This is a genomic window from Streptomyces sp. NPDC102462 (assembly GCF_044765425.1).
Classification (GTDB): Bacteria; Actinomycetota; Actinomycetes; order Streptomycetales; family Streptomycetaceae; genus Streptomyces.
On sequence record NZ_JBIWKB010000034.1, the window covers coordinates 34,243 to 91,820 of the forward strand.

The following is a 57,578-nucleotide window of genomic DNA, read 5'->3' on the forward strand; positions in this document are numbered from 1 at the left end:
CCCGTCGGCGGCTCCGGCACAGCAGCGGCCTGAGGGGGCCGGCCTGGGCGGGCCTGGAGGGCCGGTGCGGGCGCGTACGCAAGCATTCCGGTCCCCTGAGCCAACTCCCGCCCGGGGCGCGCCTGTTGGCTTCGAGGGGCCGCTTATGGGGTCGTGCGGGACGGGGGTCGAGGGGGCTGGGGGCGGGTGGTTCGAGCGCCGGTTCTGAGGGCTTCGGGCGGCGGCCCTCGGTCAAGTCCGCCGCGCGCCCGTCGGCGGCTCCGGCACAGCAGCGGCCTGAGGGGGCCGGCCTGGGCGGGCCTGGAGGGCCGGTGCGGGCGCGTACGCAAGCATTCCGGTCCCCGGGAGCCAACTCCCGCCCGGAGCACGCCTGTTGGCTTCGAGGGGGGCCTCCGGGGGCGCCGCGTGGGGCTTCGGTGTGGTGGCGGGTCGGGGCTGGTGGGGCTCAGGCGGCCGGAACCCGGGGTGCGGGCAGGGGGCGTACGCCGGTTCCGAGGGCGACCGGTGGGTTGCCCTCGGGGGGGTGCGTCCGGTCAGCTCGGCTGCTGGCGGCCCGGCTGGAGGGCGCGGCGCAGCGGGCGGCCCACCGCGCGGCGGGCGCGGCGGTAGACCGACGCCGTCGACGGCGCCGCGGCGGCCACCTTGGCGGTGGTCTTGGCGCCGGCCTTGACCCGCGCCAGCTCGCGCTTCAACTGGGCGTTGTCCGCTGTCAGTTCGCCCACCCGGCGGTGCAGCCAGCTCATCCGGGACAGCAGCGAAGCGGGGTCCGTGTCGAGCCAGGGACGCACCCCCGGAGGGAACGTCAGCGCCCGTATCCGCTCCTCGAACGCCGCCCCGCCGTCGCCGTGCGTGAACGTGTTCTCAAGACCGTTCTTGTCCAGGAACGCCGTGAACCGCTCGAACCGCTCCCGATGGCCCCCGACCAGCCCCGTGAAGTCGGCCTGTTCGTACAGCCGCGCCGGGTCCGCGGACCCGGGGTCCTTGACCACCTGGTCGAGCTGCCGGTACGGGATGTCGAAGTAGCGGCACAACTCCAGCGTCCGCGAGTCCCCGCACAGCACCGTCGCGGGCGTCCCGGCCAGCAGTGCCGCGATGTTGCCGTGGATCCGGGAGCCGAAGGAGAAGTCGAACCCGCGCAGGTCGTCGATCCAGGTGACGGGGTCGATATAGACCCGTACCTTGTCCTCCCCGTACATCGGGTGGTCCGGATGCGTCGGCATCCCGGTCACCTTGCCGTTCGGGTCCGACAGGTCCCGCCAGTGCAACTGCCGTGCGTCGCTGAGGTTCTGGCCGACGAAACGCAGGTCCGGGTAGCGCCCGTGGGTGCGCATGATGACCTCGTCGAGGCCGGCCTTCACCGCGCTGTGCGAACCGTTGATCGCGATCCGCGAGTCCGGCGTCAGCTCCGGCGTCCGCTTGTGCACGTCGAGTCGAAGGCCGTTCAGGAACAGCGAGGGGCAGCCGATGACCTCGACGTCCCGGAAGCCCATGTCCTTGAGGTACTGCTCGGTGAACTCGCCGCGCACACCGATCGAGGCGCTGCGGTCCAGCACCGCGGCACAGAAGTCCCGCACGGCGGGCTCGATCCGCTTCAGCCGCGCCGGGTCGTAGCTCACCCCGGTCTGCGCGCCGACCCCGAGCACCACCACGGGGATCTTCAGCCGGGAGATGAGCCGCGTCAGCCGGTTGAGGCCGCCCTCGAACGACGGCCGGAAGGCGTTGGCCAACGGCACCACGAAGGCGTCGTACTCCTCGTTGATCCTGGCCGCCTTGGACGCGTCCGCCCCGATGCCGTTGGAGACGACCTCGGTGTCCGGCGTCTGAAGGATCTTGTGCGCGGCATCGCTGAAGATCAGGTTGCCGGCGTTGGTGGCGATGACGTCCCGGTGGAGGGCCTCCTCCAGCGACACGACGTCGTAGGGACTCTTCCCCGATCTGAGGAGTATGCGCTTGGCACGACGAACTGTTTGTGGCACAAGGTTCAAGTTAAGTTTGCATCCGCTTTAATTTCTATACGCAATCAGTGCAACCTTTTGGCTCTGTGCGAAACGTGTTCGCCCGGTCACGCACCGTCTGTCCGGGGAGTGAAACGCCGCGCGGCCCGGTATCCCGTTCGCGTAGATTGCCGCACAGGGCAGCCGGACCTGATCGAGGGGACAGAGCGCAAGGTGGCAAGGGCAAGGCAGGCCGTGGGTGAGGCCCGCAGGATCGTCGTCAAGGTGGGCTCCTCCTCGCTGACCACCGCCTCGGGCGGCCTGGACGCCGACCGTGTCGACGCGCTCGTCGACGTCCTCGCCCGCAGCCGCAGAGGCGGGGAACGCGAGATCGTCCTGGTCTCCTCCGGCGCCATCGCCGCCGGCCTCGCACCGCTGGGCCTGCGCCGCCGCCCCAAGGACCTCGCCCGCCAGCAGGCGGCGGCCAGCGTCGGCCAGGGCCTGCTCGTCGCCCGCTACACCGCCTCCTTCGCCCGCTACGGCGTGCGGGTCGGCCAGGTCCTGCTCACCTCGGACGACATGAGCCGCCGCGCCCACCACCGCAACGCCTCCCGCACCCTCGACAAGCTCCTCGCCATGGGCGCCCTGCCTGTCGTGAACGAGAACGACACCGTCGCCACCGCCGAGATCCGCTTCGGCGACAACGACCGCCTCGCCGCCCTCGTCGCCCACCTCGTCCACGCCGACCTCCTGGTGCTGCTGTCCGACGTGGATGGCGTCTACGACGGCGACCCCACCAGGCACGGGACCTCGCGGATAGCGGAGGTGCGTGGCCCCGCCGACCTCCAAGGCGTCGAGATCGGCAGCGCCGGCCGGGCCGGGGTCGGCACCGGCGGCATGGTCACCAAGGTCGAGGCCGCCCGGATCGCGGCCGCGGCCGGCATCCCCGTGGTGCTCACCAGCGCCGTGCACGCCGCCGTCGCGCTGGCCGGCGGCGACACCGGCACCTACTTCCACCCCACCGGCAAGCGCTCCGCCGACCGGCTGCTGTGGCTGCAGCACGCCTCCACCCCGCAGGGCTCGCTGACCCTGGACGACGGCGCGGTGCAGGCGGTCGTGCACCGCCGTACCTCGCTGCTGCCCGCCGGGATCGCCGCTGTCGAGGGCGAGTTCAGCGCCGGTGACCCGGTGGAACTGCGCGACACCCGGGGGCACGCGGTGGCCCGCGGCCTCGTCAACTTCGACGCCAAGGAGATCCCCCAGCTGCTCGGACGTTCGACCCGGGAACTGGCGCGCGAGCTGGGCCGGGCGTACGAACGCGAGGTCGTACACAGGGACGATCTGGTGATCCTGCACCCGTAAAACGGGCCGTAACGACGCCCCCGGTGGGGGACGTTCCGTAAAACCGCCACGCGGAGCCGCGCGGCCTGCTCAACTTTGTTCCAGAAACGTGCCTCAGCGGCACGATCATCAGTCCGACGCTGGGTTGAAGGAGGCCGTCGTGAGGCGAGTGCGCCCTGGGGCTGCGGCGTCCCGTGGTGCTCTGACGAGTGTCGCGGCCGGGGAGTCCTACGAGGAGCCGAAGGACCTGCCCCGCCTGTGGCACGTCACCCTCAGCGTCTCCGGCGAGGCGGTACCCCTGAAGGAGCTGCGCCGCGGTCTTGAACAGCTCGCCCATGACCACCCCTTCCTGCTGACCAGCAGATACGCCAACGATCACGCCGAGATCCGCTACTGGGAAGAGGCCCGTGACCTGCACGACGCGGCGGCCGTCGCGCTGCGCCTGTGGGGTGAGCACCGGCAGACCGCGGGACTGCCCCCGTGGGAGATCGTCGGCCTGGAGGTCATCGACCGCGAGACCTACCACCAGCGCATCGCCGACGGCTACGGCCCGGCACCCGCGACCCCGGTCGGGGTTCATCCCTTTTGACCTGTCTCGCGGTGTGGAACGACCCCCGTCCGGCCCCGCACCGCGCACTACGCTTCCCTCATGACCACGCTCTCGCCGTACGACGCCATGTCCCCGGTCACCCAGGCCGCCTACCGCGCCCAGGCCGCGGCCGCCGACCTCGCGCCGCTGCCCCGCGCCGTGAAGGACGACGCGCTGCTCGCCGTCGCGGACGCCCTGGAGGTCAGGACCGGCGAGATCGTCGAGGCCAACGCCAAGGACGTGGCCAAGGCCCGCGAGGCCGGCACCAGCGAGGCGATCGTCGACCGGCTGACCCTCACCCCGGAGCGGGTGCGGGCCATCGCCGCCGACGTCCGGCACGTCGCCGCGCTGCCCGACCCGGTCGGCGAGGTCGTCCGCGGCTCCACCCTGCCCAACGGCATCGACCTGCGCCAGGTCCGCGTGCCGCTCGGCGTGGTCGGCATCATCTACGAGGCCCGCCCGAACGTCACCGCGGACGCCGCCGCGCTGTGCCTGAAGTCCGGCAACGCGGTCCTGCTGCGCGGCTCGGCCTCCGCCTACGAGTCGAACACCGCGCTGGTCCGGGTGATCCGGGACGCCGTCGGCGGGGCCGGGCTGCCCGCCGACGCCGTGCAGCTCGTGCCCGGCGAGAGCCGTGAGAGCGTCCGCGAGCTGATGCGCGCCCGCGGCCTGGTCGACGTCCTCATCCCGCGCGGCGGCGCCTCCCTCATCCGCACGGTCGTCTCCGAGTCCACGGTGCCCGTCATCGAGACCGGCACCGGAAACTGCCACGTCTACGTCGACGCCCAGGCCGACCTCGACATGGCCGTCGAGATCCTGATCAACTCCAAGGCCCAGCGGGTCAGCGTCTGCAACGCCGCCGAGACCCTGCTGGTCCACCAGGACATCGCCGCCGCCTTCCTGCCGCGCGCCCTGGACGCCCTCGCCGAGGCCGGCGTCACCGTCCACGCCGACGAGCGTGTCCTCGCCTACGCCGAGGGCTCCAAGGCCACCGTGGTCGAGGCGACCCCGGAGGACTGGGAGACCGAGTACCTCTCCTACGACATCGCCGCCGCGGTCGTGGACTCGCTGGACAAGGCCGTCGAACACATCCGGCTGTGGACGTCGGGCCACACCGAGGCGATCGTCACCACCTCGCAGCAGGCGGCCCGCCGCTTCACCCAGCTGGTGGACTCCACCACCGTCGCCGTGAACGCCTCCACCCGCTTCACCGACGGCGGCCAGTTCGGCTTCGGCGCGGAGATCGGCATCTCCACGCAGAAGCTGCACGCCCGCGGGCCCATGGGCCTGCCGGAGCTGACCAGCACCAAGTACATCGTGACCGGTGACGGACACGTGCGCTGACCGGGACGCCCCGCCCCGAAGGCGTCTCAGCAGGCGGATGAATTTCCATACCGTCTGCCCAAATTGACCCCCCAGGTCTACTCTGGAGTGGTGCCGGAGGACGTGGGGGGCACGCCGTTCCCTGACGGCTGGGAGCCCGACGACGACCACGACCACGGGGTGTCGGACGAAGAGTTCGCCTCCGTGGTGTTCGACGAGGCCTTCGTACGGGCGGCCGTGGTGCACGAGCCGACCGCCGTCGAACGCCTCCTGGCCGCCGCACAGGCGAGAGCCGACGCCTCCGAGGCGGAGGCCCGCCGCGCCCACGCCCGAGGCGAGCGGTACGACGAGGGGTACGGCCCCGACGGACACGGTTTCGGCCATGACCACGACCTCGACGACTGGGACGACTCCGACGATCCGGACGGCCACTACGGCGCTGCGGGCTACGGCAGGCACGTCCGCTGGCACCGCCCCGTCGCCTGGGTGCTCGCCGTCGTGATGGGCGTCGGCATGGTCGCGCTGGCCTTCGCCGCGGTCTACCGCGGCGCCTCCTCGGGCAGCCGGGACCAGGTCCCGCCGCCCGCCTCCACCGGGCTTGAGCAGGGCACGGCGGCGGTCCCCTCCGGCCCCGCCGAGCAGCCCCAGCCGGCCGTCTCCGCGGTGCCCCGCACACCCTGAACACCGGCGTACGCCTGTGGTGAGAGCCTGTCAGAACTTGTCGTGTACCAGGGCGTTTACCTGAGCCTCCTGGGACCTACTCTGAAAGTATGGGCGGGCCTGGAGACCCACCTGAGGGGACACCCGAGGGCGCTCCCGGTGGTGGGGAGGACGAGTACCGATCCGTCGTCTTCGACGAGTCGTTCGTCCGCGCTGCCCGCCTCCAGGAGTACTCCGCGCAGGAGCGCATGGCCGACCACGCGCCCGCCGTGCGCCGCCGTCCGCATCTGTACCGCGGGCTGTCCCGGCAGGCCCTGATCCTCGTCGTGCTGATCGCCGTCGCCTTCGGCACGGCGATCTACATGGGCGTGCGGCACCCCTACGGCGCACCCCGGGTCCGGGAAGCCGTCGCCCCCCTGCGCATGACCGTCATCCCGCTCGCCCCGCAGGGGAAGGTGCCCGGGGCGAGCGACGCCGAATACCTGTACGAGCACAGCCCCGCGGCACAGTTCAGCGTCGGTGCCGAGGGCATTCCGCTGCCCGCCTCCCGGCGCACCGAGCACTTCTCCGAAAGCCAGGTCCTGACCGCCCTGACCACGGCGAAGGACTACCTCGTCAGCTCCTCGCTCGACCCCGAGGTGCTGGACGGCAGCCAGATCCGGCCCGCGCGCATGCTGCTCAACCCGGACCAACTCGACCAGTTCGACCAGAGCTTCCAGCATCCCGCCGCGGACGGGCGGCACGCGGCCACCGGATGGCTGGTCCGCTTCGACCCCACCCGGGCCCGGCTGGCCGACCAGAAGATCCGGGTGCAGGGCTCGCTGCAGGCTATCGAGACGGACTCGGCGACCCTGGAGGTCACCGCGGACCACACCTTCGTCTACGCGCTCAAGCCCACCGGCTCCGGCGACAAGGCACGGGTCTCCCTGTTCACCGTCCGCCGCGAGCTGACCTTCCGGTTCGGCCAGGACGACCTGCGGCTGCACCAGGTGCAGCTGGCCGTCTCCTCCATGCAGGCGGGCCCCCTGTCCTGCGCGGAGGACTCCGCCGGCCATCTGCGCCCGCTCCTGGCCGGTCAGACCGCCAAGGCGGGCGGCCCGGCAGGCACGGACCCCTACGCGACGGGAACGGTAACGGCCCTGTGCGGCACCCTGGCGACCACGGCCCAACCGACCCCGTAAACCGGGCCGGCCCTAGGCAGCGACACCCCACTGCGGCCCGTCCTGTGACCCGCTTCATGGCCGGTGCGGGGCTCGGCCGTGGGCCGCTCTCAGAGCATGACCGTGGGCCTGTCGCGGGGCGCGGTTCGGGGCCAGTCCCGGGCCATGACACTTCGTGCCGTTCGTCGGGCCCGGCTGCGGCCCGTCCTGCGGCGCCTCGACGTTCCCCGGCCGTCGTGGGGCTCAAATGCGGGCCGGTCCCAGGACGCGGCCTTGCGGTCGCGCGCCTTCGGGCCCGGCGCGGGGCATGGCCCCGGCCCGTCATGGGGTGCGGTCCTCGGCCTGTCCTGGGCCACGCCGCCGCCGGCCCACTCTGCCGCGTGCCCCGGGCCCGTCCTGTGGTGTGCCCCAGCCTCAGTCTGTGGTTCGGGTGGGTTGGGGTCCCGGGGCCGTAGCCGTCGGCCGACCCGTCGGTGGGTTCCGGCCCGGCGCCGGAAGGGCTGGTGTGGTCAGTGGTCGGTGTCGGTGTCGGTGTCGCCGGGAGGCGTGTTCTTCGGTGGGGGCGAGCTGGTGAAGCCGTCGAAGCCTCGGCGTACCCGGCCGCCCAGGTTGCCGGCGCCGCCCGCGAGGTCCGAGACCAGCTTCATCAGCGGGTCCTTGGAGCTCTTCACATCGCTGGCGTAACTGGCCGCGGACTCCTTGAACGAGTCACTGACCGAGGTGTCCTTGTCCTCGTCGCGCCGCGGATAGTGACCGTCCATGATCCGCTGGTAGTCCCGGCTCTCGGCCCACCGCTTCAGCTCGGCCGCGCGGACCGTGGTGAAGGGATGCGAACGGGGCAGCACGTTCAGGATCTTCAGCACCGAGTCGCGCAGGTCACCCCCCGCCTCGTACTCCTCGGCCTGCTTAAGGAACGCGTCCACGTTCATCTCGTGCAGATGGTTGCCGCCGGCTATCTTCATCAGGCCGCGCATCGAGGCCCGCAGATCCTGCCCCACCAGCAGACCCGCCCGGTCCGCCGACAGCTCCGACTTGCGGAACCACTCCCGCAGCGCGGTCACGATCGCCATGATCGCGAGATTGCCCAGCGGGATCCAGGCGACCTTGAGCGCGAGGGTGGTCAGGAACAGCAGGATCGTGCGGTACACCGCGTGCCCGGACAGGGCGTGCCCCACCTCGTGGCCGACGACCGCCCGCATCTCCTCCTCGTCGAGCAGTTCGACCAGGCCGGTGGTGACGACGATGATCGGCTCGTCCAGGCCGATGCACATCGCGTTCGGCTGCGGGTCCTGGGTGACGTACATCGGCGGGACCTTCTCCAGGTCCAGGATGTAGCAGGCGTCCCGCAACATGTCGTTGAGGTGCGCGAACTGCTGGTCCGAGACGCGCACCGAGTCGGACAGGAACAGCAGGCGCAGGCTCCGCTCCGGAAGCAGCCCGCTGAGCGCCTTGAAGACCGTGTCGAAGCCGCTCAGCCGGCGCAGCGCCACCAGGGCGGAACGGTCGGCGGGGTGCTCGTACGCACGCGAGGAGATTCCGGGGAAGCGCCTGCGCTGTCTGCTCGGCACGTGCTCGTGCCCGTGGTGCTCATGGCCGTCGTCGGTCATGTCGTCCCCCATGTGCGTTGGTGTGCCCGATGTGCCCCCGAGGCGGGGCCCAGCCTAGGCGGAGATACCGTGGACGGGCAGTACAGCCGAAGGAGTCCACATCATGGAGCACACCCCCGCGACCGCCTGGCTGGTCGAGGCCGCCGACGCCGCACCGCAGCACGGGGCGGGGAATCTGCTCCGGATCGTCCTGGTCGTGATGGTCCTGGGTTGTGTGGTGACCGCTTGGTTCCTGCTACGCGGGTACAAGCAGAAGGACGACTGAGCCCCCGGGAAGGTTCCCCGCCTCCCGGAAGGTCCCCCGCCTCGGGGAACGATCCCGCCGTTCCCCGTCCGTCCGCGACGGCGGAGTCGGCGTGATCGCCGCGGCGGCGCCCGCTTACCATGGGCCGACATCTTTATCCCGCCCACACCGGATAGGTTCTGCCGAAGATGAGCTTCCACAGCACCGCTGCCCAGCTGGCCACCCTCGCCGCCGAGGGCGAGGAGCGCGGCGGCAACCACGAAAGCCTCAGCCCGCTCGTGACGGGTGGCAGCGCGCTGCTCATCCTGTTGCTCCTGCTGTGGATCACCACCCGCTTCAACCGCGACCGCTGAACCCGGCGGCCCGTCCCGGGGACCGTACCCGGGGGTCTGACGGGCGGACCCCGTGGACCGGGCCGGTAGGGTCTGCACGCATGGGAGAGCAGGACATGCCTACCGGCCCGGCGGTCGACGCGACGAGCGGCACGGTGCGGACCCCGCAGGACCGTCCGGGCGGCGGCCCCGCGCACTCGGGCAAGCGCCGTCTCGGCGTCATGGGCGGAACGTTCGACCCGATCCACCACGGGCACCTGGTGGCGGCCAGCGAGGTCGCCGCGCAGTTCCACCTCGACGAGGTGGTGTTCGTGCCCACCGGCCAGCCCTGGCAGAAGTCCCACCGCAAGGTCTCGCCGGCGGAGGACCGCTATCTGATGACGGTCATCGCGACCGCCGAGAACCCGCAGTTCTCGGTCAGCCGCATCGACATCGACCGCGGCGGCCCCACATACACCGTGGACACCCTGCGTGACCTGCGCGCACTCAACCCGGACACGGATCTCTTCTTCATCACCGGTGCCGACGCCCTCGCCCAGCTGCTGACCTGGCGGGACACCGAGGAACTGTTCTCCCTCGCGCACTTCATCGGGGTCACCCGCCCCGGCCACCACCTGACCGACGCCGGACTCCCGGAGGGCGGCGTCTCGCTCGTCGAGGTTCCCGCGCTGGCCATCTCCTCCACAGACTGCCGTGCGAGAGTCGCCAAGGGCGATCCCATCTGGTACATGGTGCCGGACGGAGTCGTGCGCTACATCGACAAGCGCGAGCTGTACCGCGGCGAGTGAGCCGAGAGGGGCACCGGTGAACGACCGATACGACCCGGGGTACGGGGGCGACCAGTACGAACTCGTCGGCTACGACGAGTACGGGCAGCCCGTGTACCGCCAGATCCCGGCACAGCAGACCCCCCAGCAGGCGTACGACCCGTACGCGCAGCAGGGCTACGGCTACGACCCGTACGCGACGGGGCAGCAGCAGCCCGTGCCGCCGTACGAGCCCTACGACACCGGCGGGCAGCAGCCCGTGCCGCCGTACGACTCCTACGACTCGGCCTACGATCCGTACGGCACCGGCGGGACGCCCACCGCGGGCGGCACCGCCGCCTACGACCCCTACGGGCAGCCGGCGGGCGCCCAGCAGCAGCCCCGGGCCGCTGAGCAGACCGCCCACATCCCGCAGCAGCCCGGCCCGTCCGAGGTGCCGGACGAGTCCCAGGCCGGCCGCGAACGGGACTACCGCACCGAGCAGTTCGCCTTCGTGGAGGAGCCGGACGGTGACTCCGAGGACGTCATCGACTGGCTGAAGTTCACCGAGAACCGCACCGAACGCCGCGAGGAGGCCCGCCGCCGCGCCCGCAGCCGCGTCATCGCCCTGGTCGTCGTCCTCGCCCTGGTCGCAGCCGGCGGCGTCGGCTACCTCTGGTACGCCGGGAAGCTGCCCGGCCTGTCCTCGTCGGACGCCGGGTCCGGCACCTCGACGGCGGTCGGCGCCCAGAAGCGCGATGTGATCGTCGTCCATCTGCACAACACCGCGAAGGGCGGCACCTCCACGGCGCTGCTCGTCGACAACACCACCACCAAGCAGGCCACCACCGTCCTGCTGCCGAACTCCCTCAGCCTGTCCGACGACTCAGGCGCCGTGACCACCCTCGCCAAGTCGGTCGACGACGACGGCTCCGGCGGCACCCGCGACCAGCTCGACACCGTCCTCGGCACGAACATCGAGGGCACCTGGCGGCTGGACACCCCCTACCTGCAGAACCTCGTCGAACTCGTCGGCAACATCGACATCGACACCAACACCGACGTCCCCGACCCGGACGGCAAGAAGAAGGGCAGCGCCCCGCTCGTCCACAAGGGCAAGAGCCAGACCCTCAGCGGCAAGGCGGCCGTCGCCTACGCCACCTACCGCGGCTCCGGCGAGGCCGAGAACGCCCAGCTGGAGCGGTTCGGCCAGGTCCTGCAGGGCGTGCTGCGCAAGATGTCCTCCGACGCCGAGGCCGCGACCGTCACCGTGCAGACGCTGGGGCAGATCATCGAACCGCCGCTGTCCGACAAGAACCTCGGCGCGTTCCTCGCGAGGCTCGCCGATCTCGCCAAGGGCGGCGACTACCAGACGGCCCTGCTGCCCGTGCAGTCCGACGGCACGCTCAGCGCCCAGACCAGCGCAGGCGTCGTCAAGGACATCCTCGGCGGCACCGCGAAGAGCCCCGACCAGGGCTCGGCCGTCCGGGTCTCCGTACAGAACGCCACCGGCGTCAAGGACAACACCGGCAAGGCCCGCGTGGTCCTCCTCAACGGCGGCTTCACCTTCCTGGAGGGCGGCACCGCGGACGCCGCCGAGGCCGCGTCGAAGGTGCTCTACTCCGATGCCGCCCACAAGGACGACGCCACCGAGGTCGCCAAGACCCTGGGCCTGCCCGACGGAGCCGTGACGAAGGGCACGGTCGCCTCGAACGCCGACGTCTCGGTGGTCCTGGGCCAGGACTACAAGTCGTCGTCCTCCTGACGGGCGGCGCCGGAAGGCCGCGCGGGCACCCCCGGGTGCTGCGCGCGCCCCCAGGTGCGGGCGTGCACCCCAGGTGATCCGATAATCACGTGGGGTGCCCCCGGTGGTCCGTGAGACCCTTGATGGCGAGTGACCGCCGACGGGCCGTGCCGAGTCGGGGTCGCCGCCACACCCGCAGCCGACCTGTGCCCCCGACCGAAAGCCAGCCTTGTAGTGACCGCCACCGATCGTTCCCTCGCTCTCGTCAACACCGCCGCCCAGGCGGCCGCCGACAAGCTCGCCCACGACGTCATCGCCTACGACGTGAGCGATGTGCTGTCGATCACGGACGCCTTCCTGCTGGCCTCCGCGCCCAACGACCGCCAGGTCAAGTCCATCGTCGACGAGATCGAGGAGCGGCTCCAGAAGGAACTCGGCGCCAAACCGGTGCGCCGCGAGGGCGACCGCGAGGCCCGCTGGGTCCTGCTCGACTACGTCGACATCGTCGTCCACGTCCAGCACAGCGAGGAGCGCGTCTTCTACGCCCTGGAGCGGCTGTGGAAGGACTGCCCCGAGATCGAGCTGCCGGCCGACGCCAAGGCCACCCGCGGCAAGGCGGAGGAGCACGCACGGCTGCGGGCCGCCGAGGAGGCGGCCGAGGCGGGCGGGGAGTGGCGATGAGCGCCACCGGCGAGGTGACCGGCCGCACCGGCCGGGGACGGCGCATCATCCTGTGGCGGCACGGCCAGACCGCCTGGAACGTGGAGCGCCGCTTCCAGGGCACCACGGACGTCGAGCTGACCGAGACCGGCGTCGGCCAGGCCCGCCGCGCCGCCCGGCTGCTCGTCTCCCTGCGGCCCGACGCGATCGTCGCCTCGGACCTGCGGCGGGCCGCGCACACGGCCGCCGAGCTGTCCGCGCTCACCGGCCTCGACGTGACCCGCGACGAGGCGCTGCGCGAGACCTACGCGGGCGTCTGGCAGGGGCTGACGCACGAGGAGATCATCGACCGGTACGGCGCGGAGTACGCCGCGTGGAAGCGCGGCGAGCCGGTCCGGCGCGGCGGCGGCGAACTGGAGACGGAGGTCGCCGACCGGGCGGCCCCCGTCGTGCTGCGGCACGCCGAGAAGCTGCCCGAGGACGGCACGCTCGTCGTGGTCAGCCACGGCGGCACCATCCGCACCACCATCGGGCGTCTCCTCGGCCTTGAGGCCCGGCACTGGGAGAGCTTCGGCGGTCTGTCCAACTGCTGCTGGTCCGTCCTCGGCGAAGGCGCCCGCGGCTGGCGCCTCCTGGAGCACAACGCGGGCACCCTCCCGGAGCCCGTCCTCGGCGACGACGACTGAGCCCGGCCAGGGCCCGGACCTGGATTTCACTTTCCGGCAGGTCGCAGGCTAAAGTTCTTCTTGTTCGCCCCGCCGAGCGGGGAGAGAAACCATGCGGCCGAGCCGCGTGGCGCAAGGGGCTATAGCTCAGTTGGTAGAGCGCCTGCATGGCATGCAGGAGGTCAGGAGTTCAATTCTCCTTAGCTCCACACGCATTGAGATCATCAAAAGCGCCCCGTCCGACGACGGGGCGCTTTTGTGTTGCCCGGCCGCCGAGCGGAGGCCGGGGCGGCCGGCTGGTCGGTGTCGTTCGGCGCACTGTTCTCGCACCGGCTTGAGTCACTTGGGGCCCCGCGGGCGTATACCTCCGCGGAGGCGCTTTGAGCGTGCGCAGGGCGCCGGCCGGTCCGGCCGCGGCGGCTGCCGTGTCCGGACTGGTACTGAGGCGTCGCTGACCGTATTGGTCCGGCCGTGGCAGAATCAAACGGCCGGAAGGGGGCGCGGCCCGACGGGAGGGAGTAGCGATGCCTGCGAGCATCCTCGAGGAGGGCGGCCACCTCCTCGACGCGGCGTTGATACGGGACACGGCCACCCGGCTCAGCTGCCCTTCCTGCGGTTCCGCGCACGTGGCCCAAGTCCTGGGCGACAACGGCGGAATCTCCTACGTGTGCACGGCCTGCGGCCACAGCTGGAGCTGATCGATGGGTGCACACCGGCGGAAGTGCGACTGGTGCGGGAGCGGTACGCCGATCGTCCGCGACATGGAACCGATCAACCCCGAGTACCAGTACTGGTGCGAGGAATGCGCGCGGGCGCTGATCATAAAGGGCGACCCGATCGAGACGTACCGCGAGCTGGAGGGCGAGCCGATCTACGGCCGTCTTCTGGAGGAGCACTGCACCCTCAAGCGGTTCTATTCGTTCGTCACGGCCTGACCATCGCTCGCCGGGCCCGGCAACGATGTCCGGCGAGCGCGAGGAAGAGCAGACCGAAGCCTCCGTAGAGGGCCGACAGCGTCAACTCCGCGCCGTCCTGGTGCAACTCGGGCCGTCCGTCGCCGTGCGGTACCCACCACAGGGCGTACGAACAGAACACCACCAGGGCGCCCGCGGCCGGCGCCCGGCGGCCGTGCGTCCACAGCAGCAGCACCACGGGTACGCACCACACCCAGTGGTGCGACCACGACACCGGGCTGATCAGCAGCGCCGTCACCGCGCAGGCGGCCACCGCCCAGGGGCGCCGGTCCCGCAACTCCGCGGTGACCGCCACCCACAGTCCGGCGACGGCCGTCACAGCCGCCAGCAGGGCCCAGCAGGCGCCCGGCTCCGGAGTGTGCAGCAGCCGGGCCAGCACGCCGCGCAGGGCCTGGTTGGCGGTGTCCTCCGCGTGGCCCGCCCGGTCGGCGCGGAACACCATGCCGGTCCAGAAGCGCCACGAGTCGTACGGCAGCACGGCCGCCGCCAGCAGGGTCGCCGCGGCGAAGGCGACGGCCGCCCCGCGCGCGTGCCGCAGCCACGGTCCGCCGTCGCCGCCCCGGAGCCGGGCCGCGACGCCGGTGGCGACCAGAAGGACCACGAACAGCGCGGGCGTCAGCTTGACCGCGGCGGCCAGCCCCAGCCCGGCGCCCGCCCAGCGGTTGCGGCCGCCCGGACGATGGCGTGCGAGATCCCACAGCACCAGGACGGCGAGCAGCAGATTGACCTGTCCGTAGCGCAGCGTCGTCCAGACCGGTTCGCACCACACGGCCACCGCCGCGATCCAGCAGACGCCCTCCACGCGCGCGTGGACGAGTACGCGCGTGTGCCCGACGAGTTCCAGCGACAGCCGTACGAACGCCACCAGGAGCAGGAGGTTCCCGAGCGTCGCCAGGGTGCGCAGGAGCGCGGTGTCCGGGAGGGTCAACGGAGCGAACAGCAGGGCCGCGAACGGCGGGTAGGTGGTGGGCAGATGTGCCTCGGTCGCCCGCAGGGCGTACAGATCGCCTCCCGCGCGGACGGCCGCGCCCTCCGCCCGGTACACCATCAGGTCGATCATCGACACGTGGGCGGCCCGTTGCGCGGTCCAGAACGCGGCGAAGGACACCAGGCACGCCCCCAGGGCGACCGGCACACGAAGGCGGACTCCGGAGGGCGCGATCACGGTCACGAAGGCCGACACTAGCCTTCATACCGGGGCAGAAAGGAAACGATTTGGTGCTGTACCCCGTCGACCGTGTAATGTTGGCGTCGCCGCCAGGGGAACCGGGCGGCACGGTCGACAAGCGGCTCGGCCGCGGGACCACAAGGGGCTATAGCTCAGTTGGTAGAGCGCCTGCATGGCATGCAGGAGGTCAGGAGTTCAATTCTCCTTAGCTCCACAGGAGTAGAAGGCGGATCATCCGAACGGATGGTCCGCCTTCGGCGTGTACGGCGCTTGTCGCCGTGCGACGGCGGGTCACCCCGGACCGGGGCGACCCGCCGTCGGTCGTGTTCAGCGGCCGAGGGCGCGGCGGCCGCGGCCCTGGGAGAGGACCGGAAGGTTGCGGGACGGCGCCTGGGAGCGGGTGTCCTCCTCGATGCGCAGCGCCAGCGCGGGGCAGCGGCGCACCGCGCGCAGCGCCTTGGCCTCCGCGTACCGGGGCACCTGCGCCTGCGCGACGGTCGGGAATCCGTCGGCGCCCAGTTCGAAGACCTCCGGGAGGATGTCCGCGCACAGCCCGTGGCCCCGGCACAGCGTCCAGTCGACGTAGATCTTCTGGCGGCTCGGACCGGTCTCCTCGGCCTCGCCGCCGCCCGGGATGCCCGTCGGGGTCCTGCCGCCCTCGAAGAGCGGCAGAACGCCCTCCACGGGCCGTCCGCAGCCGTTTCCGAGGACGTGCGCGGCGAGGTCGTCGGTGAACGCCTTGACGGTCGACTCCAGGAACATCGCCGAGCCGTCCGGGTGCGAGCAGGCGCCGCGCCGCTTCACGTTCTTCGCGACCTGCTTGAGCGCTTCCAGGGCGGCAGGTCCGCCGCCGTTGAGGATGTCCTCCATGCCGCGCGCGGCGGCGGGCAGGCCGAGGTAGCAGGGACCGCACTGACCCGCGCTCTCCTCGGCGAGCCACTGCGCCACGCGCAGCGACTCGCCCAGCGGGCAGGTCTCCTGGCTGATCGGCAGGATCGCGCCCGCGCCCAGTGAACCGCCCACGGCGTCCAGGGAGTTGCGGGAGACGACCGCCTCGTTGACGGTGGCCGCGTCGATCCACTTGCCGTGGTAGCCGCCAGTCAGCACGCCCTGCGGCACCGGCGGGGCGCCCGCCAGCTGCAGGACGTAGCGCAGGGGCACCCCCGTGGGGACCTCGATCACCATGGGGCGGGCGACCGCGCCGGAGACGGTCAGCATGACGGTGCCCGGCTCGTCGTACAGGCCGGTGTTGCCGTAGCGGTCGGGGCCGATGCGGGCGGCGATCGCCAGCTGGGCGAACGTCTCGGCGTTGGACAGCAGCGTGGGCGCGCCGCCGACGCCGCTCTGCGAGGCGCTGATCTTGCGGCCGGGCGGGATCGCCGGGCCCCCGTCGATGGAGCGGATCAGCGACGCGGCGGCACCGGTGACCATGCGGACCGGGTTGCGCTGCACGCTCGCGCGCAGCGCCGAACGCCGGCTGTTGCTGAGGCCGCGCTCGGCGAGGGCGGCCTCCATGGAGCGCTGTGTGGACTCACGGGTGACGCCCACCACGAGCGTGCGCGCGCCCAGCGCCTCGGCGCACAGCAGCGCCCCGTCCAGGATCAGGTGCGGGGCACGGTTGATGAGCACGGTGTCCTTGCGGCAGGCCGGTTCGTCCTCGCTTCCGTTGACGACGACGACCGGCCGGACGCCGCGCTTGATCGCCGATTCGGCGACCGAGCGCAGCTTCTTGTGGAAAGGGAAGCCCGCGCCGCCGCGGCCCTTCAGGTTGATGCGTTCGGCGAGCTGCGCGAGCTGTTCGCCGCCCATGGGTTCGAGCGGCCCGTGCACCTTCAGATGCATGGGCAGATCGAGCCGTTCGACAAGGTCGAAGCCCGACGTGAGCTGGGGAAGGCCGACCACGCGGACTTCTGGGACGTCGGGCAGGGCCTCGTTCACCTGTAGCCTCCGGAAGGCGTGTTCCAAGGTTCGCCCGAACCCGGTGCGTCGAACGACGCGCCGGGCGATGGTTCAGTGGCGGGACCGCTGTTGTACGTGTCATTGCGGTTGTACGTGCCGTAGAGGGTGTTCGTCTCACCGGTGTCGTACACGTCACTGCCGGCGTAGCCGCCGGCGCCCGGATTGCCGTAGACCGGGATGTTGTATCCGGTGTCCTGGAGCGGGTCGTACGCCGACGGGGGCGCCTCGCCGACCGGCGGCGGGGACGGGATCGGCCAGCTGCCCGACGTGCTCGACGGGGCGTCCGTGCGCGGCATCGCCGCCGTGGCCTGCAGATCCGGCGGCAGGTCCATGCGCGCGGTCTGGTCGGCCGCGAAGGGCTGCTGGGGCTGCTGGGGCGTCGAGACGGCCCGGTAGGCGGCCGCGAAGCCGGCAGGGCCGTCCGGGGTGCCGGGAGCGGCCTGGGCGTCGTACTGCGGCGCCGGGGCGCGTCGCGCGGAGCCGGTGGCGTCGGCGTACGCGGCCTGCTTCTCGTAGCCGGGCAGTGTGGCGCCGCCCTCGCTCCGGCGGGCCCGGCTCGCCTCCAGATCGTCGCGGCCCGCGCCGCGCTCTTCGCCGAGGACGGCGACGATCCGGTCGGCGACCTTGCGCTTGAAGGGGCGCGGCGCCGCGCGCAACGCGAGGGCGGCCATCACTGCGGCCAGGCACAGTTCGTAGGACACCATGAAGAACGTCTTGGCCGGGCGGCCCGCGAACAGGCCGTGGATCAGGGCCGCGCACAGGGCGGGGTAGGCCAGCATGTGCATGGCACGCCAGCGCGCCGCGACCGGGGCCGGGGACGCGAACTGGTTGCGGAGCGCCCCGGTGACGCCCACGAAGATCATGAGCAGGGCGGCCAGGGAGCCGAGGCCGATCAGCCCGGCGCTGCCAGTGACGCCGAGGCTGAAGGGGATCACGGCGGCGACCAGGACCGTGTGCTCCAGCGCCAGCTTGATCGTGATGTGCACCAGGAGGAAGGCGATCGACGCGACGGCGGTCACGCGGTGGATGCCCTGGGCAATGATCCGCTGCCGGGTGTTGAGGATGAGCCGGTCCTGGGCGACCAGACCCCAGATCACCGAGGAGGTCAGGCAGACGAGGGACAGGACGCCCGCGCCGAAGTTGAGGAATTCCTGGAGCCAGTCGCCTCCGAGCAGCACGACCACGGGTATGAGGAGCAGGACGACGGCGGTCGCCACCCCATAGGCCGACCGGCCCGGTTTGGGGAGGGAACTGTTACTACGACGAGGGTTCATGGGGGGTAACTCCGAGCAGTCCGGGTGAGCGGTCCCGCTGCCGCACTCTAAGCGGCGTCATACCGATCAGTACGAGGTTTGAGTTATTGCGTTGTTATCAAAGGACAATGCGACTGTTGTGATGTCCGTTAGTGGCTGTTACGCGAAGTAACACGTGAACCTCATTCCGTGCTCGTCGGGTCAACCAGGCATACGGAAGCGCGTCGCGGCTTGCTCAAGCCCTGCGGTACCCTGACGCCATGCGTGCCGTACGCCTTCTGCTTAGCGGGCCGCGCTGATCAGTCCCGACCGCCGGTGAGTACCGTGGTCGGCATCGGCGCGGCATCCCCTCCTGTGCGAGGGGATTTTTCGTTTCCGCAGGCAGAGACGACCGATGGAGCTTTGAGGATCATGAGCGAGACGAACCCCGCTGCCCCTGCCGCCGCGTCGGCAGAGGCGGCGCCGAACCGCTACACGGCAGCCATGGCCGCCGAGATCGAGGCACGCTGGCAGGACTTCTGGGACGCCGAGGGCACCTACGCCGCGCCGAACCCGAAGGGTGACCTGGCCGGCGACCCCGCGACGGTCGCCAGGCCCAAGAAGTTCATCATGGACATGTTCCCGTACCCCTCCGGTGCGGGCCTGCACGTCGGTCACCCCCTGGGCTACATCGCCACCGACGTGTTCGCCCGGTTCCAGCGGATGACCGGCCACAACGTCCTGCACACCCTGGGCTTCGACGCCTTCGGGCTGCCCGCCGAGCAGTACGCCGTGCAGACCGGCACGCACCCGCGCGTGTCCACCGAGGCCAACATCGCGAACATGAAGTCCCAGCTGCGCCGGCTGGGCCTGGGCCACGACAAGCGCCGGTCGTTCGCCACGATCGACCCGGACTACTACAAGTGGACCCAGTGGATCTTCCTGCAGATCTTCAACTCCTGGTACGACGACGAGGCCGGCAAGGCCCGCCCGATCGCCCAGCTGATCGCCCAGTTCGAGTCCGGTGAGCGCGCCGTGCCGGGCCACACGCGCGCGTGGCAGGAGCTGACCGCCACCGAGCGCGCCGACGTACTGGGCGGCTTCCGGCTGGCCTACGCCTCCGACGCGCCCGTCAACTGGTCCCCCGGCCTGGGCACCGTGCTGGCCAACGAGGAGGTCACCGCCGACGGCCGCTCCGAGCGCGGCAACTTCCCGGTCTTCAAGGCCAAGCTGCGCCAGTGGAACATGCGCATCACCGCGTACGCCGACCGGCTGCTGGCGGACCTGGAGGAGCTGGACTGGCCCGAGGCCATCAAGCTGCAGCAGCGCAACTGGATCGGCCGCTCCGAAGGCGCCCGCGTCGACTTCCCGATCGACGGCGAGCACATCACGGTCTTCACCACGCGCCCGGACACCCTGTTCGGCGCGACCTACATGGTGCTGGCGCCCGAGCACCCGCTGGTCGAGAAGTTCACCCCGGCCACCTGGCCCGAGGGCACCCACGAGGTGTGGACCGGCGGCCACGCGACCCCAGGCGAGGCCGTCGCCGCCTACCGCGCGCAGGCCGCCTCGAAGTCGGACGTCGAGCGGCAGGCCGAGGCCAAGGACAAGACCGGCGTCTTCACCGGCGCGTTCGCCACCAACCCGGTCAACGGCGACCGGATCCCCGTCTTCATCGCCGACTACGTCCTGATGGGCTACGGCACCGGCGCGATCATGGCCGTACCGGCGGGCGACCAGCGCGACTTCGAGTTCGCGCGGGCCTTCGAGCTGCCGATCACCTGCATCGTCGAGCCGACCGACGGCCGCGGCACCGACACCTCGACGTGGGAGGACGCCTTCGCGTCGTACGACGCGAAGATCATCAACTCCTCGAACGACGACATCTCCCTGGACGGCCTGCCCGTCGCCGACGCCAAGGCACGCGTCACCGAATGGCTGGAGCGCCGGGGCATCGGCGAGGGCACCGTCAACTTCCGCCTGCGCGACTGGCTGTTCAGCCGCCAGCGCTACTGGGGCGAGCCCTTCCCGATCGTCTACGACGAGGACGGCATCGCCCACGCGCTGCCCGAGTCGATGCTGCCCCTGGAACTGCCCGAGGTCGAGGACTACTCGCCGCGCACCTTCGACCCGGACGACGCCGACACCCAGCCCGAGACGCCGCTGTCGCGCAACGAGGAGTGGGTCAACGTCACCCTGGACCTGGGCGACGGACCGAAGAAGTACCGCCGCGAGACCAACACCATGCCCAACTGGGCCGGCTCCTGCTGGTACGAGCTGCGCTACCTGGACCCGCACAACGACCGGCAGCTGGTCGACCCCGAGATCGAGCGCTACTGGATGGGCCCGCGCGAGGGCATGCCGCACGGCGGCGTCGACCTGTACGTCGGCGGCGCCGAGCACGCCGTGCTGCACCTGCTGTACGCCCGTTTCTGGTCCAAGGTCCTGTACGACCTGGGGCATGTCTCCTCGGCCGAGCCGTTCCACAAGCTGTTCAACCAGGGCATGATCCAGGCCTACGTCTACCGGGACGGCCGGGGCATCGCGGTGCCGGCCGCCGAGGTGGAGGAGCGCGACGGCGCCTACTACTACCAGGGCGAGAAGGTCACCCGCCTGCTGGGCAAGATGGGCAAGTCCCTGAAGAACGCGGTGACCCCCGACGAGATCTGCGCCGAGTACGGCGCCGACACGCTGCGCCTGTACGAGATGGCGATGGGCCCCCTGGACGTGTCCCGGCCGTGGGACACGCGCGCGGTGGTCGGCCAGTTCCGGCTGCTGCAGCGGCTGTGGCGCAACATCGTCGACGAGACCACCGGCGAGGTCACCGTCACCGCGGCCGAGCCCGACGAGGACACGCTGCGCGCCCTGCACAAGGCCATCGACGGTGTGCGCCAGGACCTGGAGGGCATGCGCTTCAACACCGCCATCGCCAAGGTCACGGAGCTGAACAACCACCTGACCAAGGCGGGCGGAGCGGTCCCGCGCACCATCGCCGAGCCGCTGGTGCTGATGATCGCCCCGCTGGCCCCGCACATCGCCGAGGAACTGTGGCACCGCCTGGGCCACACCGACTCCGTCGTCCACCGCGACTTCCCGGTCGCCGATCCCGCCTACGTCGTCGACGAGACCGTGACCTGCGTCGTTCAGGTCAAGGGCAAGGTCAAGGCCCGCCTGGAGGTCCCGCCGTCCATCTCCGAGGAGGAACTGGAGAAGGTGGCGCTGGCCGACGAGAAGGTCGTCGCCGCGCTGGACGGCGCCGGTATCCGCAAGGTGATCGTGCGCGCGCCCAAGCTGGTGAACATCGTCCCCGCCTAAACGCGCCGGTCACTGCCTCCGGGGCATCCCCTACGGGCAGGTTCGGGGTTTTTCGGAACCCCGGGCCTGCCCGCTGCGTTTACCGTGGAGGAGCGGGGCGGGTAGCGCCGTGAGGCCGGAGGAGGAGCGTCGTGGAAACAGTGATCACAGTGTTCGCCGTGCTCTTCCTGCTCTTCGTCGTCCTGGGCGGGTACGCCACGATCAAGGTGATCGGCGCGGCCAAACGGGGCGTCGACCGCACGGTCACCCAGGCCCGCCGCACCGTCGAGGACCACACCCTGCGCGCCAAGTCCTTCGCCCAGCTGGGTCCGGCCAGCGAGATCGCCAAGCTCCGGCTCGACCTGCGCACCTCGATGCGGGCCACGCGCGACGCGCTGCACGCGGGCGTGGTGGAGGACGCGTCGCTGAAGGAGTCCCTCGGCCTCTTCGAGCGGCTGAGCGCACACGGCCATGAACTGGACGCCGAACTCAGGCGCCTGGAGTCCGAGCCGGACCGTGCCGAACTCGCCGCGCGCCTGCCCGAACTGCGCGGCCGCACCGAACGGATCACCCGGTCCGCGGACTCGCTGCGCTGGGCCGCCCGGGACCGTGCCCACCGCTTCACCGACGACGACCTGGACGCGCTGAGCGCACAGATCGACGTCGAGACCGGCGCGTTGCGGCACTGGCAGCATGACGAACCGGACGCTTCCGCCGCACCGCCGGGCCCCGGTCGGCAGTCGGGCACCCCGGCGCCCCCGTGGCCCGACGCCCCAGCGGCCGACGGTGCCCACGGCCCGCAGACCTGGCCCCAGCCCCCGCGGCCCGAACCGGCCGCGGAACCGAACCGGCCCGCCATCACCCCGCCGGGCCCGCGTCCGGCCTATCCCTGGCAGAAGAAGCCCCGGCCCGAGAGCACCACCTGAACCCGCCGGTTCCGGCCGAGGCGCGAGGGGTCGGGCTGCAGTGCGGGCGATACGCCAGGTAACCTCCAGCTCATGTCCCGCCATGTCGCGATCGTCACCGATTCAACGGCCTACCTGCCGCCCCTGACGATGGATCGGCACGGCATCACCGCGGTACCCCTGACCGTGGTCCTCGGCGACCAGGCGCTCGAAGAGGGCACCGAGGTCTCGACCCGCTTCCTGGCCCAGGCGCTGCAGAAGCGGCGCCCCGTCACCACCTCCCGCCCCAGCCCTGCGATGTTCGCGGAAACCTATCGCAGGGTCGCCGAGTCCGGCGCCGCCGGCATCGTCTCGCTGCATCTGTCCGCCGAGTTGTCGGGCACGTACGACGCGGCGGTCGCCGCGGCCCGCGAGGCGCCCGTGCCCGTGCGGGTGGTGGACACCGGAATGGTCGCGATGGCCCTCGGATTCTGCGCGCTCGCCGCGGCCGAGGCGGCGGAGGCGGGCGGCACCGTGGACGAGGCGGTCACGGCGGCCGAGAAACGGGCCGCGGGCACCTGCGCCTACTTCTACGTCGACACGCTCGACTATCTGCGGCGCGGCGGCCGTATCGGCGCCGCCCAGGCCCTGTTGGGGTCCGCTCTCGCCGTCAAGCCGCTGCTGCAACTGGAGGGCGGCCGGATCGAACCGCTGGAGAAGGTGCGTACGGCGTCGAAGGCGATCGCCCGCCTTGAGGAGATCGTCGCCGACCGTGCGGGCGGCGCCGACGTCGACATCGCCGTCCATCATCTCGCCGCCCCCGACCGGGCGTCGGCCCTGGCCGAGCGGCTGCGGACGCGGGTGCCGGGGCTGGCCGACCTGCATGTGAGCGAGGTCGGGGCGGTGATCGGCGCGCACACCGGGCCCGGGCTGCTGGGCGCCGTCGTCTCACCGAGGTGAGGCCCGTGGCACGTCGCCGCGGGCTGTGGCTCTCGTACGGGTGACGGGGTTTTCCACAACCGGGCGGTAATCCCCGGGAATTGAGCAAGATCATCGCGATGTGGCGGAATGCCCGATCCTCGTCGCATGTCACTTCGATCACGCTCACGCATCACGACCGCGACCAGCGGCCCGGGCCGCGGCCCCGCCTCCGACGGCCGCACCCGACACCGCCGCCCACCCGCCCGCCGTCCACCACGCCACCGCCACGCACCGGCGGAGGAACTGCGCCGCCGCGCGGAACTACTCTTCGGCGAACACGCCGGGGAACCACGGGCCCGCCACTGGGCGCACGGCGCGCGCCAGGAGCCGGAGGCGGGCCGGGAGATGGGCGAACGCCGGGAGTCGGGCCATGGTCCGCCGGGCGCACCCTTCCCTGGTCGCACGGCGGCAGCGAAGGCGCCGCCGGCTGGGACCGGCGGGGCGCCCGGGCCGAGTCCGGCGCGGACGGCAGCCGTGGCCGCGCCGCCTGACCGGGACGGCCCGGATGACCTGGGCGATCTGGATGACCCGGATGACCCGGCTGAGGGGGACACCCTCCCGGCTGACGCCCCGATCGGATCTGCCGTGCCGGGCTGGCGGGAGCGCGCGGGGACCGCCTTGCGGGAGCGCATGCCGCTGTGGTTGCAGGCCAGGTGCGGGCTGGAGCGACGCGGTGCGCTCGCGCTCGCGGTGCTGGTCGCCGCGGTCGCGGTGTTCGCCGTGCTGCACTTCTGGACCGGCCGTACCCAGTCGGTGCGCGCGCCCCAAGTGGTGCGGGCTGAGGCCCCGTTCGCGGCGGAGGACACGGGGAAAGAAGGCGCGGCGGACGAGGACGGCGAGAAGCCGGGACACGGCGGTGGCATCAGCCCGGGCGGCTCGGCCGGGCCCGCTCCGGGGACGGCGGGCGCGGAGATCGTGGTCGATGTCAGCGGCAAGGTGCGCAAGCCCGGAATCCATCGGCTGCCCGCGGGTTCGCGGGTCGTCGATGCGCTGACCGCGGCGGGCGGCGTGCGTCCGGGAACCGACACCGACGGCCTCAACCGGGCCCGCTTCCTCGTGGACGGCGAGCAGATCGTGGTCGGCGACCCCGCCGCGGCGACCGGCCCCGCGGCCGGTGGGGCGTCCGTGCCCGGCCGGGCGGGCGCCATCGCGGGGGCGGCCGGCCCCGCGACCCCCGTCTCCCTGAACTCGGCCACCGTGGACCAGCTCGACACCCTGCCGGGCGTGGGCCCCGTGCTGGCCCAGCACATCATCGACTACCGCACGCAGCACGGCGGTTTCCGCTCGGTGGACGAACTCCGCGAGGTCAACGGGATCGGCGACCGGCGCTTCGCCGACCTGCGGAACCTGGTCCAGCCATGAGCCACCGGCCGACCCCGCCCGAGCGGACTGCTCCCGAGTGCGCCCCGCCCGAGAGGACCCCGCCCCAGCGGACCGTTCCTGAGTCCATCCCACCCCAGCCGACCGGGCCCCAGCCGCCCGTGCCCGAGCCCGCCGTGCTGCCCGCCGGGACCGGGCCCGCCGTGCCCGAGCCCGCCGGGACGGGAGGTGCCTCGTCGGCGGGCCGGGCCGACCGCCCCGCCGTACACGCCGCCTCCGGACGCCGGCTCGGCGCCGCGCACCCCCGCCAGGAGGGGCCGACGGACCTGCGTCTCGTGCCGCCCGCGCTGGCGGCCTGGGCGACGGCGGCGCTGGCCCTGGACGCGTCGCCGCCGTGGACCGCGGGTGTCGCGACCGGCGCTTTGATGGGAGCGGTCCTGCTCCTGACCCGTGGGCTCGGTGTCGGCCGGCGCCGTGCGACCCGGCGGACCAAGGGCCCGCCCACGGGACCACGGCGGACGGTGCGCGCGCCCGCGTGGTGGACCTGGCCGCGCGCCTCGGTCGCCGCCGTACTGCTGTGCGTCGCCGCGGCGGCCGCGTCCGCCGGGCTGCACGGGGCGGACACCCGCCGCGGACCGGTGCCCGAACTGGCCCACCGGTACGCCACGGTGACGGTGGAGGTCAGGCTCGGCTCCGACCCCTGGCTCAGCAGACCACGGGTGCGCGGCGATCGCACCGCCCCGGCCACCGTGCTGGCCCGCGCCGAGGTACGGCGCGTGGAACGTGCCGACGGGACGGCCGTGACGACGCGGGCGCCGGTGCTGATGATCGTCGACGCGGGCGTCCCTGCACCGGCTCGGACGCACATCCGGGGACCGGCTCGGACGGGTGTCCCGGAACCGTCAGGCACCACCGGCGCGGGCCCGCGCGGTGCGCGTTCGGCCTGGCTGGCGCTGCTGCCCTCCACCCGGCTGCGGGTGGGTGCGCGACTGGCGCCCGCGCTGTTGGGCGGGGACGGGCTCGCCGCGGTGCTGCGCGTGACGAAGGAGGCCGTGCCCGAGGTCGTGGGCGAGCCGAACGGGCCGCAGCGGCTGGCCGGCCGGCTGCGGGCCGGACTGCGGGCGGCGACCGACGAACTGCCCGGCGACGCACGGGCGCTGCTGCCCGGCCTGGTCGTCGGGGACACCTCACGGATCACCCCGGAACTGGACGAGGCATTCAAGGCGACGGACCTGACACACACGCTGGCGGTCTCCGGCAGCAACCTCACCATCCTGCTCGTCCTGCTCGTCGGGCCGCCCGGCCTGGCCGCGCACGTCGAACGCCGCGGGATCGCCCCGCGCCTCGGGCTCTCGCTGCGGACCACGGCGCTGCTCGCGGGGGCGCTCACGCTCGGCTTCGTCGTCGTGTGCCGACCCGATCCGAGCGTGCTGCGGGCGGCGGCCTGCGGGGCCGTGGCGCTGCTCGCCCTGGCCACCGGCCGCCGCCGGTCCCTGATCCCGGCGCTGGCGACGGCCGTACTGCTGCTGGTGCTCTACGACCCGTGGCTGGCCCGCAGTTACGGATTCCTGCTGTCGGTGCTGGCCACCGGCGCGCTGCTGGTGCTCGCTCCCGGTTGGAGCGCGGCGCTGCGCCGGCGCGGGGTGCCGCGGCGGGCGGCGGAGGCGTTGGCCGCGGCCGCCGCAGCGCAGGCCGTGTGCGCGCCGGTCGTCGCGGTGCTGTCGGCGCGGGTGAGCCTGGTGGCGGTGCCGTGCAACCTGCTTGCCGAGATCGCGATCGCGCCCGCCACGGTCCTGGGGTTCGCGGCGCTGGCCGTCGCGCCGCCGGCGATGCCGGTGGCGAAGGCGCTGGCCTGGTGCGCCAGTTGGCCGGCCGACTGGATCGCGAGGGTCGCACGGACCGGCGCCGCGTTGCCCGGCGCGGGCGTGGACTGGCCGGGCGGCTGGACGGGGGCGCTGCTGCTGGCCGCGGTCACGGTGGCCCTGGTCCTCGTCGGGCGGCGGCTGGCCCGGCGCCCGTGGTGGTGCGGACTGTGTGCGCTGCTGCTCCTGCTGCTGGTGGTGCGCCCGGCGCCGGTGACCCGGGTGATCACGGGCTGGCCGCCGCCCGGCTGGCGGTATGCGATGTGCGACGTGGGACAGGGGGACGCGACGGTGCTCGCGGCGGGGGAGGGCAGCGCGGTGGTCGTGGACGCGGGCCCCGATCCGACGCTCGTCGACCGCTGTCTGCGGGACCTCGGCATCACCCGTATCCCGCTCCTCGTGCTCACCCACTTCCATGCCGACCATGTCGCGGGTCTGCCCGGGGTGCTGCGCGGGCGCTCGGTGGCCGCGATCGAGACGACGGGGTACGAAGAGCCCGCGGAGCAGGCGGAGTTCGTCAGGAGGGAGGCAGCCGGGCGGCACATTCCGGTGACCCGTGCGGTCGCCGGGGAGCAGCGACGCACCGGCCAGCTCGCCTGGCAGGTGCTGTGGCCGCGCCCGGGCCCGGAGCCGGACGGCCCCAACGACGCGAGCGTCACCCTGCTCGTACGGTCGGCCGGGCTGCGGCTGCTGCTGCTCGGCGATCTGGAACCGACGGCCCAGCGGGCGCTGCTCAGATCCCCGGCGCTGGCCGGACTGACCGGAGTGGACGTCCTCAAGGTCGCCCATCATGGCTCGGCCTATCAGGACCCGGAGTTGATACGCGTCGTGTCTCCACGGGTGGCGCTCATCTCCTGCGGTGCGGACAACCCGTACGGCCACCCGGCACCCGTGACCATGTCGGCGCTGCGGTCGATGGGCGCGATGGTGCTCCGCACGGACCGGGACGGATCCCTCGCGATCACCAGCTCAGGAGACCCGCCTGCCACCCTGCGGGTGACCCATGGCTGAGCGGTCCGAACGTGCTCGTTCTGGGTCAGCGTACGGAGCTGTTCCGGCTTCACTCCCATGTGAGAGCGCGTGCCGCGGCCTGCAGTGCTTGGGGCTGGTTGAGCAGGTCGGTGCTGTCTGCCCACTGGTCCACGCTGCCCACAAGTGCCGACGTCCGAAGGTCCGGGTCCGTGACCGTCGCCGCAAGAGCCTGCGCGAAACGCTCGGCGCGCAGCACCTGGAAGGGGCGCGAGTGGTAGGGCCGCCGCTTCGGGTCCACCGGCGTGTTGAGCCCGGACGCGTTCTGCAAAGCAGCGACGAACTCATAGGCGTCGCACAGATGCGCCTCCCGCGTCCGGTGGTCTGTCGCTGCCAGCGCAGCACGAAAAGCCGGCTTGAGCGACGTGGCCGCAGGGAGCCGGCTGAAGGCGCTGCCGAGCCACTTGCCGTAGGGGGCGTAGCGGCGCTCCAGCAGCAGGCACAGGCGCATCAGATCACGCACCAGACGAGCGGCCACGACGGCCGAACCGATGTCGTCACCGACTTCCGCGCAGCGTCCCACGAACGCTTCTTCCTGCGAGATGCGTTGCCACTGGCAGGCCAGCAGATACCTCCACACCTGGTCCGGATACCACGCCAGCCGCCGCCGGGCGTCGGTGAGAGTGCCGAGCCCGTCGTGGAACACCGCTCCACCCGTGGCCTCGGCAAGCCGCTGCTGCGGGATCGCCAGCCATTCACGAGTGGTCAGCTCCGCACCGGCGGAAGGCACTCCGAGCTGCGCGGAAAGCCATTCGTCCACGTCGTACACGTCCACGCGATGGTTGACCGGGCCGTCGGTCGGCTGCATACGCCCGACGGGGTCCAGCGGATCGCCGCTCTCCTCGAAGTGGGTGGGCCGGCCCCGAACGTGCTTCGGCAGTTTTTGGGCCAAGGTGCGACGGATCGCGGCAGCGTGCTGAGCCTTGTCCTCGGCTGTCAGGAAGAGCTCCAGCCGCGGGCCCCACTCATGATCTGCCGACCGCGGTGTGTCGAAGCCCAGCACCTCAGAACCGCTGCCGATCCGAGCGGCCGCGTGTCGCAGCCCGGGAAACGCATCCCGGAGGATCGGCTCCACCGCCTCCTCGTAGAAGACCTCGGACAGCTCGATGCCAGGCATGAACGGGGCCCCGGAGATCGTCATGGCCCCACTGTGCTGGACGTACTCACCCGAGACCACCGATTATCCCCGGTGGCTGAGCTGGTGGTGCTATGACAACAGGCCCATCGACGTGCAGCTCTGGGTGGTGTACAGCTGACGGGGACGCGGGACACGGAAGCCGGTCGGAGCGGGCCCTTTCCGACCGGCTTCTTCCTTCTCGCCGCGCGGGCGTTGATACCCAAGGGCGTCGGGATTCCTAAGCGACGGTGAGTACGATCTTGCCCTGGATGTGGCCTCGGGCGGCGCGTTCGTGGGCCGCTCGGGCCTCTGCGAGCGGGAACGTGCCGTCCACCGCGACGCGCACCGTGCCCGCGTCGAGCAGCCGACCCAGTTCGGCGAGCTGCGCGCCGTTCGAGCGGACCTGGGTGACGGAGACCGTGACGCCCAGCTTCGCGGTCTCCTCTTCGTCGAAGTCCCCGGGAAACACGGGGAACTGGGCGCCGCCGCGCTTGAGCGTGTGCAGGAAGCGACTGCTGTGCGGGCCACCGACGGTGTCGAGTACGAGGTCGAGGTCGTGCACGAGGTCTTCGGGCCGGCTCTTGGTGTAGTCGATGAACTGGTCGGCGCCGAGTCCGCGCAGAAACGCCTCATGCGCGCCCGACGCCACCGCGATGACTCGTGCGCCCTTCCATTTCGCCAACTGGACCGCGAAGTGCCCCACGCCGCCCGCGGCGCCGTTGACGAGCACCGTCGTCCCGGCGTCGAGCGCCGTCGGGCGATGCGGCGCCGCCTGGAAGGGCGACGGGTGGTCGTGTCCGAGCTCGATCAGGAACTGCCACGCCGTCAGCCCTGCCATGGGCGCCCCGGCGGCGTGCACATGGTCGATGCCGGCCGGCTTGCGTGCGAGGTCCGCCGCGGGCGCGGCCACGTACTCGGCGTAGGCGCTGCCGTCGAAGCTGGGAAAACGCAGCAGACCGAAGACCTCATCACCTACGGCGAGGCCGTCCACGTCCGCGGCGACGGCCTCGACGACGCCGGACACGTCCGTCCCCGGAATCACCGGCAGGCTGACCGTCGATTCCGACCCGGGCATCCTGTTCAGCCCGCCGCGCAGGTACCAGTCCGGAGGATTGACACCGACCGCGTGCACGCGAACGAGCACCTCGCCCGGCCCCGGTTCGGGGATCGGCACCTCGTCGTAGCGCAGCACCTCAGGTCCGCCGTGCTCATGCAGCCGGATCGCCCTCATCGTGTGTGTCGGCATCGCCTTCTCCTGCCCCCGCCGCGGGATACGCTTAACGGATCAGTGATCCAAATTATCCGGATCAGTGATCCGAGAATACGGATCACTGATCCGGACAGTCAAGCCGGTCAGTGAAGCCGGACAGCCGAGAGGGACAGATGCGGGCCGACGCCAGGAAGAACCACGACCACCTGCTCGCCGTTGCGGGCGCCGTCATCGCCGAGGAGGGCGCCGACACCTCCCTGCGGGACATCGCACGCAGGGCCGGCGTGGGGCTCGCGACGCTGTTCCGTCACTTCCCGACGCGCGAGGCGCTGCTCGACGCCCTGCTCCGTACGAACTTCGACGGGCTGACGGCGAAGGCGGCCGAACTCGAAACGTCGAGCACGCCCGAAGACGCTCTCGTCGCGTGGCTGCGGGACTGCGTCGCCTGGACAACCGAGTACCGCGGCGTGACCGTGCTGATGGCGGCCGCCATCGAGGACCCCGAATCCGCGCTCCACGCTTCGTGCGTCACCCTGCGCGCAGCCGGTGCGCGGCTCCTCGCCCGGGCCCAGGCGGCGGGTGTGGCGCGGAGCGATATCGACGGCGCCGATCTGTTCGCGCTGGTCGCCATGCTCGCGTGGCTCGGTGATCAGCCCGCGCTCGCGCCACGCGCCGATCGCCTCTTCGACGTCGTCGCGAGCGCGATCCTGACGAATCCGGCGAGCGCCGATGCCCGGGAGGCGTGGTCCTCGGGCGCTAGTGGCCGACAGTGAGGGCGAGGGTGGTGGTGGCGAGGGCGAGATAGCCGAGGGGGAAGGCGATGTTGTGGTAGACGCGCAGGCGGACGTGTGCGGCGACGGCGCCGACGAAGAACAGCACGAGTCCCACCGCGGCGGCCACGCCGAGGGGCCGGGCGCCGAGAAGCCCGAGCAGCAGTCCGGCCGCCCCGGCGGCCTTGGCCGTGGCGAGCCACGGGAGCCAGGAGCGCGGCAGACCCACCTCGGCCGAGTTGGCGAGGACGAACCCGGCCCTCAGGAGGTCCGCGACGGCGATCCCGGCGTTGGCCGCGATCGCGACGACGGTGACGATCACATAGGCGGTGGACATGTACGCCTCCCCTGCAGGCCGAGCGCATCGTGAGGGTGGGCGGGGGCGCCGACGGCGTGGAGGCCGGCGGCCCGAGGCCCTGCCCGCTTGCCACGACCAGCCTTGTAGATCTCCGGTTTGGCGTCCAATACCTGCATCTATAACCTGAAAGAATGGATGTGGACACCCGGCTGCTGCGCTCCTTCGTCGCCGTGGCGGACACGGGGAGCCTGACGCGTGCCGCGGAGCGCCTGTTCCTCTCCCAGCCGGCGCTGACCAAGCAGATCAAGCAGTTGGAGACCCGGCTCGGGGTACGGCTGTTCACCCGGTCCCGGGCCGGGATGAGCCTCACCGCGCCGGGCCGCACCCTCGCGGCGCGCGCTCCGGCGCTGCTGGCCGACTGGGACCGGCTGCTGCGGGAGACCAAGGGCACGGCCGATCGGGCGGCCCGTGTGCTGCGGGTCGGCTTCATGGCCAGCGCGGCCAACGAGGCGACCCAGCGCATCGTCGCGGAGTTCGCCCGCCGCCGGCCGGGCTGGCGGGCCGACATGCGACAGGCCGCCTGGTCGGACCCGACCGCGGGGCTCGCCGACGGCGACACGGACGTCGCCCTGCTGCGGCTGCCCTTCCCCGGGCAGGACGGCCTGCGGCTGGCGGTGCTCTTCAGCGAGCCGCGCTGGGTCGCGCTGCCCGCGGGACACCCCCTCGGCGGGCGCGATCTGATCCCCTTCCGGGACCTGTGGGACGAGCCGTTCGTGGCGGCACCGCCGGAATCCGGTGCCTGGCGTGACTACTGGCTGGCCGCCGACGAACGCGAGGGCCACTCGGTCCGCATCGGCGCCGTCACCGACCGGCCCGACGACTGGCTCAGCGCGATCGCCAACGGCTACGGCATCGCCCTCGCCCCGGAGTCCGCCGCCCGCTACTACGCCCGCCCGGGCATCGTCTACCGCCCGGTCAGCGGCGTCAGTCCCAGCCGGGTCGCCGTCGCCTGGGCCACCGCCGACGACACCGACCCGGTCGTCCAGGATTTCGTACGGTCCTGTCTGGTCGCCAGACCCACGCAGAGCGAGGGGAGTTTGCCTGTGCGTTGACTGTGCGAAATGGGAACCTGCTTGGCTAATTCGGTTCACAGGCGGTCAGTTGATGCCAGTCGTACGCAGTCCCATCACATGTGCTGGATTCCCGCGATGTGGGCGCGTGTTGCCTCGAAAGCCGCATCAGTGATCGAATGCATCTTCGGCAACTGTTCGATGTCGAGGCGCACAGAGGTGTCGTAGATGTTCGGCCGCTGGCTGGGAAACCGAACCAACCGGGTGTACCGGGCGAGCCCGCTCGCGGCGGTCAAGACCCCACCCGACGCGGGAGTGCTCAGCTGCCGCGTGCTCGACCCGGTCCACGAACCGGTCGCCCACGCGGAGTTCGCGGTCAGCGACGCCATGGGACGCACGGTGGTCACCGGCGGAACGGACCCCTACGGGTCGTTCGTGACGACGGTGCCGGCCGGCGAGTACCGGCTCGCGGTCTCCGCGGAGGGCTATGCGCCCTACCGGGCGACCACGCTGGTCGGCGAGAACTCGCTGGCCTCGCTGGGCGATGTGACGCTCCAGGTCGCCCCGGGACCTGACCTGCCGGCGCCGGGCGACTGGGAGATCGAACCGACGCATTCCTCGATCGCCTTCACCGCGCGGCACATCGGACTGGCCCGGATCCACGGGCGGTTCAACACCTTCGCCGGGGCGGTACGGGTCGCCGATCCGGTGGAGCAGTCCGCGATGCACGTGGTGATCGACGCGGCGTCCATCGACACGAACGTGCGGATGCGCGACGACCATCTGCGCTCGGCGGACTTCCTCGACGTGCAGCGCTTTCCGACGCTGGAGTTCTACAGCGAGCGGTGCGTGCACCGGGGTGGCAGCCGATGGGCCGTCACCGGCGCGCTGTCGCTGCACGGGGTGACGCGTACGGTCACCCTCGACACCGAATACCTCGGGCTCGGCAACGGGATGGAGGGCGAGGTGCGGGCCGCCTGCCGGGCCACGACGGAGCTGCACCGGGACGACTTCACCGTGAGCTGGCAGACGATGCTGGCGCGCGGGATCGCCGTGGTCGGGCCCAGCATCAAGATCGACCTGGATGTGCAGCTCGTGCCCAAGAGCTGACGCCCGCCCCGGTGCTCCGGCGGGGCCGGGCTGCCGGACAATGGCTCCGTGAGCGATGTGAGACATGTGCTGGTGCTGCCCGACCGCGATGCCGCGCGGGAGGTGGCGCAGGCGCTCGCGGAACGGTTCGGCGTCGCGGAGGAGCCTCAGCTGGTACGGGACGCGCTGGCCGGCGAGGACGACGCCGAGGACGCGCAGTGGCTCGTCGTCCTGCGGGACGCGGAGAACCGGCTGGACCCGAAGGAACTGGACACGCTCGCGGCACAGTGGGACGGCTGGCGCGAGGAACCGTAGCCCCCAGGGCTTGCCGCACGCGACGCGACGACAACCCTCACCGACCCACGACACCCACCCCCTGACACCGCTACCACCTACCCACCGCCTCTTGACACCGACCAGCGGTGTCACCCCCGACGGCTCCCGACACCCGCCGCCCAGACCCCCGGCCCCGCCGCTCATGCCCCGGCATCGTCACCCATGCCCCCGGCTTCGGTGCCTGGCGCCTCCGGAGTTGCTCTGCGTCCGCGTTGTCAGTGGTGCGTGCGATGCTTGGTGCGATGGCCAGAAAGACCGCTCAAGACGACCCTCTCGCCCCGGTGACGCTTGCCGTGGGCCAGGAGGACCTCCTGCTCGACCGTGCCGTGCGGGAGGTGGTGGCCGCCGCCCGGGCCGCCGACGCCGACACGGACGTACGTGACCTGACACCGGACCAGCTACAGCCCGGCACGCTCGCCGAGCTGACCAGCCCGTCGCTCTTCGCGGAGCGCAAGGTCGTGGTCGTACGCAACGCGCAGGATCTTTCGGCCGACACCATCAAGGACGTGAAGGCGTATCTGGGGGCGCCGGCCGAGGAGATCACGCTCGTGCTGCTGCACGCGGGCGGAGCCAAGGGCAAGGGGCTGCTCGACGCCGCGCGCAAGGCGGGGGCGCGGGAGGTGGCCTGCCCGAAGATGACCAAGCCGGCGGACCGACTCGCCTTCGTGCGGGGCGAGTTCCGCACCCTCGGGCGGTCGGCGACGCCCGAGGCATGCCAGGCGCTGGTCGACGCGATCGGCAGCGATCTGCGGGAGCTGGCGTCCGCGGCGGCGCAGTTGGTCGCGGACGTCGAGGGGACGATCGACGAGGCCGTCGTCGGGCGGTACTACACGGGCCGGGCCGAGGCGTCGAGCTTCACGGTGGCGGACCGGGCCGTCGAGGGGCGTACGGCGGAGGCGCTGGAGGCGCTGCGCTGGTCGCTGGCGACCGGGGTGGCTCCGGTGCTGATCACCAGCGCGCTGGCGCAGGGCGTGCGGGCGATCGGAAAGCTGTCGTCGGCGCGGGGCGGGCGGCCCGCCGACCTCGCCCGGGAGCTGGGGATGCCGCCGTGGAAGATCGACCGGGTGCGGCAGCAGATGCGCGGGTGGACGCCCGACGGAGTGGCGGCGGCCCTGCGGGCGGTGGCCGAGGCGGACGCCGGAGTGAAGGGAGGCGGGGATGATCCCGAGTACGCGTTGGAGAAAGCGGTGGTGACCATCGCCCGAGCGGCACGCTCAAGAGGCCGCGGCTGAGCAGTCCCTTGCGGTTCGACAGCGCCCCGAAGGGGCGCGGGGCTGTATCGATATGCGGCTCCGCCGCGCGGGCCCGCCCAGCCACGACGGTGCCGCAGACGACCGACGGCACAGCGCGGCACATCCGGCGGAGCGCCTGGCCCACCCCGGACAGCCGGAGGCCCCGCCGTCCGGCCCTGGGGAAGGGCGGGGCGGCGGGGCCCACGGATCGAGCAGCTTGAGTCCGTACCCGCGTGGCGAACGCAGGCCGCGTACGGAACTCCGGGTGCCGGTCGGGGGCGGATGAGAGAGGGCCCGCTCTTGGTCCTTCCGGCGGTCAAGTCGGGGCTGACTCAGCCCTTGATGGACGCGACCTTGGTGGCCAGGGCCGACTTCTTGTTGGCGGCCTGGTTCTTGTGGATGACGCCCTTGGAGACGGCCTTGTCGAGCTGGCGCGCGGCGGCGCGCTGGTACTCGTTGGCCTTCTCGACGTCACCCGCGGCAGCGGCCTCGCGGGCCTTGCGGATCGCGGTCTTCAGGGAGGACTTGACGGCCTTGTTGCGCAGCCGGGCCTTCTCGTTGGTCTTGATCCGCTTGATCTGGGACTTGATGTTCGCCACGAAGGAGCCTTTTCAGGTTCTGGTACGGGCCCCCAACGGGTCCCGTACCGATGATCTCTTGAGACGTGCCCCGCGCCGAGCGGGCATGAGGCACAGCCACTCACGGTACCAGCGGCCCCGCGGCCAGCCCAAACCCGTGCACGGTCCCCGCCCGTGGGACCATGGAGGCTACGTATCGATCCGACCCGAGGCATAAGGCGCCTCAAGAGACAGGACCCTGCGTGCCCGCGACCCCTAACAATGTGCCCGAGCCGAGCCGTACCGCCCCGGCTCTGATCCGCAACTTCTGCATCATCGCGCACATCGACCACGGCAAGTCCACGCTCGCCGACCGGATGCTCCAGCTGACCGGCGTGGTCGAGCAGCGGCAGATGCGTGCTCAGTATCTCGACCGCATGGACATCGAGCGTGAGCGTGGCATCACGATCAAGTCCCAGGCGGTGCGTCTGCCGTGGGCTCCGAGCCACGACCCGGGCAACACGCACATCCTCAACATGATCGACACCCCTGGGCACGTCGACTTCACGTACGAGGTCTCGCGGTCGCTCGCCGCCTGCGAGGGGACCATCCTCCTCGTGGACGCCGCCCAGGGCATCGAGGCGCAGACCCTCGCCAACCTGTATCTGGCGATGGAGAACGACCTCACGATCATCCCGGTGCTGAACAAGATCGACCTGCCGGCCGCGCAGCCCGAGAAGTTCTCCGAGGAACTGGCCAACCTGGTCGGCTGCGAGCCCGGCGACGTGCTGAAGGTCTCCGCGAAGACCGGCCTCGGCGTGGAGGCGCTGCTGGACAAGGTGGTCGCCGAGATCCCGGCCCCGGTCGGCGTCGAGAACGCTCCCGCCCGCGCCATGATCTTCGACTCGGTCTACGACTCCTACCGCGGTGTCGTGACCTACGTCCGGGTCATCGACGGTCAGCTCAACAAGCGTGAGCGGATCCGGATGATGTCCACCGGCGCCACCCACGAGCTGCTGGAGATCGGCGTCAACTCGCCCGAGATGCTGCCGGCCGACGGGCTCGGCGTGGGCGAGGTGGGCTATCTCATCACCGGTGTGAAGGACGTCCGCCAGTCCAAGGTCGGTGACACGATCACCAGCCAGTCCAAGGGCGCCACCGAGGCGCTGGGCGGCTACAAGGACCCGAAGCCGATGGTCTTCTCGGGCCTTTATCCGCTGGACGGCTCCGACTATCCCGACCTGCGCGAGGCCCTGGACAAGCTGCAGCTCAACGACGCCGCGCTGGTCTACGAGCCGGAGACCTCCGCCGCCCTCGGCTTCGGCTTCCGCGTCGGCTTCCTGGGCCTGCTGCACCTCGACGTGATCCGGGAGCGCCTGGAGCGCGAGTTCGGCCTCGATCTGATCGCCACCGCCCCGAACGTGGTCTACCGCGTGATCATGGAGGACGGGGTCGAGCATCTCGTGACCAACCCGAGCGAGTTCCCCGAGGGCAAGATCGAGGAGGTGTACGAGCCGGTCGTGCGGGCCACGATCCTCGCGCCCACCGAGTTCATCGGCGCGATCATGGAGCTGTGCCAGACCCGGCGCGGCACCCTGCTCGGCATGGACTACCTGTCCGAGGACCGCGTCGAGATCCGCTACACGCTGCCGCTCGCGGAGATCGTCTTCGACTTCTTCGACCAGCTGAAGTCCAAGACCCGCGGCTACGCCTCGCTCGACTACGAGCCCACCGGCGAGCAGAGCAGTTCCCTGGTGAAGGTCGACATCCTGCTGCACGGCGACAAGGTCGACGCCTTCTCGGCGATCACCCACAAGGACCAGGCGTACGCGTACGGGGTGCGGCTGGTCGCCAAGCTCAAGGAGCTGATCCCGCGGCAGAACTTCGAGGTGCCGGTGCAGGCGGCCATCGGCTCCCGGGTCATCGCCCGCGAGACCATCCGCGCCATCCGCAAGGACGTCCTCGCCAAGTGCTACGGCGGTGACATCTCCCGCAAGCGGAAGCTGCTGGAGAAGCAGAAGGAAGGCAAGAAGCGGATGAAGATGGTGGGTTCCGTGGAGGTTCCGCAGGAGGCGTTCATCGCCGTGCTGTCCAGCGATGACAGCGCGGGGTCGGGCAAGGGCAAGAAGTAACGGCCGGGTCCGCCGGCAAACCGGGACCAACGGGGGTCCGTCGTGTGAAAGTGCGGCGGGCCCCTACGCGTGCGTAAGGTCGCTCTCTGTAGGAAGTGACAGGCCGCGGCCCCTTACGCGTCGGCGGGCCGGGCTCTACCCTGATCTCTGCTCGATAGTTACTCGCGGGTTAAACAACGCCGGGCGGCGACCCGGACGCGCGGCCCGCGGGTGCACCCAGCCGCACTGAGCCAGCCGCACCGTCGCGGGCCCCGGAGGATGTCGTGAGCGACACACAGACACTGATCGAGAACCGTCCGCCCTCCGTGGCGAACCTGTTCCTGGAGCGCGTCGCGGCCACACCGGACGCCGAGGCCTACCGCTACCCGGTGCCCGCCGCCGGCCAGGGCCCGGACGACTGGAAGTCGCTGAGCTGGGCGCAGGCGGCCGAACGGGTCTACGCGATCGCCGCCGGCCTCATCGAGCTGGGCATCGAACCCGAGGAGCGGGTCGCGCTCGCCTCCTCGACCCGGGTCGAGTGGATCCTCGCCGACCTCGGCATCCTGTGTGCCGGCGCCGCCACCACGACCGTCTATCCGCAGACCAACGCCGACGAGTCGGCGTTCATCCTCGCCGACTCCGAGAGCCGGGTCCTGATCGCCGAGGACGCCGACCAGCTCGCCAAGGTGGAGGAGAAGCGCGCCGAACTGCCCCACCTCACCCATGTGGTGGTGCTGGACGCGGCCGGCGTCGAGACCGGCGACGGGGTGCTCACCCTGGCCGAACTGGAGCAGCGCGGCGCCGATCGTCTGGAGAAGAACCCCGAGCTGGTCAGGGAGCGGGTGGCGGCGATCACCAGCGACCAGCTGGCCACCCTCATCTACACCTCCGGCACCACCGGCCGCCCCAAGGGCGTGCGGCTGCCGCACGACAACTGGTCGTACATGGCGAAGGCGATCGCCGCGACCGGGCTGATCGGCGCCGAGGACGTGCAGTACCTGTGGCTGCCGCTGGCGCACGTCTTCGGCAAGGTGCTCATCTCCGGCCAGATCGAGGTCGGTCATGTCACCGCGGTGGACGGCCGCGTCGACAAGATCATCGAGAATCTGCCGGTCGTGCAGCCGACGTACATGGCCGCCGTGCCGCGCATCTTCGAGAAGGTCTACAACGGCGTGGCGGCCAAGGCGCGCGCCGGCGGCGCCGCCAAGTACCGGATCTTCCAGTGGGCGGCCCAGGTCGCCCGGGAGTACGCCAAGGCCAGCCAGGACACCTTCCGGCGCACCGGCACCGCCGGGGCGCCGTTCGGCCTGTCCGCCAGGCACAAGGTCGCCGACGCGCTCGTCTACGCCAAGATCCGCGAGGCATTCGGCGGCAGGCTGCGTGCCTGTGTCTCCGGTTCGGCCGCGCTCGCGCCGGAGATCGGCTACTTCTTCGCCGGCGCCGGCATCCACATCCTGGAGGGCTACGGCCTCACCGAGTCCTCCGCGGCCTCCTTCGTCAACCCCGGCGAGGCCTACCGCACCGGCACGGTCGGCAAGCCGCTGCCCGGCACGGAGGTGCGCATCGCGGAGGACGGCGAGATCCTGCTGCGCGGACCCGGCATCATGCAGGGCTACCACAAGCTGCCCGAGAAGACCGCCGAGGTGCTGGAGCCCGACGGCTGGTTCCACACGGGCGACATCGGCGAGCTGTCCCCCGACGGCTATCTGCGCATCACCGACCGCAAGAAGGACCTGATCAAGACGTCCGGCGGCAAGTACATCGCGCCCGCCGAGGTCGAGGGCCAGTTCAAGGCGGTGTGCCCGTACGTCTCCAACATCCTCGTGCACGGCGCCGACCGGAACTTCTGCACCGCGCTCATCGCGCTCGACGAGGCCGCCATCCTGGAGTGGGCGAAGGAGAACGGCCTGGCGGACAGGTCGTACGCCGATGTCGTGGCCGCGCCCGCGACGGTCGCCCTCATCGACGGGTACGTCAAGGAGCTGAACGAGGGGCTGCAGCGGTGGCAGACCATCAAGAAGTTCCGGCTGCTGCCCCGCGACCTGGATGTCGAGCACGGTGAGATCACGCCGAGCCTGAAGCTGAAGCGGCCCGTGGTGGAACGGGAGTACAAGCACCTGATCGACGAGATGTACGACGGCACGCGCGAGGCATAGCTCCTGCGCCGGCCCCCGCGCGCGGGGAGCGCGGCACCGGCCCGCGAAGGGGGCGGGACGCTCGGCGTCCCGCCCCCTTCACGGTTGTGGCCGTTTCTGTCCGACTTCGAGCACACCCGTCGCATCAGTAGCACGGTTCTCCCGCAAGGCGGGCCAGTTCGGTAACTCGGTGCATATGGACGCGATCCGTCTGTCACCCTGTCCGCAACGGCTGAGGACTGCCCGAGGCCTGACCGACCGAACCGCTCGGGGAGCTGGCAATGGGGGCCATACCGATGCAATGGGAGACCGTTTCCCATGGCTTCGCGCCGTCCGCGCATCCGATCGCGCCCGCGCACGAAGGCGCGCAGGGGGGCGCGGACCTGCGCACCCGGTCGCGCGCGACCCTGCCCGGCAGCCCTCTCGCGCCCAGCGCCGCCCGGGCGCTGGTGGGCAGCGCGCTCGCCGAGTGGGCCGAACTCGGCCGCATGACCTGTGCGCGGCTCGCCGACGACGTGATGATCGTGGTCAGTGAACTCGTCACCAACGCCGTCGTCCACGCGGGCACCGCGGTGGAACTGGTCTGCCGGCTGGAGGACGACGGCGCCGTCGTCGTCGAGGTCGGCGACCACCACCCCTCGCGCGCGCCGCGCGACAGCGTGGCCGAATCGCCGTACGAGGTCCCGGAGTACGGGCGCGGACTGCGCCTCGTCGCCACGCTCGCCGAGTCCTGGGGGGTCACCTACCGCAGGGGCGGCAAGACGGTATGGGCGCGGCTCTACGCACAGGACGGTCCGGCGCCCGACGGGTTCGAGACGTACACCGAAGTACGCGAACTGGCCGTCGCCGAGGTCCTCGCGCCCGAGCCCCACCGGAGCGGGCGGGGCCGCGACTGGCTCGGCCGCGGCGCGCTGTCCTTCCTGGCCGAGGCGTCCGACCTGCTCGCCGGGCAGCTCGACGAGGGTCTGGTCGCCGCGCTCACCGGGCAGCTGATCGTGCCCCGGCTCGCCGACTGGTGCGCGGTGTGGCTGGAGGACGAGGCCACCGCCCGCGGCGGCTGGGCGGACGGCACGGGCCTGGCCGGACCGCGGCTGTCCCGCGTCTGGCACGCCAGCGAGAACCACATCGAGGAACTGCGCCGCAGGCTGGAGAAGGAGCCGCCACGCCCCCGGGAGGGCCTGCGCTCCGGGCCCGAGCCCTACCCGTGGCCCGCCGATGCCCTCGGACCGCGGGGCGGCGAGGGCGCGGCGCTCGCCTACCGGCTGATCGCGGGCGGCCGGCCGCTGGGCACCCTGGTCATCGGGCGGTCCGGCCTCGACCGTTTCCCCGACGAGATCACCGGACTCGTCGAGGACCTGGCCCGCCGGGTGGCCCTCGCCATCGGCGCGGCCCGCCAGTACGCGCGGCAGGCCACCATCAGCGCCGTCCTGCAGCGCGGGCTGCTGCCCGGCGCGGTCGCCGAGATCCCGGGGATGCGCAGCGCGCTCGTCTACGAGCCGTGCGACCAGGGCGGGCCCAGCGGCGACTTCTACGACCTGTTCCCGGCCGGTGACGGCCGCTGGTGCTTCGCGGTCGGCGACGTGCAGGGCAAGGGCCCCGAGGCCGCCGTGGTGATCGGTCTGGCCCGCCCCTGGCTGCGGCTGCTGGCCCGCGAGGGTTACCGGGTCGCCGACGTCCTCGACCGGCTCAACCAGCTCCTGCTGGACGACGCGACGGAGGCCGCGGACGCGGCGGCTCGCGCGCTGGTCGCGGCCGGTGCCCGTCCCGCGGGCCCCGGTGACGGCCCGCAGAACCGATTCCTGTCCCTCCTCTACGGCGAACTGGTCCCCTTCGAGGGGGGCATCCGCTGCACCCTCGCCTCGGCCGGTCATCCGCTGCCGCTGGTCCTGCGGCCCGACGGCGACGTCCGTACGGCGGCGCAGCCGCAGACCCTGCTCGGTGTCATCGAGGACGCCACGTACACCAGCGACACCATCGAGCTGCGGCCGGGCGACAGCCTGCTGTGCGTCACCGACGGCGTGACCGAGCGCCGCTGCGGCTCCCGCCAGCTCGACGACGGCGACGGGCTCGCGCGGGCGCTGGCCGACTGCGCCGGGCTGAGCGCGGAGCTGATCGCGGAGCGCATCAGAAGGCTGGTGCACGACTTCGGAGACCAGCCCCCGGAAGACGACCTCGCCTTACTGGTACTCCAGACGGAATGACCGACCAGCCCGCGGCGACCGGCCCGAACGGGTCTACGGCGCGGCCGGCCGACAGGGAATCACCCCCGACCTGCGGGGTGCGTGGGGGTGGGCGCGGGGGTGTGGTGGTGGGGTGCTGGAGAATGGGGGTATGCCTTCCGCTCTTCCCGATGGTGAGCCCGTGCCCGGTGACGGCGCGTTGCCCGCGTCCGCGCTCCTGGGGGCCGCAAGCCGGCCCCTCGGGTTCTACCTGCACGTCCCGTACTGCGCGACCCGCTGCGGATACTGCGACTTCAACACCTACACCGCCACCGAACTGCGCGGCACGGGCGGAGTGCTCGCCTCCCGGGAGAACTACGCGGACACCCTGGTGGACGAGATCCGCCTGGCCCGCAAGGTGCTCGGCGACGACCCGCGCGAGGTGCGCACGGTCTTCGTCGGCGGCGGCACGCCGACCCTGCTGGCCGCCGACGACCTGGTGCGGATGCTGGGCGCGATCCGCACCGAGTTCGGGCTCGCCGCGGACGCGGAGATCACGACGGAGGCAAACCCCGAGTCCGTCGACCCGGCCTATCTCGCCACCCTGCGGGAGGGCGGCTTCAACCGGATCTCCTTCGGCATGCAGAGCGCCCGCCGGCACGTGCTGAAGATCCTCGACCGCACCCACACCCCGGGCCGCCCGGAGGCGTGCGTCGCGGAGGCGCGGGCGGCTGGCTTCGAGCATGTGAACCTGGACCTGATCTACGGCACGCCGGGGGAGTCGGACGACGACTGGCGGGCATCGCTCGACGCGGCGCTCGGCGCGGGCCCCGACCACATCAGTGCGTACGCCCTGATCGTCGAGGAGGGCACACAACTCGCCCGCCGCATCCGCCGCGGCGAGATCCCGATGACCGACGACGACGTCCACGCGGACCGCTATCTGATCGCGGAGGAGACCCTGGCCGCGGCGGGTTTCGACTGGTACGAGGTGTCCAACTGGGCCACGTCGGCCGCCGGCCGCTGCCTGCACAACGAGCTGTACTGGCGCGGCGCCGACTGGTGGGGCGCGGGCCCCGGCGCGCACTCCCACGTGGGCGGGGTGCGCTGGTGGAACGTGAAGCATCCGGGGGCGTACGCGGCGGCCCTGGCCGCGGGCCGCACGCCCGGCGCCGGGCGGGAGATCCTGTCCGAAGAGGACCGCCGTGTGGAGCGGATCCTGCTGGAACTGCGGCTGCGGCAGGGCGTACCCCTGGAACTCCTGCGGGAGGCGGGCCTCGCGGCCTCGCGCCGGGCGCTCACGGACGGACTGCTGGAACGGGAGCCGTACGAGGCGGGGCACGCGGTGCTCACACTGCGGGGGCGACTGCTGGCGGACGCGGTGGTACGGGACCTGGTGGACTGATCCCGGCGGACATGGAGGCCCCCGTCAGACGTCACCGGCGACCGTGACGAAGTCGATCAGTTCTTCCACCCGGCCCAGGAGTTCCGGCTCCAGGTCCTTGTAGGACCGTACGCGGGACAGGATCCCCTGCCACGCCGCGCCCGTGTTGTCCGGCCAGCCGAGCGCCCGGCACACGCCCGTCTTCCAGTCCTGGCCGTGCGGTACTTTCGGCCATCCCGCGATGCCCAGGGACGACGGCTTGACCGCCTCCCAGATGTCGATGTAGGGGTGGCCGACGACCAGCGCGTGCTCGCCGGTCACCGACTCGGCGATGCGCCACTCCTTGGTGCCGGGGACCAGATGGTCCACCAGGACGCCGAGCCGCGCGTCCGGACCCGGCGCGAACGAGGCGACGATGGCCGGCAGGTCGTCCACGCCTTCCAGGTACTCCACGACGACGCCCTCGATGCGCAGATCGTCGCCCCACACCTTCTCGACCAGTTCCGCGTCGTGCCTGCCCTCGACGTAGATCCGCCCGGCGCGGGCCACGCGCGCGCGTGCGCCGGGTACGGCGACCGAACCGGACGCCGTGCGGGTGGGCCGTACCGGAGCCGCCGAGGGGCGCACCAGCGTGACCGTCCTGCCCTCCAGCAGGAAGCCGCCCGGCTCCAGCGGGAAGACACGGTGCTTGCCGAAGCGGTCCTCCAGGGTGACCGTGCCCGCCTCGCAGCGGATCACCGCGCCGCAGAAGCCACTGCCGGGCTCCTCCACCACCAGGCCGGGATCGGCCGGGACCTCGGGGACGGGCCGGGGCTTCTTCCACGGCGGGGTCAGGTCCGGTGAGTACTGGCGCATTCGGATGACGATAGGAGAAAGCGCGGGCGGGCGATCACGACACGCCGAAACGCGCGGCCAGCGCGTCCCGCTGCCCGCGGACGAACGCCGCGTCCACCACCGCCCCGTGACCGGGCACGTACAGCGCGTCCGGGCCGCCCAGGGCGAGCAGCCGGTCGACGGCGGCGGGCCAGCGGGACGGTACGGCGTCGGGGCCCGCCTGCGGCTCCCCGGACTCCTCGACCAGGTCGCCGCAGAAGACGACCCCCGGCTCGCCGGGGACCAGCACCGCCAGGTCATGGGCGGTGTGACCGGGGCCCACGTCCGCCAGCAGCACCCGCCGGCCGCCGCCCAGGTCCAGCGTCCGCTCGCCGCTGACCGGGTGGTCGGGCCGGGCCAGGGCGCGCGCCGCCTCGGCCGCGAGCCGTGCGTCCAGGCCGTTGCGGACCGCGTCCCGGCGCAGTCCGTCCCGCTCGCGGGCGAACACCGCGTCCATGCCGGCCGCGGCGTACACCTCGGCCCCGGCGAACGCCGCCGCGCCGAAGACATGGTCGAAGTGGGGATGGGTGAGCGCGAGATGGGTCACACCGCGGCCGGCGATCCGCTCGGCCGCCGCGCGCAGCCGGGCGCCCTCCGCGAGGCTCGACCCGGCGTCCACGACGAGCGCCGCGCTCGCCCCGAGGACCAGTCCGGCCGTACAGTCCCAGCCCGGCAGCCGGCACCGCCCCACCCCGGGGGCCACCCGCTCCCAGCCCGCCTCTTCCCAAGTCGCCGTCATACGGCGACGCTAAGCGCTCCGCTGGGCATGCCGCGATATGCCGTCGGTCGTCTGCGGCACCGTCGTGGCTGGTCGCGCCCGCGCGGCGGAGCCGCATATCAATACAGCCCCGCGCCCCTTCGGGGCGCTGTCGAACCGCAGCGGACTTCACTGGACCTGCTCAGCGCCGGGAGCCGCCGGGCACGATCCGGTGGGACCGGCCTTGCCCGGGGTGTACCCCACGGCCGTACACTGGGGCGGGGAAGCTGGCACTCGCCTGCTCAGAGTGCCAGGCGAAGGACCCGAAGGGCCGCGGGGACGACTTGCTGGAGGTGGACGCGCGATGCTGAGCGAACGCAGGCTCCAGGTGCTGCGTGCCATCGTCCAGGACTATGTCGGCACCGAGGAGCCGGTGGGTTCGAAGGCGCTCACCGAGCGGCACAACCTCGGCGTCTCCCCGGCCACGGTCCGTAACGACATGGCGGCCCTGGAGGACGAGGGGTTCATCGCCCAGCCGCACACCAGCGCGGGGCGGATCCCCACCGACAAGGGCTACCGGCTGTTCGTGGACAAGCTGGCCGGCGTCAAGCCGATGACCGCGCCCGAGCGGCGCGCCATCCAGAACTTCCTCGACGGCGCCGTCGACCTCGACGACGTCGTGACGCGGACGGTGCGGCTGCTCGCGCAGCTGACCCGGCAGGTCGCCATCGTGCAGTATCCGTCCCTGACCCGTTCGACCGTGCGGCATGTGGAACTGCTCTCGCTCGCCCCCGCGCGCGTGATGCTCGTGCTGATCACGGACACCGGCCGGGTCGAGCAGCGGATGGTCGACTGCCCGGTGCCGTTCGGCGAGACGTCCCTGGCGGATCTGCGCGCGCGGCTCAACAGCCGGGTCGCGGGCCGCCGCTTCACGGACGTGCCGAACCTGGTCGAGGATCTGCCCGATGCCTTCGAGGCGGAGGACCGCGGTACGGTCTCGGCGGTGCTCTCCACCCTCCTGGAGACACTGGTCGAGGAGAACGAGGAGCGGCTGATGATCGGCGGCACCGCCAATCTGACCCGCTTCGGACATGACTTCCCCCTCACGATCCGGCCGGTCCTGGAGGCGCTGGAGGAGCAGGTGGTGCTCCTCAAGCTGCTGGGCGAGGCCAAGGATCCGGGCGTGATGGTGCGCATCGGTCACGAGAACGCCCATGAGGGACTCAACTCCACGTCCGTGGTGTCGGTCGGCTACGGTTCGGGCGGCGAGGCAGTCGCCAAGCTCGGCGTGGTCGGACCGACCCGCATGGATTACCCGGGAACGATGGGAGCGGTACGCGCAGTGGCACGGTACGTCGGACAGATCCTGGCGGAGTCGTAGGTGGCCACGGACTATTACGCCGTTCTCGGCGTGCGCCGCGACGCGTCGCAGGATGAGATCAAGAAGGCTTTCCGGCGGCTCGCGCGCGAGCTGCACCCGGACGTCAACCCCGATCCGAAGACGCAGGAGCGCTTCAAGGAGATCAACGCCGCCTACGAGGTGCTGTCGGACCCGCAGAAGAAGCAGGTCTACGACCTCGGCGGCGATCCCCTCTCGCAGTCCGGCGGCGCCGGCGCGGGCGGCTTCGGGGCGGGCGGCTTCGGCAACTTCTCCGACATCATGGACGCGTTCTTCGGCACGGCGTCGCAGCGCGGGCCGCGCTCGCGCACCCGGCGCGGCCAGGACGCCATGATCCGTATCGAGGTCGAGCTGGACGAGGCGGCCTTCGGTACGACGAAGGACATCCAGGTCGACACGGCCGTCGTCTGCAAGACCTGCAACGGCGAGGGCGCGGCGCCGGGCACCACGGCCCAGACGTGTGACATGTGCCGCGGGCGCGGTGAGGTGTCGCAGGTGACGCGGTCCTTCCTGGGCCAGGTCATGACCTCGCGCCCGTGCCCGCAGTGCCAGGGCTTCGGCACGGTCGTGCCGACGCCGTGCCCGGAGTGCGCGGGTGACGGCCGGGTGCGTTCGCGCCGGACCCTGACGGTGAAGATCCCGGCCGGTGTCGACAACGGCACCCGCATCCAGCTCGCCGGCGAGGGCGAGGTCGGCCCCGGCGGCGGGCCCGCCGGCGATCTGTACGTCGAGATCCACGAGCTGCCGCACCCGACCTTCCAGCGCCGCGGCGACGATCTGCACTGCACGGTGACGATCCCGATGACCGCGGCGGCCCTCGGCACGAAGGTGCCGCTGGAGACGCTGGACGGCATGGAGGAGGTCGACATCCGTCCGGGCACCCAGTCCGGCCAGTCGATCCCGCTGCACGGCCGGGGCGTGACCCATCTGCGGGGCGGCGGCCGGGGCGACCTCATCGTGCATGTCGAGGTGCAGACCCCGACCAAGCTCGATCCCGAGCAGGAGCGCCTGCTGCGCGAGCTGTCCAAGCTGCGCGGCGAGGAACGCCCCCAGGGCCAGTTCCAGCCGGGCCAGCAGGGTCTGTTCTCGCGGCTGAAGGACGCGTTCAACGGCCGCTGACACCGGCTGTGGCCGGCCCCCGGGGCGTCGGTTGCCGGGGGAGTATGCCAAGCGGAGGCCGGTTTCGGACTTGTGCGGAGGACGTGACAACATGCGGTCATGTCATCCCCACTGACCGATCTCTGCCCACATCCGATCGTGCAGGCCCCCATGGCGGGCGGTGTCGCCGTCCCGCAGCTCGCCGCCGCCGTGTCCGAGGCGGGCGGGCTGGGGTTCCTCGCCGCCGGGTACAAGACCGCCGACGGCATGTACCAGGAGATCAAGCAGTTGCGGGGGCTCACCGGCTGCCCCTTCGGGGTGAACGTCTTCCTGCCCCAGCCGGAGTATGCCGACGCGGCGGCCGTCGAGGTGTACGCGCATCAACTGGCCGGCGAGGCCGGCTGGTACGGGGCCGAACTCGGCGACCCGGACAGCGGCCGGGACGACGGCTACGAGGCCAAGCTGGCCGTGCTGCTCGACAACCCCGTGCCGGTGGTGTCGTTCCACTTCGGCGTCCCGAGCCGGGAGGCCATCGACTCGCTGCGCCGGGCCGGCACCTTCACCCTGGTCACCGCGACCACCGCGGAGGAGGCCCTGGCCGTCGAGCGGGCCGGCGCCGACGCGGTGATCGCCCAGGGCGTCGAGGCCGGCGGCCACCAGGGCACCCACCGCGACATCCCGGAGAACGACGGCTCCGGACTCGGGCTGCTCGCCCTCGTCGCGCAGGTCCGCGAGACCGTGGGCATCCCGATCGTCGCCGCCGGCGGCATCATGCGCGGCAGCCAGATCGCCGCGGTCCTCGCGGCCGGCGCCGACGCGGCCCAGCTGGGCACCGCGTTCCTCGCCACCCCCGAGTCCGGCGCGTCCGCCCTGCACAAACAGGCCCTGACCAACCCCCTGTTCGTCCGTACGGAGCTGACCCGGGCGTTCTCCGGCCGGCCGGCCCGCGGCCTGGTCAACCGGTTCCTGCGCGAGCACGGCCCGTACGCCCCCGCCGCCTACCCGGAGGTCCACCACCTGACCTCGCCGCTGCGCAAGGCCGCCGCCAAGGCCGGGGACGCGCAGGGCATGGCGCTGTGGGCGGGCCAGGGCCACCGGATGGCCCGCGAGCTGCCCGCCGGGCAGCTCGTGCACACCCTGGCGGCCGAACTCGACGCGGCCAGGACGGCGTTGTCGGCCGGAGGCGACGCGCGATGACGGCGCCGGTGTTCGTGGTCGACTCACTGGAGCAAGTGGGCGTGTCCGGCGGCGAGTTCGTGCTCGACGGGCCGGAGGGCCGGCACGCGGTGTCCGTGAAGCGGCTGCGGCCCGGCGAGGACGTCGTGCTCACCGACGGGCGCGGGCGCTGGATCGAGGGCGTGGTCAAGGCCACCGAGGGCAAGGACCGCCTGATCCTCATGGACCTGGAGAGCGTGGTCGAGGAGCCCGTGGAGCAGCCCCGGATCACCGTCGTCCAGGCGCTGCCCAAGGGCGACCGGGGCGAGCTGGCCGTGGAGATGATGACCGAGGTCGGCGTCGACGCAGTCGTGCCCTGGCAGGCGGCCCGCTGCATCACCCAGTGGAAGGGCGAGCGGGGTGTGAAGGCGCTCGCCAAGTGGCGCGCCACCGCCCACGAGGCCGGCAAGCAGTCCCGCCGGGTGCGCTTCCCGGAGATCGCGGACGCGGCCACCACCCGGCAGGTCGCCGCGCTGCTCGCCGACGCCGACCTCGCGGTCGTACTGCACGAGGACCGGGACCTGGGCAGCGAGCCGCTGGCCACCGCCGAACTCCCCGCCGAGGGCGACATCGTGCTGGTCGTGGGGCCCGAAGGCGGCGTCTCCCCCGAGGAGTTGGCGCTCTTCGCCGAGGCGGGCGCGCGGCCGTACGTCCTCGGACCCACGGTGCTGCGCACATCGACCGCCGGCACCGCCGCCGCATCCGTCGTCCTGTCCCACACCAACCGCTGGACCTGACACCCCACCGGCCCCATCCCGGACCGGGCTCCCAAGAGCGGGCTCGCAGATGAGTTCCAGGGCCGTACCGGTCGTCGGCGGCCCGGCGGGTCCGCTCACACGTACAGGTGACTGGCCTGTTGTGGTCTGTCGCGGTGGGCGGGGCGGTGGCAGTCTGCCCTTCATGGGGGTATTCAGGTGGATTCGGCCCCGGCTCCGCGGGGCGCGGGTGACGGCAGTGGCGGGGCTCGCGGTACTGGCCGTGGGCGGTGCGGTGGCCTGTGAGCCGGGCGGCCTGAACACCGCGACCGTCGCGTACACCACAGACAGGACCGCGACGGCACGGCTCGAACGGGAGCACGTCGACGTGAGCTGGCTCAGCTGCACCGGCGGCGACGGCGGCACGGCGACCGGTCGGTCGCCCTCGTCCACCGCGAGCACGATCATCTCCGTCGACTGCCGGGGCCGTACCGAGGACGGGAAGGACATCACCGTCAAGGGCCGTGTCACCAAGGCCGTCGACGGCGCCTGCGTGCGCGGCGACCTGCTCGCCACGGTGGACGGCAAGGAACGGTTCCACGTCAACGGCCTCGGCGACTGCGCCGCCACCCCCGGGCCGGCCTACACCCCGCCCGCCACCTACCGGCCCCCGAGCGTGCCGCGCCCCGTCCCCACCGTCACGGTGACCGTCACCCGCACCCTGTGGTGCCAGACGGACCCCTCCTGCCGTCCCGTCGCGGGCAAGTGATCCGAACCGGGTCCATCCGCGGCCCGCGCTGCATAGGGTGATCGGGTGACTGAGTCCACATCGACGGGCGCGGTGAGCGTGGCGGGTTCGGCCGGCCTCCCCCGAGCCTCTTCGTATCTGCGATTTCCCCATCTGCGCGGCGACCTGGTCGCCTTCACCGCCGAGGACGACGTCTGGCTCGCCCCCCTGGACGGCGGCCGGGCCTGGCGGCTCAGCGCGGACAACGTGCCGGTGACCCAGCCGCGCATCTCGCCCGACGGCACCGCCGTCGCCTGGACCTCCACCCGCGACGGCGCCCCCGAGGTGCATGTCGCCCCGGTCGACGGCGGTCCCGCGCGGCGCCTGACGTACTGGGGGAGCTGGCGCACCCAGGTGCGTGGCTGGACCCCGGACGGCCGGGTCCTCGCGCTCAGCACACACGGCCAGCCCAGCCTGCGCCGCAGCTGGGCACGGGCCGTCCCGCTCGACGGCGGACCCGCGACCACCCTGCCGTACGGGCCCGTCGGCGACGTGGCGTTCGGGCCGCGCACCGTGCTGCTGTCCGCGACGATGGGCCGGGAGGCCGCCTGGTGGAAGCGCTACCGGGGCGGTACGGCGGGCAAGTTGTGGATCGACCAGAACGCCCCCGACGCGGCGGGCGACGCACAGGGCGCCGGGGAGTTCGTCCGGCTGCACGAGGAACTGGACGGCAACATCGAGTGCCCCATGTGGGTGGGGGACCGGATCGCCTTCCTCTCCGACCACGAGGGCACCGGAGCCCTGTACTCCTCCCTCGCCGACGGCTCCGAACTGCGCCGGCACACCCCGCTCGACGGCTTCTACGCCCGGCACGCCGCCACCGACGGCAGCCGGGTCGTCTACTCCAGCGCCGGCGAACTGTGCCTGCTCGACGACCTGGACGGGGCGCAGCCGCTCCGTCTCGACCTGCGGCTGGGCGGTCCGGGCCTGGACCTCCAGCCCTACCCGCTGAACGCGGCCCGCTGGTTCGGGGCCGCGTCCCCCGACCACACCGCGCGCGGCAGCGCGGTCTGCGTACGCGGCGCCGTGCACTGGGTCACCCACCGCTCCGGCCCCACCCGCGCCCTCGCCGCGCAGTCCGGGGTGCGGGCCCGGCTGCCGCGCACCTTCCGCGCGGACGGCGAGGAATGGGTGGTGTGGGTGACCGACGCCGAGGGCGAGGACGCCCTGGAGTTCGCCCCCGCGACCGGCACCGTGCCCGGCGCCGTACCCCGCCGGCTCGCCGCGGGACAGCTGGGCCGGGTCCTGGAGCTGGCCATGGCACCCGACGGCAGCCGGGCCGCCGTCGCCGCGCACGACGGGCGGCTGCTGCTCGTCGAACGGGAGACCGGCGAGGTGCGCGAGGTCGACCGCAGCGCGGACGGCGACGTGTCCGGGCTCGCCTTCTCGCCCGACTCGGCCTGGCTCGCCTGGTCGCACCCAGGCCCGCACCCGCTGTGCCAGCTCCGGCTCGCCCACACCACCGACCTGTCGGTCACCGAGGCGACCCCGCTGCGCTTCCAGGACTACGCGCCCGCGTTCACCCTCGACGGCAAACACCTCGCCTTCCTGTCCAACCGGTCCTTCGACCCGGTGTACGACGAGCACGTCCTCGACCTGGCCTTCGTGGTCGGCGACCGCCCGCATCTGATCACGCTGGCCGCGACCACGCCGTCCCCGTTCGGACCGCAGCGGCACGGGCGGCCGTTCGAGACCCCCGACCGGGAGGAGACACCCGACAGCGAGGGCACCCCCGCGACCCGTATCGACCTGGAGGGCCTGGCCGACCGGATCGTCCCGTTCCCGGTCGAGGCCGCCCGCTACTCCAACCTGCGCGCCGCGAAGGACGGCGTGCTGTGGCTGCGCCACCCGGTGCGCGGTGTCCTCGGCGCGTCCAGGGCCGCGCCCGACGACCCGGACCCCAAGACCGAACTGGAGCGCTACGACCTCGTCCAGCAGCGCATCGAGCATCTGGCCGTCGACGCCGACCACTTCGAGGTCAGCGGCGACGGCAAACGCGTCCTGCTGCGCACCGACGAGCGCCTGAGGGTGGTGCCCAGCGACCGGCGGGCCGCCCATGACGACGACGGCGACACCAGCCTCACCGTCGACCTCGCCCGGGTCCGGCAGACCGTGGACCCGGTCGCCGAATGGCGGCAGATGTACGACGAGGCCGGACGGATCATGCGCGACCAGTTCTGGCGGCCCGACCTGGGCGGGGTCGACTGGGCCGGCGTCCTCGACCGCTACCGCCCCGTCCTCGCCCGGGTCGCCACCCACGACGACCTGGTCGACCTGCTGTGGGAGGTGCAGGGCGAACTCGGCGCCTCGCACGCCTATGTGATACCCCGCGGCGGCTACGGCTCCGGCGCCCGCCAGGGCCTGCTCGGCGCCGACATCTCCCGGCACCCGGACGGCAGTTGGCGCATCGACCGGATCCTGCCCGCGGAGACCTCCGACCCACGCGCCCGCTCCCCGCTGGCCGCGCCCGGCGCCGCGGTGCGCGCCGGGGACGCGATCGTCGCGGTCGGCGGCCGGTCGGTCGACCCGGTGGCCGGCCCGGGCCCGCTGCTCGTCGGCACGGCCGGGCAGCCGGTCGAGCTGACCGTCTCGCCGGCCGGCGGCGGCGACCTGCGGCACACCGTCGTCGTCCCGCTCGACGACGAGGAGCCGCTGCGCTACCACGCCTGGGTCGCGGACCGGAGGGCGTACGTCCATGAGCGCTCCGGCGGCCGGCTCGGCTATCTGCACGTGCCGGACATGCAGGCGCCGGGCTGGGCGCAGATCCACCGCGATCTGCGGATCGAGGTGGTCCGCGAGGGGCTGGTCGTGGACGTACGGGAGAACCGGGGCGGGCACACCTCGCAGCTCGTCGTGGAGAAGCTGGCCCGGCGGATCGTCGGCTGGGACGTGCCGCGCGGCATGCGGCCGCTCAGCTACCCGCTGGACGCGCCCCGCGGGCCCGTGGTGGCCGTCGCCAACGAGTTCTCCGGCTCCGACGGCGACATCGTCAACGCGGCGATCAAGGCGCTCGGTATCGGGCCGGTGGTCGGTACCCGCACCTGGGGCGGCGTCATCGGCATCGACAACCGCTACCACCTGGTCGACGGCACCCGGATCACCCAGCCGAAGTATGCGTTCTGGCTGGAGGGTTACGAGTGGGGTGTGGAGAACCACGGGGTGGACCCGGACGTGGAGGTGGTGCACCGGCCCCAGGACTGGGCGGCCGGTCGCGATCCCCAACTGGACGAGGCGGTGGCCCTGGCCTTGGCCGCGCTGGAGTCCAACCCCGCCAAGATTCCACCGACCTTGCCGTGACCCTTCGGGGATTTGCGGTTCCTTGGGTGCGGGGCCGTTGTGGCTTGTCGCGCAGTTCCTCGCGTCCCTTGGGGGGCCGCCTGTCGTTCTTTGGGTGCGGGGCCGTTGTGGCTTGTCGCGCAGTTCCCCGCGCCCCTTTGGGGGCACCTGTCGCTCTTTGGGTGCGGCGTCGTTGTGGCTTGTCGCGCAGTTCCTCGGGGCCCTTGGGGTGCTGCTGGGGCGCGGTTGTCGGGGGGCGGGTCGCTACCATGCAGCCGTACTGGATCGGTCGGTGTCAGGAGGCATGCATGGTAGGGGAGCAAGCGGATGGGGCGCCGCAGGGCGACTGTCTGTTCTGCAAGATCGTTGCGGGGCAGATCCCGGCGACGATCGTCCGGGAGACCACGACCACGGTCGCCTTCCGGGACATCAACCCCCAGGCGCCCACCCACGTCCTGGTGATCCCCAAGGCGCACTACCGCGACGCGGCCGCACTGGCCACCGCCGCCCCGTCGCTCGCCGCGGACGTGCTGCGCGAGGCCCAGGCCGTCGCCGACGAGGACAAGCTGGAGAGCTACCGCATCGTCTTCAACACCGGCAGCGGCGCCGGACAGACGGTCTGGCACGCCCACGCGCACATCCTCGGCGGTCGCGGCTTGCAGTGGCCCCCCGGATAGGGCGCCATGTCCGTCCGTGAACTGGTCGTGCTCGGCACCGCAAGCCAGGTGCCCACCCGGCACCGCAACCACAACGGCTACCTGCTGCGCTGGGACGGCGAGGGGATCCTGTTCGACCCCGGCGAGGGCACCCAGCGCCAGATGCTGCGGGCCGGGGTCGCCGCCCACGACCTGAACCGGATCTGCGTCACACACTTCCACGGGGACCACTCGCTGGGCCTGGCCGGCGTGATCCAGCGGATCAACCTGGACCGGGTGCCGCACCAGGTCACCGCCCACTACCCGCGCTCCGGACAGCGCTTCTTCGACCGGTTGCGGTACGCCACCGCCTACCGGGAGACCGTCGCGCTCACCGAGGCGCCGGTGGACCGCGACGGCACCCTCGCGGTGACCCCCGCCTACACCCTGGAGGCACGCAGGCTGTCGCACCCGGTCGAGTCGTACGGCTATCGCCTGATCGAGCCCGACGGGCGCCGCATGCTGCCGGAGCGGCTGGCCGCGCACGGCATCGCCGGGCCGGACATCGGGCGGTTGCAGCGCGAGGGCGTGCTGCGGGGTGTGTCGCTCGACGAGGTCAGCGAGGCGCGCCGCGGGCAGCGCTTCGGGTTCGTCATGGACACCCGGCTGTGCGAGGGGGTGCACGCGCTCGCCGAGGGCTGCGATCTGCTCGTCATCGAGTCCACCTTCCTGGACGAGGACGCCGAACTGGCCACGGAGTACGGTCATCTGACGGCTGGTCAGGCAGCCCGCGCGGCCCGGGACGCCGGCGTGCGGCACCTGGTGCTCACCCACTTCAGCCAGCGGTACCCGGGTCCGGAGGAGTTCGAGCGGCAGGCGCGGGCCGCGGGCTTCGAGGGCGAGCTGACGGTGGCGCACGACCTGCTGAGGGTGCCGGTTCCGAAGCGCAGGTGAAACGGCCTTACGATGCTTTGATGTCCATCCCCAAAGCGGAACTGCACCTCCACATCGAAGGCACCCTGGAGCCCGAGCTGGCGTTCCGGCTGGCCGAGCGCAACGGCGTGAAACTCCCCTACGCGGACACCGAGGAACTGCGTGCGGCCTACCGGTTCGAGGACCTGCGGTCCTTCCTCGACCTGTACTACGAACTCATGGCCGTCCTTCGCACCGAGCGTGACTTCGCGGACCTCGCCGACGCCTATCTGGCCCGCGCCGCGGCCCAGGGCGTGCGGCACGCGGAGGTCTTCTTCGACCCGCAGGCGCACCTCGCCCGCGGAGTGGCGATGGACACGGTCGTCGAGGGGCTGTGGCGTGCGCTCGGCAGCAGCGAGCAGAACCACGGCGTCTCCACCCGGCTGATCATGTGCTTCCTGCGGGACGAGTCCGCCGAGTCGGCGCTGCGCACCCTGGAGGCGGCCCGGCCGCACCTCGACCGGATCACCGGCGTCGGCCTGGACTCGGCCGAGGCCGGGCATCCGCCGGTGAAGTTCCGCGAGGTGTACGAGGCCGCCGCGGCGCTCGGGCTGCGGCGGGTGGCGCACGCCGGCGAGGAGGGGCCGCCGGAGTACATCGCCGAGGCGCTGGACGTGCTGGGCGCCGAGCGCGTCGACCACGGGCTGCGCTGCCTGGAGGACCCGGCGCTGGTCGAACGGCTGGTGCGGGAGCGCGTCCCGCTGACCGTGTGCCCGCTGTCGAACGTGCGGCTGCGCGCGGTGGACACCCTGACCGCGCATCCGCTGCCCGCGATGCTGGACGCCGGGCTGATGTGCACGCTCAACTCCGACGATCCGGCCTACTTCGGCGGCTACGTCGGCGACACCTTCGACGCGGTGCGCGAGGCCCTCGACCTGACCGAGGACCGGCTGCGCGAGCTGGCCCGCAACTCCTTCCTGGCGTCGTTCCTGGAGGACGACGAGGAGCGCCGCGCGAGGTACTTGGCGGAGGTGGACGCGTACACCTTCGAGTAACGGCTCTCCGCGTCCGCCCTGTGCCGATCGTAGTCGGATCGTTCCGGACCGTTGACGCCCGTGGTTCGCCTCCATAGCCTCTGTCTTCATATATGGATGACGTCTATATGGCGAGACGAGGGCGGTTGACTGCCTGTGATCCGTGACCTGACCATCACCGACGTACGGCTGACCCCGATCCTGGTCGCCGACCCGCCGCTGCTGAACACGCAGGGCGTCCACCAGCCCTACACGCCCCGCCTGATCATCGAGGTGCTGACCGCGGACGGCGTCACGGGCATCGGCGAGACGTACGGGGACACCAAGTACCTGGACCTGGCCCGGCCGTTCGCCGAACGGCTGACAGGACGTCAGGTGTCCGACCTCAACGGGCTGTTCACCATCGCCGACGAGATCGCCGTGGACTCCTCCCGGGTCAGCGACGCGATCGACGTCGGCGGGCTGCGCGGCGTCCAGACCGCCGACAAACTGCGGCTGTCCGTCGTCTCCGGCTTCGAGGTCGCCTGCCTCGACGCCCTCGGCAAGGCGCTCGGCCTGCCCGTGCACGCGCTGCTCGGCGGCAAGGTCCGCGACGCCGTCGAGTACAGCGCGTACCTCTTCTACAAGTGGGCCGGCCACCCCGAGGGCGTGGCCTGCGAACGGGACGACTGGGGCGCCGCCCTCGACCCGGCCGGGATCGTCGCGCAGGCACGCCTGTTCAAGGAGCGGTACGGCTTCACCTCCTTCAAGCTCAAGGGCGGCGTCTTCCCGCCCGACGAGGAGACGGCCGCCGTCCGCGCGCTGGCCCGGGCCTTCCCCGGGCACCCGCTGCGGCTCGACCCCAACGGCGCCTGGTCCGTGGCGACCTCGCTGAACGTGGCGAAGGAACTCGCCGACGTCCTCGAATACCTGGAGGACCCCACCCTCGGCACGCCCGCGATGGCCGAGGTCGCCGCGGGCACCCCCGTCCCGCTGGCCACCAACATGTGCGTGACGACGTTCGCCGAGATCCAGGAAGCCTTCACCACGGGCGCCGTCCAGGTGGTGCTCTGCGACCACCACTACTGGGGCGGGCTGCGCAACACCCAGCAAATGGCCGCGGTCTGCAACACCTTCGGCGTCGGCGTCTCCATGCACTCCAACACCCACCTGGGGATCAGCCTGGCCGCCATGACCCACGTGGCGGCCACCGTCCCGGGCCTCCACCACGCCTGCGACTCCCACTACCCCTGGCAGTCGGAGGACGTCCTCACCGAACGCCTCACCTTCACCGGCGGCAAGATCACCGTCTCGGACGCGCCCGGCCTCGGCGTCGAACTCGACCGGGACCGCCTGGAGTTCCTGCACCGCCGCTGGGCCGCCGACGACGGCACGCTCAGAGACCGCGACGACGCAGCCGCGATGCGAGCCGCCAACCCCCAATGGTCCACCCCCACCACCCCCCGCTGGTAACACCCCGCACACCGACACGGGGCTGAGCAGCGCGCCCGTAAGGGGCGCGGGGAACGGCGCGCTCAGCCCCAACGCACCCGCACCCAACGAACCAGGCCGGCCACCCCACACCGGGCACGCCCCGCCTGCCGACACGGGGCGGGGCAGCGCCCCGTAAGGGGCGCGGGGAACTGCGCGCTCAACCACAACGCACCCGCACCCGACGGACCCCGCACCGGGCCTGGCCCGCCTGCCGACACGGGGCGGGGCAGCGCCCCGTAAGGGGCGCGGGGAACTGCGCGCTCAACCACAACGCACCCGCACCCGACGGACCCCGCACCGGGCCTGGC

48 protein-coding genes and 2 tRNA genes are annotated in these 57,578 nt (G+C 72.1%); 39 read left to right on the top strand and 11 right to left on the bottom strand.

Annotated features, from left to right (window positions below; translation table 11 throughout):
- Nucleotides 1-533: 533 nt before the first annotated feature.
- Nucleotides 534-1,976 carry a polysaccharide pyruvyl transferase family protein gene (locus tag ACIRFL_RS26690; protein WP_404033203.1) on the bottom strand — a complete coding sequence of 481 codons (1,443 nt, stop codon included), beginning with the start codon at nucleotides 1,974-1,976 and terminating at the stop codon, nucleotides 534-536.
- Nucleotides 1,977-2,189: 213 nt separating this feature from the next.
- Here ACIRFL_RS26690 and proB point away from each other — a divergent pair, with 213 nt between their 5' ends.
- From proB to ACIRFL_RS26715, 5 genes are all read left to right on the top strand, one after another.
- Complete coding sequence (proB, locus tag ACIRFL_RS26695) at nucleotides 2,190-3,296, top strand: glutamate 5-kinase (RefSeq protein ID WP_404033358.1); 1,107 nt, start codon at nucleotides 2,190-2,192, stop codon at nucleotides 3,294-3,296.
- A 139-nt stretch (nucleotides 3,297-3,435) separates the two neighbouring features.
- Nucleotides 3,436-3,864, top strand: coding sequence for a hypothetical protein (locus tag ACIRFL_RS26700; RefSeq protein ID WP_388712005.1), 429 nt, complete (start codon nucleotides 3,436-3,438; stop codon nucleotides 3,862-3,864).
- A gap of 60 nt (nucleotides 3,865-3,924) precedes the next feature.
- The gene (locus tag ACIRFL_RS26705; protein WP_404033206.1) at nucleotides 3,925-5,208 is read left to right on the top strand and encodes a glutamate-5-semialdehyde dehydrogenase; all 1,284 of its coding nucleotides are present in this window, start codon (nucleotides 3,925-3,927) and stop codon (nucleotides 5,206-5,208) included.
- 63 nt (nucleotides 5,209-5,271) lie between these two features.
- Nucleotides 5,272-5,868: a hypothetical protein gene (locus ACIRFL_RS26710; protein ID WP_404033208.1), complete on the top strand. Its 597-nt coding sequence runs from the start codon at nucleotides 5,272-5,274 to the stop codon at nucleotides 5,866-5,868.
- An 89-nt stretch (nucleotides 5,869-5,957) separates the two neighbouring features.
- Nucleotides 5,958-7,028, top strand: coding sequence for a hypothetical protein (locus ACIRFL_RS26715; protein WP_404033211.1), 1,071 nt, complete (start codon nucleotides 5,958-5,960; stop codon nucleotides 7,026-7,028).
- A 488-nt stretch (nucleotides 7,029-7,516) separates the two neighbouring features.
- Here the strand turns inward: ACIRFL_RS26715 and ACIRFL_RS26720 are convergent, their stop codons facing one another.
- Nucleotides 7,517-8,614, bottom strand: coding sequence for a M48 family metallopeptidase (locus ACIRFL_RS26720; RefSeq protein WP_404033360.1), 1,098 nt, complete (start codon nucleotides 8,612-8,614; stop codon nucleotides 7,517-7,519).
- A gap of 103 nt (nucleotides 8,615-8,717) precedes the next feature.
- Between ACIRFL_RS26720 and ACIRFL_RS26725 the strand changes: the two genes are divergently transcribed.
- The 9 genes from ACIRFL_RS26725 to ACIRFL_RS26765 all read left to right on the top strand — a co-directional run bounded on the left by ACIRFL_RS26725 (nucleotide 8,718) and on the right by ACIRFL_RS26765 (nucleotide 13,940).
- Nucleotides 8,718-8,879, top strand: coding sequence for a hypothetical protein (locus ACIRFL_RS26725; protein WP_404033214.1), 162 nt, complete (start codon nucleotides 8,718-8,720; stop codon nucleotides 8,877-8,879).
- Nucleotides 8,880-9,046: 167 nt separating this feature from the next.
- Nucleotides 9,047-9,211: a hypothetical protein gene (locus tag ACIRFL_RS26730; protein ID WP_351730430.1), complete on the top strand. Its 165-nt coding sequence runs from the start codon at nucleotides 9,047-9,049 to the stop codon at nucleotides 9,209-9,211.
- 80 nt (nucleotides 9,212-9,291) lie between these two features.
- Nucleotides 9,292-9,978, top strand: coding sequence for a nicotinate-nucleotide adenylyltransferase (gene nadD / locus ACIRFL_RS26735; protein WP_388712026.1), 687 nt, complete (start codon nucleotides 9,292-9,294; stop codon nucleotides 9,976-9,978).
- A gap of 16 nt (nucleotides 9,979-9,994) precedes the next feature.
- Nucleotides 9,995-11,701 carry a LytR C-terminal domain-containing protein gene (locus ACIRFL_RS26740; RefSeq protein WP_404033218.1) on the top strand — a complete coding sequence of 569 codons (1,707 nt, stop codon included), beginning with the start codon at nucleotides 9,995-9,997 and terminating at the stop codon, nucleotides 11,699-11,701.
- A 213-nt stretch (nucleotides 11,702-11,914) separates the two neighbouring features.
- Nucleotides 11,915-12,361: a ribosome silencing factor gene (gene rsfS, locus ACIRFL_RS26745; RefSeq protein ID WP_404033221.1), complete on the top strand. Its 447-nt coding sequence runs from the start codon at nucleotides 11,915-11,917 to the stop codon at nucleotides 12,359-12,361.
- Nucleotides 12,358-13,026, top strand: coding sequence for a histidine phosphatase family protein (locus tag ACIRFL_RS26750; RefSeq protein WP_404033224.1), 669 nt, complete (start codon nucleotides 12,358-12,360; stop codon nucleotides 13,024-13,026). Before rsfS ends, ACIRFL_RS26750 begins: the two co-directional genes overlap by 4 nt.
- Before the next feature lie 115 nt (nucleotides 13,027-13,141).
- Nucleotides 13,142-13,214: transfer RNA gene (locus ACIRFL_RS26755), tRNA-Ala, on the top strand.
- A gap of 315 nt (nucleotides 13,215-13,529) precedes the next feature.
- The gene (locus ACIRFL_RS26760) at nucleotides 13,530-13,703 is read left to right on the top strand and encodes a hypothetical protein (protein ID WP_388712037.1); all 174 of its coding nucleotides are present in this window, start codon (nucleotides 13,530-13,532) and stop codon (nucleotides 13,701-13,703) included.
- A gap of 3 nt (nucleotides 13,704-13,706) precedes the next feature.
- Nucleotides 13,707-13,940, top strand: coding sequence for a hypothetical protein (locus tag ACIRFL_RS26765; protein ID WP_004931461.1), 234 nt, complete (start codon nucleotides 13,707-13,709; stop codon nucleotides 13,938-13,940).
- Here ACIRFL_RS26765 and ACIRFL_RS26770 read toward each other — a convergent pair.
- On the bottom strand, nucleotides 13,930-15,150 hold the full coding sequence (locus ACIRFL_RS26770; RefSeq protein WP_404033228.1) for a glycosyltransferase 87 family protein: 1,221 nt from the start codon (nucleotides 15,148-15,150) through the stop codon (nucleotides 13,930-13,932). The genes ACIRFL_RS26765 and ACIRFL_RS26770 overlap by 11 nt on opposite strands.
- Before the next feature lie 138 nt (nucleotides 15,151-15,288).
- On the opposite strand from ACIRFL_RS26770, the gene ACIRFL_RS26775 reads away from it, so the two are divergent.
- Nucleotides 15,289-15,361 (top strand) — tRNA-Ala (locus ACIRFL_RS26775).
- A gap of 113 nt (nucleotides 15,362-15,474) precedes the next feature.
- On the opposite strand, the gene ACIRFL_RS26780 is transcribed toward ACIRFL_RS26775, so the two are convergent.
- A complete protein-coding gene (locus ACIRFL_RS26780) occupies nucleotides 15,475-17,085 on the bottom strand; it encodes an NADH-ubiquinone oxidoreductase-F iron-sulfur binding region domain-containing protein (RefSeq protein ID WP_404033231.1) in 1,611 nt (536 codons plus the stop codon).
- Nucleotides 17,082-18,380, bottom strand: coding sequence for a cytochrome b/b6 domain-containing protein (locus ACIRFL_RS26785; RefSeq protein ID WP_404033234.1), 1,299 nt, complete (start codon nucleotides 18,378-18,380; stop codon nucleotides 17,082-17,084). Before ACIRFL_RS26785 ends, ACIRFL_RS26780 begins: the two co-directional genes overlap by 4 nt.
- A gap of 390 nt (nucleotides 18,381-18,770) precedes the next feature.
- On the opposite strand from ACIRFL_RS26785, the gene leuS reads away from it, so the two are divergent.
- The 5 genes from leuS to ACIRFL_RS26810 all read left to right on the top strand — a co-directional run bounded on the left by leuS (nucleotide 18,771) and on the right by ACIRFL_RS26810 (nucleotide 27,690).
- Nucleotides 18,771-21,653 (top strand): leucine--tRNA ligase, encoded by a 2,883-nt coding sequence (gene leuS, locus ACIRFL_RS26790; RefSeq protein ID WP_404033237.1) that lies wholly within the window; start codon nucleotides 18,771-18,773, stop codon nucleotides 21,651-21,653.
- Between the two features lie 131 nt (nucleotides 21,654-21,784).
- Nucleotides 21,785-22,558: a hypothetical protein gene (locus ACIRFL_RS26795; protein ID WP_404033240.1), complete on the top strand. Its 774-nt coding sequence runs from the start codon at nucleotides 21,785-21,787 to the stop codon at nucleotides 22,556-22,558.
- Between the two features lie 72 nt (nucleotides 22,559-22,630).
- Nucleotides 22,631-23,476, top strand: coding sequence for a DegV family protein (locus tag ACIRFL_RS26800; protein ID WP_404033243.1), 846 nt, complete (start codon nucleotides 22,631-22,633; stop codon nucleotides 23,474-23,476).
- A gap of 366 nt (nucleotides 23,477-23,842) precedes the next feature.
- Entirely contained in the window at nucleotides 23,843-24,859 is a 1,017-nt protein-coding gene (locus tag ACIRFL_RS26805) for a helix-hairpin-helix domain-containing protein (RefSeq protein ID WP_404033363.1), read from the top strand.
- Nucleotides 24,860-25,020: 161 nt separating this feature from the next.
- Nucleotides 25,021-27,690 carry a ComEC/Rec2 family competence protein gene (locus tag ACIRFL_RS26810; protein WP_404033366.1) on the top strand — a complete coding sequence of 890 codons (2,670 nt, stop codon included), beginning with the start codon at nucleotides 25,021-25,023 and terminating at the stop codon, nucleotides 27,688-27,690.
- Nucleotides 27,691-27,739: 49 nt separating this feature from the next.
- Here the strand turns inward: ACIRFL_RS26810 and ACIRFL_RS26815 are convergent, their stop codons facing one another.
- Both ACIRFL_RS26815 and ACIRFL_RS26820 read right to left on the bottom strand, forming a co-directional pair.
- The gene (locus ACIRFL_RS26815; protein WP_404033246.1) at nucleotides 27,740-28,849 is read right to left on the bottom strand and encodes a DUF4037 domain-containing protein; all 1,110 of its coding nucleotides are present in this window, start codon (nucleotides 28,847-28,849) and stop codon (nucleotides 27,740-27,742) included.
- Between the two features lie 214 nt (nucleotides 28,850-29,063).
- Nucleotides 29,064-30,071 (bottom strand): NADP-dependent oxidoreductase, encoded by a 1,008-nt coding sequence (locus tag ACIRFL_RS26820; protein WP_404033249.1) that lies wholly within the window; start codon nucleotides 30,069-30,071, stop codon nucleotides 29,064-29,066.
- 137 nt (nucleotides 30,072-30,208) lie between these two features.
- On the opposite strand from ACIRFL_RS26820, the gene ACIRFL_RS26825 reads away from it, so the two are divergent.
- Nucleotides 30,209-30,808 (top strand): TetR/AcrR family transcriptional regulator, encoded by a 600-nt coding sequence (locus ACIRFL_RS26825; protein ID WP_404033252.1) that lies wholly within the window; start codon nucleotides 30,209-30,211, stop codon nucleotides 30,806-30,808.
- On the opposite strand, the gene ACIRFL_RS26830 is transcribed toward ACIRFL_RS26825, so the two are convergent.
- Complete coding sequence (locus tag ACIRFL_RS26830; protein WP_404033255.1) at nucleotides 30,792-31,142, bottom strand: DoxX family protein; 351 nt, start codon at nucleotides 31,140-31,142, stop codon at nucleotides 30,792-30,794. The two genes, ACIRFL_RS26825 and ACIRFL_RS26830, sit on opposite strands and share 17 nt — an antisense overlap.
- A gap of 152 nt (nucleotides 31,143-31,294) precedes the next feature.
- Here ACIRFL_RS26830 and ACIRFL_RS26835 point away from each other — a divergent pair, with 152 nt between their 5' ends.
- From ACIRFL_RS26835 to holA, 4 genes are all read left to right on the top strand, one after another.
- Entirely contained in the window at nucleotides 31,295-32,215 is a 921-nt protein-coding gene (locus ACIRFL_RS26835; protein ID WP_404033257.1) for a LysR family transcriptional regulator, read from the top strand.
- Between the two features lie 186 nt (nucleotides 32,216-32,401).
- Nucleotides 32,402-33,283, top strand: a complete 882-nt coding sequence (locus tag ACIRFL_RS26840) for a YceI family protein (RefSeq protein WP_404033260.1) — start codon at nucleotides 32,402-32,404, stop codon at nucleotides 33,281-33,283.
- Nucleotides 33,284-33,331: 48 nt separating this feature from the next.
- Complete coding sequence (locus ACIRFL_RS26845; protein WP_404033263.1) at nucleotides 33,332-33,577, top strand: hypothetical protein; 246 nt, start codon at nucleotides 33,332-33,334, stop codon at nucleotides 33,575-33,577.
- A 263-nt stretch (nucleotides 33,578-33,840) separates the two neighbouring features.
- Nucleotides 33,841-34,830 carry a DNA polymerase III subunit delta gene (holA, locus tag ACIRFL_RS26850; RefSeq protein WP_404033266.1) on the top strand — a complete coding sequence of 330 codons (990 nt, stop codon included), beginning with the start codon at nucleotides 33,841-33,843 and terminating at the stop codon, nucleotides 34,828-34,830.
- 332 nt (nucleotides 34,831-35,162) lie between these two features.
- On the opposite strand, the gene rpsT is transcribed toward holA, so the two are convergent.
- Nucleotides 35,163-35,429, bottom strand: coding sequence for a 30S ribosomal protein S20 (gene rpsT / locus ACIRFL_RS26855; protein WP_404033269.1), 267 nt, complete (start codon nucleotides 35,427-35,429; stop codon nucleotides 35,163-35,165).
- A 221-nt stretch (nucleotides 35,430-35,650) separates the two neighbouring features.
- Here rpsT and lepA point away from each other — a divergent pair, with 221 nt between their 5' ends.
- The 4 genes from lepA to hemW all read left to right on the top strand — a co-directional run bounded on the left by lepA (nucleotide 35,651) and on the right by hemW (nucleotide 43,197).
- Nucleotides 35,651-37,519 (top strand): translation elongation factor 4, encoded by a 1,869-nt coding sequence (lepA, locus tag ACIRFL_RS26860; RefSeq protein ID WP_404033272.1) that lies wholly within the window; start codon nucleotides 35,651-35,653, stop codon nucleotides 37,517-37,519.
- A 263-nt stretch (nucleotides 37,520-37,782) separates the two neighbouring features.
- Nucleotides 37,783-39,654, top strand: a complete 1,872-nt coding sequence (locus ACIRFL_RS26865; RefSeq protein WP_404033275.1) for an AMP-dependent synthetase/ligase — start codon at nucleotides 37,783-37,785, stop codon at nucleotides 39,652-39,654.
- 260 nt (nucleotides 39,655-39,914) lie between these two features.
- On the top strand, nucleotides 39,915-41,834 hold the full coding sequence (locus ACIRFL_RS26870) for a SpoIIE family protein phosphatase (RefSeq protein WP_404033278.1): 1,920 nt from the start codon (nucleotides 39,915-39,917) through the stop codon (nucleotides 41,832-41,834).
- A gap of 130 nt (nucleotides 41,835-41,964) precedes the next feature.
- Nucleotides 41,965-43,197: a radical SAM family heme chaperone HemW gene (gene hemW, locus ACIRFL_RS26875; protein WP_404033281.1), complete on the top strand. Its 1,233-nt coding sequence runs from the start codon at nucleotides 41,965-41,967 to the stop codon at nucleotides 43,195-43,197.
- 24 nt (nucleotides 43,198-43,221) lie between these two features.
- Here hemW and ACIRFL_RS26880 read toward each other — a convergent pair whose 3' ends face one another.
- Complete coding sequence (locus ACIRFL_RS26880) at nucleotides 43,222-44,031, bottom strand: DUF3097 domain-containing protein (protein WP_404033283.1); 810 nt, start codon at nucleotides 44,029-44,031, stop codon at nucleotides 43,222-43,224.
- Between the two features lie 34 nt (nucleotides 44,032-44,065).
- Nucleotides 44,066-44,788 (bottom strand): MBL fold metallo-hydrolase, encoded by a 723-nt coding sequence (locus tag ACIRFL_RS26885; RefSeq protein WP_404033286.1) that lies wholly within the window; start codon nucleotides 44,786-44,788, stop codon nucleotides 44,066-44,068.
- 322 nt (nucleotides 44,789-45,110) lie between these two features.
- Here ACIRFL_RS26885 and hrcA point away from each other — a divergent pair, with 322 nt between their 5' ends.
- The 10 genes from hrcA to ACIRFL_RS26935 all read left to right on the top strand — a co-directional run bounded on the left by hrcA (nucleotide 45,111) and on the right by ACIRFL_RS26935 (nucleotide 57,249).
- Nucleotides 45,111-46,127, top strand: a complete 1,017-nt coding sequence (gene hrcA, locus ACIRFL_RS26890) for a heat-inducible transcriptional repressor HrcA (protein WP_404033288.1) — start codon at nucleotides 45,111-45,113, stop codon at nucleotides 46,125-46,127.
- Nucleotides 46,128-47,264: a molecular chaperone DnaJ gene (gene dnaJ, locus ACIRFL_RS26895; RefSeq protein ID WP_404033291.1), complete on the top strand. Its 1,137-nt coding sequence runs from the start codon at nucleotides 46,128-46,130 to the stop codon at nucleotides 47,262-47,264.
- A gap of 99 nt (nucleotides 47,265-47,363) precedes the next feature.
- Nucleotides 47,364-48,440: a nitronate monooxygenase gene (locus tag ACIRFL_RS26900; RefSeq protein WP_404033294.1), complete on the top strand. Its 1,077-nt coding sequence runs from the start codon at nucleotides 47,364-47,366 to the stop codon at nucleotides 48,438-48,440.
- Nucleotides 48,437-49,195: a 16S rRNA (uracil(1498)-N(3))-methyltransferase gene (locus tag ACIRFL_RS26905; RefSeq protein WP_404033297.1), complete on the top strand. Its 759-nt coding sequence runs from the start codon at nucleotides 48,437-48,439 to the stop codon at nucleotides 49,193-49,195. The genes ACIRFL_RS26900 and ACIRFL_RS26905 overlap by 4 nt, the downstream gene beginning before the upstream one ends.
- A 208-nt stretch (nucleotides 49,196-49,403) precedes the next feature.
- Entirely contained in the window at nucleotides 49,404-49,922 is a 519-nt protein-coding gene (locus tag ACIRFL_RS26910; protein ID WP_404033300.1) for a hypothetical protein, read from the top strand.
- 45 nt (nucleotides 49,923-49,967) lie between these two features.
- A complete protein-coding gene (locus ACIRFL_RS26915) occupies nucleotides 49,968-53,237 on the top strand; it encodes a S41 family peptidase (protein WP_404033303.1) in 3,270 nt (1,089 codons plus the stop codon).
- 287 nt (nucleotides 53,238-53,524) lie between these two features.
- On the top strand, nucleotides 53,525-53,893 hold the full coding sequence (locus ACIRFL_RS26920; RefSeq protein WP_404033305.1) for a histidine triad nucleotide-binding protein: 369 nt from the start codon (nucleotides 53,525-53,527) through the stop codon (nucleotides 53,891-53,893).
- Nucleotides 53,894-53,899: 6 nt separating this feature from the next.
- Nucleotides 53,900-54,805, top strand: coding sequence for a ribonuclease Z (locus ACIRFL_RS26925; protein WP_404033308.1), 906 nt, complete (start codon nucleotides 53,900-53,902; stop codon nucleotides 54,803-54,805).
- A gap of 20 nt (nucleotides 54,806-54,825) precedes the next feature.
- The gene (locus ACIRFL_RS26930; protein WP_404033310.1) at nucleotides 54,826-55,818 is read left to right on the top strand and encodes an adenosine deaminase; all 993 of its coding nucleotides are present in this window, start codon (nucleotides 54,826-54,828) and stop codon (nucleotides 55,816-55,818) included.
- 135 nt (nucleotides 55,819-55,953) lie between these two features.
- Nucleotides 55,954-57,249 carry a glucarate dehydratase family protein gene (locus ACIRFL_RS26935; RefSeq protein ID WP_404033313.1) on the top strand — a complete coding sequence of 432 codons (1,296 nt, stop codon included), beginning with the start codon at nucleotides 55,954-55,956 and terminating at the stop codon, nucleotides 57,247-57,249.
- The last annotated feature ends 329 nt before the right edge of the window (nucleotides 57,250-57,578 follow it).

Bases quoted from the DNA above. Each gene is read 5' to 3' on its own strand.
- ACIRFL_RS26830 (WP_404033255.1), bottom strand. From the start codon at position 31,142: ATGTCCACCGCCTATGTGATCGTCACCGTCGTCGCGATCGCGGCCAAC.
- nadD (WP_388712026.1), top strand. From the start codon at position 9,292: ATGGGAGAGCAGGACATGCCTACCGGCCCGGCGGTCGACGCGACGAGC.
- ACIRFL_RS26785 (WP_404033234.1), bottom strand. From the start codon at position 18,380: ATGAACCCTCGTCGTAGTAACAGTTCCCTCCCCAAACCGGGCCGGTCG.
- ACIRFL_RS26885 (WP_404033286.1), bottom strand. From the start codon at position 44,788: ATGACGGCGACTTGGGAAGAGGCGGGCTGGGAGCGGGTGGCCCCCGGG.
- ACIRFL_RS26715 (WP_404033211.1), top strand. From the start codon at position 5,958: ATGGGCGGGCCTGGAGACCCACCTGAGGGGACACCCGAGGGCGCTCCC.
- hemW (WP_404033281.1), top strand. From the start codon at position 41,965: ATGCCTTCCGCTCTTCCCGATGGTGAGCCCGTGCCCGGTGACGGCGCG.
- ACIRFL_RS26730 (WP_351730430.1), top strand. From the start codon at position 9,047: ATGAGCTTCCACAGCACCGCTGCCCAGCTGGCCACCCTCGCCGCCGAG.
- hrcA (WP_404033288.1), top strand. From the start codon at position 45,111: ATGCTGAGCGAACGCAGGCTCCAGGTGCTGCGTGCCATCGTCCAGGAC.
- ACIRFL_RS26720 (WP_404033360.1), bottom strand. From the start codon at position 8,614: ATGACCGACGACGGCCATGAGCACCACGGGCACGAGCACGTGCCGAGC.
- ACIRFL_RS26840 (WP_404033260.1), top strand. From the start codon at position 32,402: ATGTTCGGCCGCTGGCTGGGAAACCGAACCAACCGGGTGTACCGGGCG.
- leuS (WP_404033237.1), top strand. From the start codon at position 18,771: ATGAGCGAGACGAACCCCGCTGCCCCTGCCGCCGCGTCGGCAGAGGCG.
- ACIRFL_RS26750 (WP_404033224.1), top strand. From the start codon at position 12,358: ATGAGCGCCACCGGCGAGGTGACCGGCCGCACCGGCCGGGGACGGCGC.
- ACIRFL_RS26760 (WP_388712037.1), top strand. From the start codon at position 13,530: ATGCCTGCGAGCATCCTCGAGGAGGGCGGCCACCTCCTCGACGCGGCG.
- ACIRFL_RS26765 (WP_004931461.1), top strand. From the start codon at position 13,707: ATGGGTGCACACCGGCGGAAGTGCGACTGGTGCGGGAGCGGTACGCCG.
- ACIRFL_RS26800 (WP_404033243.1), top strand. From the start codon at position 22,631: ATGTCCCGCCATGTCGCGATCGTCACCGATTCAACGGCCTACCTGCCG.
- ACIRFL_RS26725 (WP_404033214.1), top strand. From the start codon at position 8,718: ATGGAGCACACCCCCGCGACCGCCTGGCTGGTCGAGGCCGCCGACGCC.
- ACIRFL_RS26900 (WP_404033294.1), top strand. From the start codon at position 47,364: ATGTCATCCCCACTGACCGATCTCTGCCCACATCCGATCGTGCAGGCC.
- ACIRFL_RS26880 (WP_404033283.1), bottom strand. From the start codon at position 44,031: ATGCGCCAGTACTCACCGGACCTGACCCCGCCGTGGAAGAAGCCCCGG.
- ACIRFL_RS26925 (WP_404033308.1), top strand. From the start codon at position 53,900: ATGTCCGTCCGTGAACTGGTCGTGCTCGGCACCGCAAGCCAGGTGCCC.
- ACIRFL_RS26835 (WP_404033257.1), top strand. From the start codon at position 31,295: ATGGATGTGGACACCCGGCTGCTGCGCTCCTTCGTCGCCGTGGCGGAC.
- ACIRFL_RS26920 (WP_404033305.1), top strand. From the start codon at position 53,525: ATGGTAGGGGAGCAAGCGGATGGGGCGCCGCAGGGCGACTGTCTGTTC.
- ACIRFL_RS26815 (WP_404033246.1), bottom strand. From the start codon at position 28,849: ATGACGATCTCCGGGGCCCCGTTCATGCCTGGCATCGAGCTGTCCGAG.
- ACIRFL_RS26705 (WP_404033206.1), top strand. From the start codon at position 3,925: ATGACCACGCTCTCGCCGTACGACGCCATGTCCCCGGTCACCCAGGCC.
- ACIRFL_RS26825 (WP_404033252.1), top strand. From the start codon at position 30,209: ATGCGGGCCGACGCCAGGAAGAACCACGACCACCTGCTCGCCGTTGCG.
- ACIRFL_RS26870 (WP_404033278.1), top strand. From the start codon at position 39,915: ATGGGGGCCATACCGATGCAATGGGAGACCGTTTCCCATGGCTTCGCG.
- holA (WP_404033266.1), top strand. From the start codon at position 33,841: ATGGCCAGAAAGACCGCTCAAGACGACCCTCTCGCCCCGGTGACGCTT.
- ACIRFL_RS26905 (WP_404033297.1), top strand. From the start codon at position 48,437: ATGACGGCGCCGGTGTTCGTGGTCGACTCACTGGAGCAAGTGGGCGTG.
- ACIRFL_RS26805 (WP_404033363.1), top strand. From the start codon at position 23,843: ATGGGCGAACGCCGGGAGTCGGGCCATGGTCCGCCGGGCGCACCCTTC.
- ACIRFL_RS26820 (WP_404033249.1), bottom strand. From the start codon at position 30,071: ATGCCGACACACACGATGAGGGCGATCCGGCTGCATGAGCACGGCGGA.
- ACIRFL_RS26930 (WP_404033310.1), top strand. From the start codon at position 54,826: ATGTCCATCCCCAAAGCGGAACTGCACCTCCACATCGAAGGCACCCTG.